Origin of the sequence: Cellulosimicrobium sp. PMB13 (assembly GCF_051294865.1) — a bacterium.
Classification (GTDB): domain Bacteria; phylum Actinomycetota; class Actinomycetes; order Actinomycetales; family Cellulomonadaceae; genus Cellulosimicrobium.
In genome coordinates this window covers 1,313,732-1,371,002 of record NZ_CP145910.1, presented here as the reverse complement: position 1 = coordinate 1,371,002, position 57,271 = coordinate 1,313,732, and the positions used below count along the sequence as shown (strand labels likewise).

The window sequence follows — 57,271 nt, the reverse complement described above, 5'->3', positions numbered from 1 at the left end:
GACTCGACGAACTCGGCGCGAGCCTGTTCCAGCACGGCCAGCTGCAACGACTCCTTGGACCGGAAGTGCGCGTACAAGCCGCTCTTCGACATGCCCGTGCTCCGGGCGAGCTCGCCGATGGTGAGCCCGGACAGCCCGACGCGGTAGGCGGCCTCCACCCCGTGGTGCAGGATCGCCTGCCGCGTCTCGTCGCCCTTGGTCACGCTCGAGACGTTAGCACGACCGTGCTGAAACGGCGAGGCCCTGGGCGACCCTGACTCCGCACACCGCCTGCCCCCTGACGTGCCGAACCCCGGCTTATGCGGTGATCAGTCGTCTGATCGCGGCGTAACCCGGGGTTCGGCACCTGAGGCTGGGCACGGCGGCAGACCGCGACGTGCGAAGGGCACACCCTCGGCCTCGCCGCCGCCGCCGGTCAGGCCGGTGCGGGCTCCTCGGTGACGAGCGGGTACACGCCGTACTCGTCGTGCACCTCGCGGCCCGTCACCGGGGGGTTGAACACGCACACGGTGCGCATCTCGGTGCGGGGCCGCACCACGTGCTTGTCGTGGTCGTCCAGCAGGTACAGCGAGCCCGGCGCGAGCTCGTGCGTCTCCCCCGTCGCGAGGTCGGTGATGCTGCCCTCGCCCTCCACGACGAAGACCGCCTCGACGTGGTTCGCGTACCAGAACTCGTTCTCCGTGCCCGCGTAGAGCGTCGTCTCGTGGACGGAGAAGCCGACGCCCTCCTTCGCGAGGACGATGCGCTTGCTGCGCCAGTTCTCGCTCTGCACGTCCGCGTCGGTGTCGGTGATCTCGTCGATGGTGCGCACGATCATGGGTACCTCCAGGTCTGGTTCGGCAGGTCGGGGACGGTTCAGGGCAGGACGACGGCGATCGCCTCGTCCAGGATGGCGAGCCCCCGCCGCAGCTCGTCCTCGGTGATCGTGAGCGGCGGAAGCAGCTTGACCACCTCGCCGGACGGGCCGGAGGTCTCCACGAGGAGGCCCCGCGCGAAGGCCTGCTCGGCCACCCGCCCGGCGAGGTCGCCGTCGGCCAGCTGGAGCCCGCGCGCGAGGCCGCGCCCCTTGGAGACCAGCCCGTGCCCGGCGTACCGCGCGACGATCGTGTTGAGGTGCGACTCCACGAGGGCGCCCTTCGCGAGCGTCGCGCGTTCGAGGGCGTCGTCGGACCAGTAGGTCCGGATCGCCTCGGCCGCCGTCGCGAACGCCGGGGCGAAGCCGCGGAACGTGCCGTTGTGCTCGCCCGGCTCCCAGATGTCGAGCTCCGGGCGCACCAGCGTGAGCGCCATGGGCAGGCCGTAGCCGGAGATCGACTTCGAGAGGCAGACGATGTCCGGGACGATGCCGGCCTCCTCGAAGCTGAAGAACCCGCCGGTGCGTCCGCAGCCCATCTGGATGTCGTCGACGATGAGGAGGATCTCGTGGCGCCGGCACAGGTCCGCGAGACCGCGCAGCCACTCGGCACGTGCGGCGTTGATCCCGCCCTCGCCCTGCACGGTCTCGACGATGACCGCGGCCGGCTCGTTGAGCCCGCTCCCGCCGTCCTGGAGCAGCCGCTCGAGGTAGACGAAGTCGGGGATGTCACCGTCGAAGTAGTCGTCGTACGGCATCGGCGTCGCGTGCACCAGGGGGACGCCCGCTCCCCCGCGCTTCATGGAGCTGCCAGTCACGGACAGCGCACCGAGCGTCATCCCGTGGAACGCGTTGGTGAAGTTGATGACCGACTCGCGCCCGGTCACCTTGCGTGCGAGCTTGAGCGCCGCCTCGACCGCGTTCGCCCCGCCGGGGCCCGGGAAGGCGACCTTGTGGTCGAGCCCGCGCGGGCGCAGGATCGTCGACTCGAAGGTCTCCAGGAAGTCGCGGCGGGCCGTCGTCAGCATGTCGAGGCTGTGCACCATGCGGTCGTCGGCGAGGTAGTCGAGCAGCACCTTCTTCAGGCGCGGCTCGTTGTGGCCGTAGTTGAGGGAGCCGGCCCCGGCGAAGAAGTCCAGGTACTCGGTGCCGTCCTCCGCGAAGACCGAGGCGCCACGTGCCCGGTCGAAGACGACGGGCCAGGCGCGCGAGTAGCTGCGGACACCGGACTCCAGCGAGGTGAAGCCTGTCGGGTCGTCGGCGGCGTACGCGTCGGTGGTCGGGACGGTCGGGGTTGTCACGAAGGAACACTCCTTGTGCTGGTGCGCACGGGTGCGTGGCGTGTCGGAGGCTGCGTCGTCACCCGCGCGCCGGACCGGCGCAGCCCGAGGTCGAACGGTCAGCGAGCGTGGACGCCGTCGACGACGAGCAGCGGCTCGTCGACGTGCGCGTCGGGGAAGTGGTCCGCGGTGAAGAGCGGGATCGTCCCGATCGTCGCGCCGCGCCGCGCGGCCCAGCGGACGAAGAGCGCGCGCGACGCGACGTTGTCCTCGGCCACGGTGGTCTTCACCGTCGTCAGGTCGGGTGCGTCGTCGACGAGCGCGTCGAGCAGCCGGCCCGCGACGCCGTGACCGCGCACCTCCTCGTCCACGGCGACCTGCCAGACGAAGAGGTGCGCGACGTCGTCGGGGAGCCGATAGCCGGAGACGAACCCGACGACGCGCTCCCCCGTCGGGCTCGCCGCGTCCGGGACGACCGCGACGCGGCACGTCTCCGCGAAGTGCTCGGCCAGCAGCAGGTACGCGTAGGACGAGTTGAGGTCGAGCTCCCCGGAGTCGCGGGCGACGCGCCACATGGCGGCGCCGTCGGCCGTGACGGGCCGGCGGACGGACACGCCCGCTGCCGGGCCGACGGGTCCGGCGGGCGGCGCAGGGGTCGCGCTCCGGGTGGTGTCCGGGGTCTCGCTCGGGGTCGAAGGGGCGGTGGGCGCGGCGTTCGTCGTCGTGTCCATACCGACGACGACACTAGGCGCATCCACGCCGGACCGACACCCTGACATGGCGATCTCGTGACGAAAGTCGCAACCGAGAGAGGGCTTTATCCGCAGCAGACCGCGGCTCTCGCCCTCAGGGTCTCAATCCGATCACGGATGCTTCGAGTGTCTCTCATGGTGAGAATCTCCGGGGTCGGCGATCCAGTCGAGGAGGGGCTCCGTCACGAGACCGGCGAGGATCTCGTAGCCGGACGCGCCCGGGTGGTAGCCGTCGCCCGCCACGACGGCGTCCCCCCACGCCTCGTCGCGCGACGTCGCGCCGAACACGCCGACGTAGGGGATGCCGAGACGTCCCGCCTCGGCCGCCAGCGCGTCGTCGAGCCGCGCGATCCGCACGTCCTGCTCGACGTCGGCGACGGAGACCGGTCCGACCACGAGGAGCGGGACGTCGAGCTCGTCGCGGACCACGACGCCGACCCGGCCGAGCGCGGCGAGCGTCTCGTCGACGGAGAGCCGGGGCGCGCCGCCGTCGAGCACCGTGTCGTTCACGCCGAACGAGACGACGACCCGCGGCTCCGGCGCCTCCCGGAGTCGCGGTGCGACCTCACGCGCGACCCGCGCCGCGACGTCGGCCGCCGTGTCCCGGCGGACGCCGAGGTTGTACGCCGTCAGCGGCAGCCCCCGCGCGGCGGACGCGGCGACGACGCGGCCGACCCAGCCGAGCGCGGTCTCGTCGCCGACGCCCGCGACGTACGAGTCGCCGACGAAGCACACCCGCACGTCGCGGTCCGATGGCAGCACGGCGGCAGTCTAGGTCGCCGCGTCTCCCGCGACCGCGGGCGCGTCACGGACCGGAGAACGACGAAGCCCCGGAACCGTGACGGTTCCGGGGCTTTCGCTGTGCGCCCGAAGGGATTCGAACCCCCAACCTTCTGATCCGTAGTCAGATGCTCTATCCGTTGAGCTACGGGCGCTGGTCCTGCTCTGCTCTCGCAGTGCCGGGGATCGCTCACCGGCCGTCCAGAAGACTACCGTGTCCCGGCGGTGATCCCAAACCGATACGGGCGCCGGGAGGGCGGAGGTGACGGACGCCACGGCCGTCCTCGCGCCGCGCACCGGACCCCGGGGCCCTCTCGTCCGCCTGGCGCACCACACCCCGTCCTCCCACGGTGGGACGCGCCTCGCACCAGGTCCCTCCCGCAGCCCGACGCCGCGACGCCTGTCCACGCCGCAGGATCGGACCATGACGTCCACGCACCCTGCCCCCGCCGCCGGTGGCTCGCCGCTCGTCGCGAGCGCCCTCACGAAGGTCTACGGCACCGCCCAGGCCACGACCCACGCCCTCGCCGGCGTGAGCCTCACGGTCCAGCCGGGCGAGTCTCTCGCGATCATGGGCCCCTCCGGCTCCGGCAAGACGACCCTGCTGCACTGCCTCGCCGGGATCACCACGCCCAGCTCCGGTGCGGTCCTGTGGCGCGGGGAGGACGTGACGACGCTCTCCGACGCGCGTCGCACCGTGCTGCGCCGCAACGACTTCGGCTTCGTCTTCCAGTCCGGGCAGCTCCTGCCGGAGCTCCCCGCGGTCGAGAACGCGGCCCTGCCGCTCATGCTCGCGGGCACGGCGCGGGCCGAGGCGACGGCCGTCGCCGCGCGCTGGCTCGCGCACCTCGGGCTGGCCGGGATGGAGCAGCGCCGTCCCGGGGAGCTCTCGGGCGGGCAGGCGCAGCGCGTCGCCATCGCGCGCGCCCTGGTCGGCTCGCCCGGCGTCGTGTTCGCCGACGAGCCGACCGGCGCGCTCGACCAGTCGACCGGCGCGGAGGTCCTCGACGTCCTCACGCACGCGACGAGCGCGTCGGGCGCCGCCCTCGTGATCGTCACGCACGACGCCGGGGTGGCTCGGCACTGCTCGCGCACGGTGACGATGCGCGACGGGCGCATCTCGGGCGAGTTCCGCGCTCCGGGGACGCAGGCGGCCGCTGCGGCCACGGGCGGCGTCGCGCAGACGGTCCCGACGCCTCCGGCGACGGGTGCGGGGGGCGTGCGATGAGGACCATCGACCTCTGGTGGCTCCTGCGCCGCCGCAGCGCCGACGACCGTGACCCGCAGCGGCTGACCACGGTCCTCGCCGTCATCGCGTTCGCGACCACGACCGCGGTGCTGCTCGTCGTGGTCGGCGGGTTCGGCGCCTTCCTCGCCCGTGGCGGCGGCCTCGAGGGGATGCGCACGGGCGTCGCCGACGGCAACGACTACGACACCCAGTACCCGGTCCTCGCGGGGATCGCCATGCTCCTGCTCCTCATCCCGCTCGTCACGCTCGGCGGCGCGGCCGCACGCCTCGCCGTCGCCCGGCGCGACGCGCGCCTCTCCGCACTGCGCCTCGCCGGCGCCACGACGGCCCAGGTCACCACGCTCACGGTGCTCGACGCCGCGGCGCAGGCCGTGGCCGGGGCGCTCGCCGGGATCGTCGGCTACGCGGCACTCCTGCCGCTCGTCGCACAGCTGCGCTTCCAGGGGCGCACCTTCGAGATCGGCGAGCTGTGGGTCGGGGTGCCCGCGCTGCTCGGTTCCGTGGCGCTCGTTCTCGTCGTCGCGCTCGTGTCGTCGCTGGCGAGCCTGCGCCGCGTCGCGATCACACCGCTCGGCGTCGCGGCGCGCGTCACGCCGCCCGGGCTCAAGGCCGTGCGCCTGCTGTCGACGGGGGTCGCGTTCGTCGCCCTGATCGTCGTCACCAACATGTCGTTCGGTTCGGTCGCCGTGATCGTCACGGTGCTGACCGTGATCCTGCTCGTCGGGTTCGTGACGCTCAACCTCGTCGGTCCGTTCGTCATCTGGCTCGTCGGGAAGATCACGGCCGGCCGCGCGCGCCGCGTACCGACGCTGCTCGCCGGACGCCGCATCGTCGACAGCCCCAAGACGGCGTGGCGCTCCGTGGGCGGGGTCGCGCTCGCGACGTTCATCGCCGGCCTGACGAGCATCTTCGCGCTCTTCGACCCGGGCTCAGGGGCCGACCCGGCGGAGGTCCAGTACCTGACCGACCTCAAGACGGGCGGCTTCCTCACGCTCGCCATCTCGGGCGTGCTCGCCGCGGTCTCGACCGGAGTCATGCAGGCCGGCCGCGTCATCGACCAGCGCAGCGAGTACCGCACGCTCGTGCTCGCCGGAACCGACCTGCGCACCCTCGACCAGGCGCGGTTCCGCGAGACCCTCGTGCCGCTCGCCGTGAGCGTCGGCGTCGCGACGGTGGGGGCGCTGATGTTCATGGTCCCCGTGATCGGGATCAACGCCTTCGCGAACGTCGGCGTCGTGGTCCAGTTCCTGCTGTGCGTCGCCGCGGCGTCGGGCCTCGTGCTGGCGGGCGCGGGCGCGTCACGGTTCGTCGTGCGGTCCGCGCTGGCGACGTCGGGCACCGCGTAGCCGACGCGCTCCGCCGGGATCGGGTCACGCTCGGAGGCCTCGACGGACCGACGGCCCCTGTCGAACCCCGGGTTGTGCCTCGCTCAAGGCCCTGAGCGGCGCACGACCCGGGGTTCGGCGGTCGCCCGCGGCGCGGGGGCGACCGTCCGCGGGCAACAGAAAAGGCTCCGGGCGCTGGGCTGCCGGAGCCTTCCTGGCGGAGACGGAGGGATTTGAACCCTCGAACGGGTTGCCCCGTTACCACCTTAGCAGGGTGGCGCACTAGACCTGACTATGCGACGTCTCCTCGCGGGCGCTACCCGTGTCGACGGATCGACGACGGCGCTGCACCCGCGTCGCCCAGGGTACCGGGGCGTCGGCGCACGACCAAACCGCGCCGCACCGGCCGTGCCGAACGCGCCGCACCGGTGCCCGCCCGCTACCCGCCAGCCGGAGCCGCGGCGGGCGACCTACTGCTCGAACGTCCACCGGCGGTCGGTGAGCATGCGGGCGACGGCCAGCCCGATGGCCAGCGCCACGATGACGAGCCCGGCCTCCACCGCGTAGGCGAGCGCCTGCGTCGTCGCGCCGGTGTTGAACTCGTAGACCGCGCGGTACGCCGTGACGCCCGGGACCATGATGACCACCGCGGGGACCGAGACCGTGATGCGCGGGACGCGCAGGGCGGGTGCCAGCGTCGCGGCGAGCAGCCCGACCAGGAGCGCCGCCGCGGCCGCCGCGGCCTGGGGCACGACCCCGCCGTCGACCAGGAGGAGCCGGCCCACGTTCGCGACGGTCCCGATCGCGGCGGCGCCGAGCGCCATCGACCACGGGCTGTTGAACATCAGCGCGAAGCCGAGGACGCCGAGGAAGCTCGCGAGCGTGCGCAGGGCGACGAGCACCGGCTCCGAGAGCCCCGGCGGCGGGACCGGGTCGGGCGCGAGCCCCGCGAGCGCGGACACGCCCCAGACCGCGAGGGCGGCGGACGCGAGGATCATCAGCGCATAGGTGAGCCGGGCGACGCCGGCGGAGAAGTCGAGCCGCGCGAGGTCCAGCGCCCCGGTGACCAGTGCGAACCCCGGCACGAGGAAAAGCACCGCCGAGACGTAGCCCGCCTCGTGGTTGCCCGTGACCCCGGCGAGGTCGGAGAGCGCGAGGACGACGACCAGGTACGCGATGCTGGCCACGGCTGCGGCGAGCATCGTCACGCCGAACTGGTTGATGCCGCGGTGCAGCATCGCGCGCCGCACGCCCTGGCCGAGCGCCGCTGCGACGAGCACGGCACCGCACTCGACCGCTCCCCCGTTGTTGAGGAACGCGAAGGCCGAGCACGCCACGCCTGCCCACGTCGCGTTGAGGAGCGCGCCGTAGAGCGGCGGCTTGCGCGCGATGCGGTCGAGCTCGGCGTCCACGGTGCCGAGGTCGGCCACCGCGGGCAGCGCGGACGAGAACCGCTCGAGCTCGCTGAGCCGGTCCGCGTCGATCCCGATCGAGCGCACCTCCGTCAGCTCGGTGCGGAAGATCGGACCGCGGTACGACGTCGCGGTGATCTCCGTGAGCGTCACGTGCGCGGCGACCCGGTCGAGGCCGAGCGCCCGCCCGGCGCGCCACATGTGCGACTTCACGCGGTAGCTGCCGGTCCCCGCCGACAGGGCCAGGCGTCCGATGCGCAGCACCGTGCCCGACCGCCGGATGAGCTCGACCGGCTCGAGCGAGGCCTCGTCTCGGGAGGTCCCGTCCGGGGAGGCCTCGTCGTCCCGGGCCTCGGGGGGCTGGCGCGTCACCCGGCCATGATGGCGCACCCGGCCGCACGGGGCACGCGGCCTGCGGCACGCGCGCCCCGCCGAAGGTCCTGCGACGTCCTGCTCCGTCACGGAGAGTGGACGTCCTGGCGGAGGGCGAGGGATTCGAACCCCCGGTTCCTTGCGGAACAACGGTTTTCAAGACCGTCACATTAGGCCGCTCTGTCAGCCCTCCTCGGGCCTCGCGGCCCGGCGTGCCATTCTGGCACGTCGCCCCCGTGCACGACGACGGCGGGTCACCCCGTGGAGGGGCGACCCGCCGTCGGCGGTGGTCGTGCCGGGCGGAGCGGTCAGGCCGCGCCGCGGAGCTGGCGCATCGCGAGCTGGACGAGCGCGATGAGCGTCTGCTTCGTCGCGGCGCGCGACCGGGCGTCCGTGTAGAGCATCGGGACGTGCGCCGGGATCTGCAGAGCTTCGCGCACGTCCTCGAGCTTGTGCTTCGCCACCCCGTCGAAGCAGTTGACCCCCACCACGAACGGGATGTTGCGCGACTCGAAGTAGTCGATCGCCGGGAAGCACTGCTCGAGGCGGTCGGTGTCGACCAGCACGACGGCACCGATCGCGCCGCGCACGAGGTCGTCCCACATGAACAGGAAGCGGTCCTGGCCGGGGGTGCCGAACAGGTAGAGCCACAGGTTGCCCGGGAGCGACACACGGCCGAAGTCCATGGCGACGGTGGTCGTCGTCTTGCGGTCCGTGACGCCGCCCGCGTCGTCGACGCCCACCGAGTGCTCCGTCATGGCTGCCTCGGTGTTGAGGGGCTCCACGTCGGAGATCGAGCCGATGAACGTCGTCTTGCCGACGGCGAAACCGCCCGCGACGACGATCTTCACGACCGTCGGCGCCGTGCGCGGCGACGCCGGCGCGGCACCGGCCTGGGCGGAGGCCATCGGCTGCGGCGCCGTGCGCGGCTGCTGCGGTGCGGCCTGCGCCTGGGGCGCCTGGCCTGCCGGCACCTGCGCGGCCGGAGCCTGGGCCACCGGCTGGTGGGACAGGTTCGGTGCGACCGGTGCCACCGTGGGGCTGGGCGCGGGCCGCGCGGCCGGCACGGGAGCAGGCTGCGCGGCCGGTACGGAAGCCTGGGCAGGAACCTGACCCGGTGCGTTCTGCGCGGGCGCGGGCGCTGCGGGCGCGGCCGGCGCCCCAGCGCCGGCGACGGGCGTCCACGACGGCCCGCTCGCCGTCCTCGCACCACCGGGGACGCCGGAGATCACACCGGACGGCTGGCCGCCCTGAGGCGCGACGCCCGAGCCCTCAGAGGGTGGAAATGCCATTGAGAACACTCTCCAAGACGCTCAGGGACAGGCCCGAGTGGTTGCTTCCGTGACCCGTGTGCACGTTGAGCGGCGTCGACGTGTGCACGGTGATGTAGTTGTCCTCCTGCAGGTCCGCGACGAGCACCTTCGTCACGCCGAGAGGTAGCCGCAGCAGGGCGGAGAGCTCGGCGATCGAGACGTACGTGTGCGCAGCGTGCTGGAGGATCGCCCGCTTCTCCGGCGGCAGCCCGTGGCTGTTCACAGCGCCCGGCATGACCTCGACGAGCGCCTCGAGAGGCAGGTCCGAGGTCGCCGAGCGGACCCGACCGCCCGTCACGGCGTACGGACGCACCGTCGCCGCCTCGTAGCCGTCGGAATGGGCTCCGGCACGGCCGAAAGGTACGTTCGTCATCGATCAGACCTCATCCCACGGGGGCTCGGGTGGCACCGTCAACGGGGAGGCTCCCCCGCATCTCGGAGATCAGCTGCGGGGTCAGCGTAGCCTCCGTGCGGGAGACCAGGAGCGCCATCTCGTAGCCGATGAGGCCGATGTCGCACGTGGCCTCCGCGACGACCCCGAGCACGGAGCCGTTCGACACGTTCATGAGGAACAGGAACCCGTTGTCCATCTCGACGATGGCCTGCCGGACGTTCCCGCCGTTGAGCTGACGCGCGGCCCCGCGCGTGAGGCTCGACATGCCGGAGACGATCGCCGCGAGCTGGTCACCGCTGGTCCGGTCGAGCTGGTCCGACATCGCCATGAGCAGGCCGTCGGCCGACACCACGAGCGTGTGCCGGCTCCCCGGGACCGTTCGCACGAAGTTGTCGAGCAGCCACCCGAAATTCGTGGCCTCGGTGCTGAGCGCGTTCACACTTCCTCCTCGTCAGTTGCCGCAGCGGGCACGTGATCACCGCGCCTGCGGCGCTGAATCAGGGACATAATCCATGGTCTCCGGGGTCCACGTCGAACCCGGTTCCTCCTGGCCCTCGACGCGGCCCCTGGCCGTGGCGGACTGGAAGGCCGAGAGCCGGGCACGAAGCTGCTCCGGGTCACGGTCGATGCGGGCCGTGAAGCGGTCCACGTACCCCTCGCGGTGCTCCCCGCGCGCACGGCGGGTGAGACCGGCCGGCGGGGCCGACTCCACCGTGAGGGGCTGGTACGTGCCGTCGTTCGGGTCCGCCAACGTCGATTCCTGGAAGTCGGTGCTGCCCCGCAGCAGGGTGGACATCTCCTCGTAGAGGACGGCCGAGGCCATCCAGTCGGAGCGCGCCTCGACCGAGTCGCTCACGTAGCCCGGTTCGAGCGGCTCGATGGCCTCGGGGGCCTGGCGACGGACGAGGGGCGTCGGCGCACCGAACCCTGTGCCAGGCGCGGCAGCGGCCGCAGGCCGGCCCGGGTCGACCGGGGCGTACGCGTCCGAGACGGTGGCCGGGACCGGGGCGATGGTCTCGACGACGGGAGGCGTCGCGCGCTCCGGCTGGGCGAAGACCGAGGCGCGAGCGACGGCGGGCGCCTGCTCGGACTCCGGCGCGCGCGCCGGGGCCGGGGCCGCGAACGACGACGGTGCGGCCTCGGAGGCCGGCGCCGTGGGGGCCTCCTGAGCCACGAACGCCGAGGCACGGGCCGGAGGCGGCGCGGTGACCGACCCGACAGGCTCGGCGGGCATCAGCGTCAGCGGCGCCGACGGCGCGGGCCCTGCCGGCGCGGACCCCGCGGGACGGGAGGCGAGGGCCTCCGCGGACGGACCGCCCGGGTCCACCGTCGCGCGCGGCGTGGCGGTGGTGCGGGGACGGCGTCCGAAAAGCCCGCGCTTGCGGGCCTGGCTCTCCCGGAGCGAGCGCCGCGTCGGCAGGTCCGCCATGAGCTCCTCGAAGCGCGGCAGCGCCTCGAAGGACAGCTCTGCCAGCACCTCGGGCTCCGCCTCCGGCTCGGCGTGCACGACGGGGACGTCGCTCCCCCGGTCGGCCACGTGCGCCGGCTCGGAGGCCGGCACCCGCTGCGCGAGCGGGGCACGGACCACCGTCGCGTCGTCGACGGGATCGCTCCAGCGCTCGGCGGGTACCGCCGGCACCACGCGCGTCGCGTCAGACGCGTCCGCGGCAGCGGTCGCCGGACTCGCGACCGCCTCGTCGGACCAGGCCTGCTGCGGGGCCCACGCCTCCTCGGCGGGCTGCGGCGCCCACGCGTCCTGCTGGGCAGCAGGCTCCTGCGGCGCCCACGCGTCCGGCTGGGCAGCAGGCTCCTGCGGCGCCCACGCCTCCTGCTGGGCAGCGGGCTCCTGCGGCGCCCACGCCTCCTGCGGGGCCGCGGGTTCGGGCGCCCACGCCGACTCGGCGACGGGCTCGCTCACGACGACGTCTGCGGCGAGCGGGATGTCCGTCGCGGTGACCTCGGGTGCGGCCGGGAGGTCCACGGGGTTGTCCGTCGCGGCGCGGTCACCCACCGGCCGGAAGCTGGAGAAGAGCGCGCTGCGCGTGCTCACGTCGAGGACGGGGATCTCCTGCGAGACCGGCTCGACGGTCGGCGCGGCCTGGCGGGCGCGGCTCGGGAGCGCGTTGCCCGCAGGGGCGACCTCGGCGGGCGGCGTCCAGGCGTCCTCGGCCGAGGGCAGCTCGTCGGGCAGCGCGGGGGTCGCGAGCGGCGGCAGGACGATCGCCCCGGTCTGCGGACCGGACGCGAACGACGCGCTCGGTGCCGACGCGGCGGGGTCGACGGTGCGCGACCGACGGCGCGGCATCCCCATCTGGGTCGTGCCGTCCGTGAGGGCGGCCAGGTCGACGGGGACCGCGACGGGCGCCTCGGTCTCGACGGCGGGGGTCGCGGACGTCACGGCCGGGGCGGTGGGGGTCGCGGCCGTCACGGCCGGGGCGGCGGGAAGCTGCTGCGCCTGCTGCGGGGCGGGCGCCTCCACGACGGCCGGCACGACGCCGGTGGCGGCGAGCTGCTGGGCGGCGGCCTGCGTGCTCGTCTCCAACGGGTCCGTCGGCTGCGGCAGCGGAACGTTGGAGTCGGGCACGAACAGCGCGCCCGGGAACGACACGGTGACCTCGGTCCCGTTGCCGTCGGACCCGGTGGCGAAGCGCACGCGCGCACCGAGGCGGTCCGCGAGGCGGCCGACCACGAAGAGGCCGAGGCGCTGCGCACCGACGACGTCGGACGCCGCGTGCGTCGCGACCTTGCGGTTGGCGTCGGCGACCTCCTCCGCGGTCATGCCCAGGCCGTGGTCGCGCACGGTGATGTAGACGGCGTGCTCGTCGCGCCCCGTCGTCACCTCGACCGGCGTGTGCGGCTCGGAGAACATCGTCGCGTTCTCGAGGAGCTCGGCGAGCAGGTGCGCGGCGTTGAGCGCGTTGTGCCCGAGCATGAGCGGGTCGACGACGAGGTTGAGCCGGACGCGGTCGTACAGCTCGATCTCGGACGACGCCGTCCGGATGACGTCGGACGCCGGCATGGGCTGACGCACGCGACGGCCGGAGTCGATGCCCGCGAGGACGAGGAGGGACTCCGCGTTGCGGCGCATCCGGGTCGCGAGGTGGTCGAGGCGGAAGAGGTTCGACAGCGTGCCGGGGTCCTCCTCGGAGCGCTCGAGGTCGTCGAGGAACGCGAGCTGCCGGTTGAGGAGCACCTGGTCGCGGCGGGCGACGTTGACGAACATCTCCGCGATCGACCCACGCAGCGCAGCCTGCTCGCGCGCGACCTTGACGGTCGTGGAGTTCACGTCGTTGAACGCGGTCGCGAGCTGGCCGACCTCGTCCGTGGACTCCACGGTGATCGGGGTCAGGTCGATGCCCGGGCCCTGGCCGGGGACCGCGACCTGCTCGACGAGCTTCGGGAGCTGGTCACGGACGTCCTCGGCGGCGTTCGTGAGGCGCCGCAGCGGGTTGACGATCGTCCGGGCGATGAGGCCCGCGACGAGGATCGAGGCGACGACGGCGGCCAGCGTCGCGGCGATGGTCAGGATCGCGCGCGTGGTCGCGGCGGCTGCGAGCGCGGACGCCTTGTCGACCGTGTCCGACCGGACGGCGTCACGCACGGGGATGGTCAGCGCGCGGTCTTCCGTGGACAACGTCTGCCACTGCTCCGCGGCGATCGCGGTGAGCGACGCCGGTCGGGAACCCGCCACGTTGGCACGCAGCTGGTTGTACATCGCGCCGTGCACGGGGAGCGCCTCGTCGAAGTCGGGCAGGAGGCGGACGGCCCGGCGGGCCTCCTGGCTGAGCGTGTCACCCGTGGTCACGAGGATCGCGGCGCGCTGGTTCGCGGTCTCGTTCTGCTGCCCGACCTGCGCGGCGGCGATCACGTTGCCCGCGACCGGGAGCTCGATGGCCTGCTGCGCGAGCAGGCGGTCGAGCACGACGTAGGCGTCGAGGTACTGCGCGAGCTCACGCTGGGAGGAGGTGTCCGCGAGGCTGGCCGGCACGTCGAGCGCGTTGTTGATGAGGGTCGTGTACAGGGTGATGCGCTGCTGCTCACCGTGGCTCGACCGGTCGATCCCGCGGCGGATCGCCTCCAGCTCCTGCCGGTCGGCGATGGTCTGCGCGACCGCGTCCTGGACCCGGGGGTCCAGCGCGGAGAGGTTCAGCGCCTCGTAGGCCCGGTCACGGCTGTCGAGCGCGCGGTCGGTCTTCTTGCGCTGCTCGAGCATCTGCTCCTCGGCACCCTCGGAGCCGTACGAGTCGAGGGCGGACAGCGACCGCTCGGCCGCGATCTCGGTCCCGGCGACGTCCTGCTTCTCGAGAGCGTCGACGAGCGCGCTCGTCTGGCTCGCCGTGCGTGCCGACGCGATCGCCTGACCGGAGATCACGGCTGCGGCGATGAACAGCACGAGGACCGGCACCGCGAGAGCCGCAAGGATCTTCCCGCGGACGCTCAACCTGCGGAGCATTCGAACCTGCCTCCATCACCTGGTCCACCCGGATCGGCGCCGCTGACGCGTCCATCGCGTCACGTCTCCCCGGTCGTGCGTACTAACTATCGGTGCACTTCCCCCGGACGCCTAATCCGGCCGCAAGCGCTCCCACGCGCGCGGCCGGGTCCTCGCTCTCGCGGCGAACCGGCGCCCCCGGCGGCCCGCGCGTAGTCTCGGCGTCGTGCGAGGCGTCACGATATCCGGCCCCGGCGGCCCTGCGAAACTAACGGTTTCCGAGCTCCCTGACCAGACCCCTGGACCCGAGGAGCTCGTCCTGCACGTCGCTTCCGCTGGCGTGAACCGCGCTGACCTGCTACAACGCGCCGGATCGTACCCACCTCCACCGGGCGCACCCGACTGGCCAGGCCTCGAGGTCTCGGGCACCGTCGCCCTCGTCGGCGACGCGGTGAGCGGGTGGTCCGTCGGTGACCGGGCCGTCGCGCTGCTCGACGGCGGGGGGTACGCCGAGCAGGTCCGCGTCCGCGCGACGCAGGTCCTGCCCGTCCCCGCCGGCGTGGACCTCGTCGACGCCGCCGCGCTCCCCGAGGCCGTGTGCACGGTGTGGAACAACCTCGTCGACGTCGGCCGGCTCGCCCCCGACGAGTGGCTGCTGGTGCACGGGGGCTCCGGCGGCGTCGGGACGGTCGCGGTGCAGGTCGGGGCTGCGCTCGGGGCGCACGTCGCCGTCACGGCCGGAGGCCGCGAGCGCGCGGACCGCTGCCTGGCGCTGGGGGCGAGCCTCGCCGTCGACCATCGCGAGGAGGACTTCGTCGCGGCGGTGCGCGAGGCGTCCGGAGGGCGCGGCGCGGACGTCGTGCTCGACGTCGTGGGCGCCGCCTACCTCGACCGCAACCTCAGGGCGCTGGCGACGAACGGTCGTCTCGTCGTCATCGGCATGCAGAAGGGGGCCCGGGCCGAGCTCGACCTGGGCCGGCTCCTCACCCGGCGCGCGACGGTCGCGGGCACGACGCTGCGCTCGCGTCCACCGCACGAGAAGGCGCGCATCGTGCACGACGTCCTCACGCACGTCTGGCCGATGGTCGAGGACGGTCGCGTACGACCGGTCGTCCACGCGCGCATCCCTCTCGCCGAGGCGGCCCGGGCGCACGAGCTCCTCGAGTCGGGCGACGTGTTCGGCAAGGTCCTGCTCGTCCCGTAGCCCCTGGTCCTGGCGTTGCGGGCCCTCCGGCGCGGGACCTGGTGACGCCCTCCTCCGGTGGTCCGCGGCCGTGGCCTGTGCGCGCGTGGGCGGGGCAGGCAAGACTGTGCTCATGGCTGACGAGACGCGCGACACCCGCCCCGACGAGCCCGCCCAGACCCCGGAGGCCGACGACGGACCCGACCGGGTCACGGTCGTCACGCCGGACGGCATCGGGGTGAGCGTCGTCGAGAGCGACGACTCGACGGAGCCCGACCGGAACCCGGCGACCGTCATCGAGGAACCGGCGAAGGTCATGCGCATCGGCGGCATGATCAAGAAGCTGCTCGACGAGGTGCGCGACGCGCCGCTCGACGAGGCCGCGCGCTCGCGTCTCGCGGAGATCCACGAGCGGTCGCTGACCGAGCTGGAGGAGGGTCTGTCGCCCGACCTCGTCGAGGAGCTGCACCGCATCACGCTGCCGTTCTCGGACGACTCCGTCCCCACGGACGCGGAGCTGCGCGTGGCGCAGGCCCAGCTCGTCGGGTGGCTCGAAGGTCTCTTCCACGGCATCCAGACGGCGCTCGTCGCGCAGCAGATGGCAGCGCAGTCCCAGCTCTCCCAGATGCGCCGCGCCCTGCCGCCCGGCTCGCTCCCGATGGGTCCCGGCGGGCCCGGGGCACCGGGGCAGCCCGGTGCCCACGACCCCCACGACGGTCGCCCCTCGCCGGGCCAGTACCTCTGACGAGACCTGGACGGGGCCGTCAGGCCGGCGGCGGGTCGGTCGGCCCGACGGCGCCCGGCGCCTCGGGCGTCCGGCGCGCCGTCATGGCGATCGCTCCCGAGACGAGCACCAGCCCGACGAGCTCCGGCGGCGTGGGGACCTGGCGCAGGACCACCGCGCCGATCACGGCCGCGGTCGCGGGCAGCAGCGCGAGGAGCACCGAGAACGTCGCGGCGCTGACGCGGCGGAGGATGACCTGCTCGAGCGCGTACGGCACGACGGACGAGAACAGGGCGATGCCGACCACGGCGAGCGCGTAGCGCCAGTCGCCCAGCACGGGGACGGCCGCCGGCGCGAGGAACGGTGCGAACACGAGCGCGCCGAGGGTCATGGCGACCGACAGCGACGTCACGCCCGACCCGGCGACCGCCACGCGACGCCCCAGGACGATGTACGCGGCCCAGCACGCCGCCGCGACGCCGATCGCGGCGAGCCCGACGACGACGTCCTCGCGCGGCAGCCCCGACTCGACCGTGACCCCCGCGAGGAGCACGACGCCGAGCGCCGCGACACCGATGGCCCCGCGCTCGCGCCACCCACGACCTGTCACCGCCGCGACGGCGACAGGACCGCAGAACTCGATCGCGACGGCCGTCCCGAGCGGCAGGTGGTCGATCGCGACGTAGAACGCGAGGTTCATCGTCGCGAGGGCGACGCCGAAGACCGCGACCCACGCGACGTCGTGCCGGCTCCAGCGGCTGCGCCACGGGCGCCGCCAGACGAGCAGGAGCACGGCCGACGCCGCGATCCGCAGCCACCCCACCTCGACCGCGCCCGCGACCGCGAACAGCCCGACGGCGATCGCCGCCCCGAGGTACTGCGTCAGCCCCGAGACGACGAACAGCGCGGGCACGGGCACCCGCCCGAGCGCAGCAGCAGGACGGACGGGCACCCGACCAGTGTCACCCCTTGACGGACCCCGCGAGCAACCCGCGCACGAAGTACCGCTGGAGGAGCAGGAAGACCACGAGCGGCACGATGATCGACACGAAAGCGCCGGCCGTGAGGAGATGCCAGGCGTTGCCGCGCGTCCCGGCGAGGTCGGCGACCGCGACCGTGAGGGGTCGCGAGTCCTGGTCGGCGAACGTGAGGCCGACCAGGAGGTCGTTCCACACCCAGAGGAACTGGAAGATCGCGAACGACGCGATGGCCGGGACGAGGAGCGGGAGGAGCACCTGGAAGAAGATCTTCACGTGCCCGGCGCCGTCGACCCGGGCGGCCTCGACGAGGGACGCGGGGATGTCCTTCATGAAGTTGTGCAGCAGGAAGATCGCCAGGGGCAGCGCGAACATCGAGTGCGAGAGCCACACCGTCCAGAACGTGCCGTTGAGCCCCCAGTCCACGTACTGCGAGAGCAGGGGGATGAGCGTGATCTGGATCGGGACGATCTGCAGCGCGAAGACCGCGATGAACAGCAGGTTGCGGCCCTTGAAGTCGATCCAGGCGAACGCGTACGCGGCAAGGAGGGCGACGGTGATCGGGATGACCACCGCCGGCAGCGTGATGACGATCGAGTTGACGAAGAACGAGGCGAGGTTCGCCCCGCCGAACAGCACCTCGTCGTAGTTGTCGAGCGTGAACTCGGGGTTGCTGAAGGTCGTCCACCAGCCCGAGCGACGGATGTCGAGCGGCGGCCGGAACGACGTGACGAGGAGCCCGATCGACGGGACGGTCCACAGGATCGCGATGACGATGGCGATCGCGGAGCCCCACGGCGACGAGAGCTTGCCCCGGGCGGCGATCGCGCGCTTCTCCACGCGCGAGAGGCGGCCGACGGGCCGACGTCCGGTGCCCGCGGTCTCGTCGGCGTCGATGAGGTTGGTCGAGGGGATCGGCGCGCTCATCGGACATCCTCGGAGAGTCGGAGCTGGCGGACGTTGTAGGCGACGATCGGGATGACCAGGACGAAGAGGATCACCGCGAGCGCGGCCCCGAGCCCGATGTTGTTCTGCCGGAAGCTCTGCGTGTAGAACTCGTTCGCGACCACGGACGTGCCGAACTGACCGCCCGTCATCGTGCGGACGATGTCGAAGACCTTGAGCGTGCCCATCGCGATCGTCGTCACCACCACGACGAGCGCCGGCCGGATGCTCGGCACGGTGATGTGGCGGAACATGCCGATGCCGTACAGGCCGTCGAGGCGCGCCGCCTCGACGATGTCGTCGGGGATCGCCTTGATGGCCGCCGAGAGCACCGTCATCGCGAACCCTGTCTGGATCCAGATCATCACGACGATGAGGAAGAACGTGTTCCACGGCTGGTTGATGAGGAACTGCTGCGGCTCGAACCCGAGCCACACGAGCACCTGGTTGAGCAGGCCCGTCTGCTGGATGTTGGCCTGGTCGGGCCGGAACTCGTAGACGAACTTCCAGATGATCGACGCGCCCACCATCGAGATCGCCATCGGGAGGAAGACCAGGGTCTTGGCGAGCTTCTCGAAGCGGGTCCGGTCGACGAGCACGGCGTACACGAGCCCGATGAACGTCGCGACGATCGGCACCGTGATCACCCAGATCGCGGTGTTGCGGAGCACGACCTGGAACGCGTCGGTGGTGAACGCCGTGACGTAGTTGTCGAGCCCCACGAACTCGGACCCGTTGCGGTTGAAGAAGGACGAGATGATCGTCCGGACGCCGGGGTAGACGAGGCCGAAGAGGACCAGGAGCACCGCCGGCCCGAGGAAGCCGAGCGCGACCGCCCAGCGGGGGATCCGCTTGGGTCGGTCGACGGCGAAGAGGATCACGGCCATCACCACGACGAAGGCGACGATGGCCACCACCATCAGCCCCAGCTTCTCGGCTGCGGTCGACGGATCGGTCAGGAAGTCCATGGGGTGGCTCCGTTCTGCCCGGCGGCGGTGGCGGGCGCGGGCGGTTCGGGTGACGCGGCGGGTGGCCGCGGCGACGTCGGACGGGGCGGGGCGTGCCGGGCGGGACTGCCGCACGCCCGGGGTGCGGGGACACGCTGAGCCGGGGCCGCCGTCGGACGGCCCCGGCTCGTCGTGTCCCGCTCGGGGTCCTGCGTCAGGTCACGAGGTGGACGCGGGCCAGGACGCCTCGACCGTGTCGGTGACGTCCTGCGAGCTCGCCCCGGTGAGCCACTCGACGATCGCGGTCCAGAACGTGCCGGACCCGACCTCGCCCGGCATGAGGTCGGACGCGTCGAAGCGCGTCACCGACGCCGGGTCGCCGAGGATCTCGGCCGAGAGCTTGTCGAAGTCGGTCGCGAGGTTCTCGGGGTCGAGCTGCTTGTTCGCGTTGACCCAGCCGCCGTTCGGCGTGGCCAGGGCCTTGGCGTTCGCCCAGTCCGCGCTCGAGATGTAGGTCTGGAACGCCTGGACCTCGGGGCGGTCGTCGAACGCCGCCGCGAACGTGCCGCCGATCTCCACCGGCCGGATGTCGGTCTGGTCCGTGGGGAGGTAGAACGCGAACACGTCGCCGTCCTCGGCCACGTTCGTGCCCTCGGGGAACTGCGTCTGGTAGAAGTTCGCCGCGCGGTGCAGGTAGCAGCTGCCGTCCAGGAGGCCGAACCCGGCGTCGGTCCACGGCGTCGTGGCGATCGAGTCCACCCCGCCCAGGCCCGCGTTCACGTAGTCCGGGTTCTTGAGGATCTCCCCGGCGGCGTCGAACGCCTCGACGACCTGCGGGTCGTTGAACGGGATCTCGTGCGCGACCCACTGGTCGTAGACCTCGGGCCCGGCGGTGCGGAGCATCATGTCCTCGACCCAGTCGGTGCCCGGCCAGCCGGTCGCGTCACCGGACTCCACGCCTGCGCACCACGGCGGACCGTCGATGTCGCTCGCCATCTGCTCGGTGAGGTCCAGGAGCTCGGTCCACGTCTCGGGGACCTCGTACCCGGCGTCCTCGAACGCCGTCGGCGAGTACCAGACGTAGGACTTCACGTTGGCGTCCATCGGCGCCGCGTAGAACGTGCCGTCGACGGTCCCGTACTCCTTGAGCGCCGGGTCGAAGAACTCGTCGACGTTCGCGGCGGTCGCGTCGGGCGCCGGGACGATAGCGCCCGTGTCCTCGACGATCGTGCGCAGCAGGCCGGGCTGCGGCAGGAACGCGATGTCGGGCGAGTTGCCCGCCTGGATGCGCACGAGGAGCTGGGCCTCGAACTCACGCGACGCCTCGTAGTCGATCGTGACGCCGGTGCACTCGGTGAAGGGCTCGAACGACGCCTGCATCGTGGCGCCCTCCGGGTCGACGATCGAGGTGTAGACGTGCACCTCGGTGCCGTCGATGTCGCCGAACTCCTCGTAGGGCGCGCAGTCGATCTCCGGGGTCGCGGTGTCGCCGCCGCCGTCCCCGCCGTCGCCTCCGTCGCCGCTGCACGCGGCGAGGACGAGCGCGAGGCTCGCCCCGCCCGCCGCCACGGCCATCGCGCGCCGGCGTCCGGCGCGGGACATCGTGCTCCTGGTCATGTCAAGCCTCCACCTCGTCGTGTGTGCTGACGCAGCGGACGCCGACCGGTCAGGCCTGGCGCGTCGCGGCGTCGCGAGCGCGGGTGCGCTCTCGCCCGAGATCCATGCAAGCGTTTACATCGGCGTTCTGCAAGCACAGGGCTGCGGCCTTTGGGTAACGATTCCGTCACGGGAACGGCGGAAGCGTCGGCGCGGAGCCCTGCTGCGGCCACGCTCCCACACCCGCGTCGCGGCTGCGCGTCGGAACGGCCTCCGATCTCCCGCGGTGCGCCGCGCAGCCGGTCAGGCGCGACGACCCGGGGAGGGCGGCGCGGTCGAGGCCCGACGCACGAGGTCCGTCGGATACGTGAGGCTCGCGGGCACGGGGGCGCCGTTGATCATCTCCAGCAGCAGCGTCGCCGCGTCGGCGCCCTGCTGGTAGGCGTCCTGCGCGATCGTCGTCAGACCCGCCACCTCCCCCAGGTCGTGGCCGTCGACCCCGATGACCGAGAGGTCCTCGGGCACTCGCAGCCCGAGGTCGCGGGCCGCCAGGAGGGCGCCCATCGCCATCTCGTCCGAGGCCGCGAAGACGGCCGTCACGTCCGGACGACGCCGCAGGAGCCCCGCCGTCGACGCGCGACCGCCCTGGACGTCGAAGTCCCCCTCGACGACGAGCTCCGGGTCGAGCGCCACGCCCGCCTCCTCCAGAGCGCGCGCGTAGCCCTGCGACCGCTCGGACGGCGGCGACCACGACGACACGAGGTCCGGCGTGCCCGTCACGTGCCCGACGACGCGGTGCCCGAGGTCGAGCAGGTGCCGGGTCGCGGCGTGGCCCGTCGCGACGTCGTCGAGCCGGACCGTGACCTGGTCCGCCGGCCCGGACCCGACGAACGCGAGCGGGCGGTCGAGACCGACGAGAGAACGCACCTCGTCGTCGTCGAGCGGCAGGCCCACGACGAGCGTGCCGTCCACGCGGTGCCGCAGGACGCTCGGGTCCACCCGGCGCCGCTCCTCGTCCGGGCGCACGACGAACGTGTGCAGGAGCACGTCGTACCCGACGTCGCGCAGCGCGCGCTCCGCCCCCTCGATGACGTTCGCGAAGAACCAGCGGCTCACCCACGGGGTGAGCAGGCCGATCGTCCGTGTACGTCCGGTCGCGAGCGACGACGCCGACGGCGTCGGCACGTAGCCGAGGCGAGCCGCCTCCGCGCGGACGCGCCGACGGGTGGGCTCCGACACGTTCGGCAGGCCGCGCAGGGCGCGCGAGACCGTCGCCGTGGACACCCCGGCGGCTCTCGCGACGTCGTCGATGCCAGCCACGAGGGGTGATTCTCCCCCCTGCCCGCGCGGCACGCGACATCCCGGCCGTCCCGCCGCCCGGTGCCGCTCGCGGACCGCTCGGGGCCGCGTTCGGACCCCGTCCCGATATCGTGGACCGCGGTCGTGCACCCACGACCGCACCCTGCCCCGGAAGGACACCGATGATCGAGCTGAGGACGCCGCGCGAGATCGAGCAGATGCGGCCCGCCGGACGGTTCGTCGCCGACGTCCTCACCACCGTCCGCGCCGCGGCGAAGGTCGGGACGAACCTGCTCGAGCTCGACGAGGTCGCGCACCGCATGATCCGCGAGCGCGGCGCCGAGTCCTGCTACATCGACTACCACCCCTCGTTCGGCGCGAGCCCGTTCGGCAAGGTGCTGTGCACCTCGGTCAACGACGCGGTGCTGCACGGCCTCCCCCACGACTACGCGCTGCGCGACGGCGACCTGCTGAGCATCGACTTCGCCGCGTCGGTCGACGGCTGGGTGTCGGACTCCGCGGTCTCGTTCGTGGTCGGCACACCCCGGGCCGGGGCGCTCGGCGAGGCGGACGCGAAGCTCATCCAGACGACGGAGCGCGCGCTCGAGGCCGGGATCGCGGCCGCGCAGGTGGGCAAGAAGGTCGGCGACATCTCCGCGGCGATCGCGGACGTCGCGCACGCGGCCGGGTACTCGGTCAACACCGACTTCGGCGGGCACGGCGTGGGGCGCACCATGCACGGCGAGCCGCACATCCCGAACGACGGCCGCCGCAAGCGCGGGTTCCCGCTCAAGCCCGGTCTCGTCGTCGCGATCGAGCCGTGGTTCCTCGAGACGACCGACGAGATCTACACCGACCCCGACGGCTGGACCCTGCGCTCGGCCGACGGCTCGCGCGGCGCGCACAGCGAGCACACCGTGGCGATCACGCCGGACGGTCCGATCATCCTCACCGCGCGCGAGCCGCGCGACTGATCCGACCGGCGACGGGGAGCCCCGGCTCCCCCGGCCGGGCCCGGACGCGGCTCGCACCCTGGAGTCAAGCGCACTTGACATGCCTCGCGGCAGATGATGGACTCCTCCTGTCAAGCTCGCTTTACTCAGGAGGAGAGCCCGTGCCCGGAGAAGCCTCGTCGGCCCTCGAACCGAACCTGTCCGGCGACCGCCGACCTGCACCCTGGTGGGCGTGGGCCGGTGCCGGCCTCGTCGCGCTCGCGGTCGCCGCGTCGGTCGGCGTCGCCGCAGGACTGCTCCGTCGCGAGTACTTCTGGCTCGTGGCGGCCGTCTTCACGGTGTGCGTCCTGCCACCCGCGTTCATGCTCGGCTGGTTCCTCGTCGTCCGGCCGCGGACGAGCACGCCCGAGCCGCACGCCGGGGAGAACGTCGAGCGCCGCTGGGCGGAGCGCGCCGCGGCGGGTGCGTTCTGGGACGTGCTCACGGCGACCGGCCTCGCGCTCGCGGGGTTCAGCGTCACCGGGCTGGAGCTCAGCGCACGGTTCGCGCTCGCGGCGGTCGTCCTGCTCGCGATGGTCGACTTCTTCGTCCGGCACGCCGTGGTGTCCCGGCGAGAGTCGTAGAGCCGGTGGACAACGACCTCGCCGCCCGCCGCGCTGCGCTCGGGTGGTCACAGGCCGAGCTCGCCGCACGGCTCGGGGTGTCACGACAGACCGTGATCTCGATCGAGCGCGGCCGCTTCGACCCGTCCCTCCCGCTCGCGTTCCGCATCGCGGAGGTGTTCGGCTGCCGTATCGAGGACGTCTTCCGGCCCTGACCGCAGAACCCGGCCGTTGCTGAGCGCAGCGGCTCAGCGCAGCGGCTTGCGGAAGAACGTCGCGGACGCCTCGTACCCGAGCGCGGTGTAGAACTCGGCGGCCCGGCGCGTCGCGAGGGACACGTACGCGGCCCCGGACGCGGACGCCCACTCCTCGGCCGCGCGGAGCAGGAGCCGGCCGACCCCGCGCCGTCGGGCCGCGGCGTCGACCACGACCTCACCCACCCACACCACCGGCGCGTTGGCGTAGAGCGTGCCGTGACGGTTCGCCGCGAGGTAGCCCACGACGTCCTCGGCCGCCGTCGCGACGACCACGAACGAGTCCGGCGCGGCGAGCAGCGCGGGCAACGACGCGTCGAACGCCGCACGCTCCGGGACGTACGACGTCGCGAGCTCCTGGACGAGCGGCCACACCGCCTCCGCGTCGTCGGCCCGGGCGGGGCGTACGCGGACCGCAGGGGCTTCCGGTGTCGTCACGACGCGAGACATTACTCGCGCACCGGTGACCCGGACACCCCGAGATAGAGCCGTGGTCACCGAGGTAGAACCCTGGTCGTCGAGGTAGAGCCCTGGTCGCCGACCAGGGCTCTACCTCGACGACCAGGGTTCTATCTCGCGGACTGGGCTCTACCTCGCGGACAGGAGCGTGCGCAGGAGCTGGACCGCGCCGTCGTCCTCGATCGACCCCGTCACCTCGTCGGCCGCCTCGCGGACGACCGCGTCGGCGTGGCCCATGGCGACGCCGCGCGCCGCCCAGCGCAGCATGTCGACGTCGTTGCGGCCGTCCCCGATCGCGACCGTGCGGTGCGGCTGCACGTGCAGCGTGCGGCGCACCTGCTCGAGCGCGGTGGCCTTGGTGACGCCCAGCGGGGCGAGGTCCATCCACGCCGTCCAGCCGACGGCGTAGGTGACGTCCTCGAGGCCGAGGCGCTCCACGAGCTCGTGGAAGTCCTCGCTCGTCGACTCCGGCGCGCGCACGACCACGCGCGTCACCTCGCCGGACCACAGCTCGTCGAACGCGACGACGCGGTGCACGCCGTCGAGCTCGCCGTCGGGGAAGAGCTCGTTCATGCGGAAGCCGACGCCGATGTCCTCGACCGCGTACCGGGCGTTCGGCAGATGCTCGCGCAGGAGACGCAGCGCGGGCCCGGGGTCGAACGTCACGACGTCCTCGAGGACGTAGCCCTCCGCCGCCCCCTGGTCCAGCCGCGCCGTCACCGACCCGTTCGAGGCGACGAGCCAGCCGCTGTCGATCCCGAGGATCTCGGCGACGGGCGTCATGGCGACCAGCGACCGCCCCGACGCGAGCACGACGTGGTGCCCGGCGGCGCGCAGGTCCGCGACGACGTCGCGCACGTCGTCCGACATCTCCTGGTCGTACGACATGAGCGTGCCGTCGACGTCGAGCGCGACGAGCAGGGCGTCCCCGTCCGCCATGCTCAGCGGACCGGCTCGAGGACCTCGAGGCCGCCGAGGTAGGGCCGCAGCCCCTCGGGCACGCGGACCGACCCGTCGGCCTGCTGGTGGTTCTCGAGGATCGCCACGATCCAGCGCGTCGTGCCGAGCGTGCCGTTGAGGGTCGCGACGGTGCGCGTCTCGGTGCGGCCGTCGACCTCGACGCGCTCGCGCACGCCGAGGCGGCGGGCCTGGAACGTCGTGCAGTTCGACGTCGAGGTGAGCTCGAGGTAGCGGTTCTGCGTGGGCAGCCACGCCTCGCAGTCGAACTTCCGCGCCGCGCTCGACCCGAGGTCGCCGGCGGCGGTGTCGATGACGCGGTAGGGAAGCTCGGCCTTGCGCAGCATCTCCTCCTCCCAGCCGAGGAGGCGCTGGTGCTCGGCCTCGGCGTCGGCCGGGTCGCACCACGAGAACATCTCGACCTTGTGGAACTGGTGCACGCGGATGATGCCACGCGTGTCCTTGCCGTACGAGCCGGCCTCGCGGCGGTAGCACGCGCTCCAGCCGGCGTAGCGCAGCGGTCCGTCCGACAGGTCGACGATCTCGTTCGCGTGGTAGCCCGCGAGGGCGACCTCGCTCGTGCCGACGAGGTAGAGGTCGTCGGCCTCGAGCCGGTAGACCTCGTCCGCGTGCGCGCCGAGGAACCCGGTGCCCTGCATGACCTCGGGCCGCACGAGCGTCGGGGTGATGACGGGCGTGAACCCGGCCGCGATCGCCTGGTCCATCGCCGCGTTGAGCAGCGCGAGCTCGAGCCGCGCGCCGACGCCCGTGAGGTAGTAGAACCGCGCGCCCGACACCTTGGCGCCGCGCTCGGTGTCGATCGCGCGCAGGCCCTCGCCGATGTCGAGGTGGTCGCGCGGCGTGAAGCCCTCCGCGGCGAAGTCGCGGATCGTGCCCTCCTCGCGCAGCACGACGTAGTCGTCCTCGCCGCCGGGAGGCGCTCCCGCGATGACGTTCGCGATGCGGTACTGCAGGCCGCGCAGCTCCTCGGCCGCAGCGTCCGCGTCGGCCTGACGCGCCTTGACGTCCTGCGCGAGCTGCTTGGTGCGGGCGAGCAGCGCCGTCTTCTCCTCGCCCTGCGCCTGCGCGACCTGCTTGCCGAGGGACTTCTGCTCCGCCCGCAGCTGCTCGAACTCGGTGAGCGACGCGCGGTGCCGCGCGTCGGCGTCGAGGGCGGAGTCGACGAGCGCCGGGTCGTCGCCACGGGCGACCTGGCTGGCTCGGACGAGGTCGGGGTTGTCGCGCAGGAGGCGGAGGTCGATCACCCGTGCAGCCTAACGAACACCCGGACCGGCAGGCCGGTGGATTCCCCAGGGGCCGGGCACGCCCGCCCCCCGACGCGGCGAGGACTACGGTGGCGCCCATGAGATGGGAGCTGTGGCTGGCGTTCGCCGCCCTCGCGGTCGCGCTGGTCGCGCTCGTGCTGGTGCTGTCGCTGCGCGCGCAGCAGGATCGCCAGCGTCGCGCGGCCGAGCGCGAGGCCGGTGGTGCGCCGGGCGCCGAGGAGCCGGAGGACGACCCGCGCGAGCTCGTCGCGTTCGTCGCCAACCCGTCCAAGCCCGGCGTCCCCGCGCTGGAGGCCAGCGTGCGCACGGCGTTCGCGGAGGCCGCGCTCCCCGACCCGCTCTGGCTCGAGACGACGATCGAGGACCCGGGCGTCGGCCAGACGCGCACCGCCCTGGCCCGGGGCGCGGACGTCGTCGTCGCGGTGGGCGGCGACGGGACGGTGCGCGCCGTCGCCGAGGCGATGGTGGGCAGCGGACGCCCCATGGGGCTGATCCCCGTCGGCACCGGCAACCTCCTCGCGCGCAACCTCGACCTCCCGGTCGGCGACGCGCGCGCCGCGCTGCGCGTCGTCATCGCGGGCGCGGACCGCCCGGTGGACGTCGGCTGGGCGCGCGTCCTGCGCTGGGCCGAGGAGCACGGCGAGCCCGCGGCCGACCTGGACCGCATCCCCCCGGTCACGGCCGCGGCGGGCCCCGGCGCGCCGAAGGAGCACATCTTCCTCGTCATCGCCGGCCTCGGGTTCGACGCCGCGATGGTCGCCGACGCGGACGACGTCCTCAAGGCGAAGGTCGGCTGGATGGCGTACTTCGTCGCGGGCATCCGCCACCTGCACGGCCGGCGCATGCGGGCCACCATCCAGCTCGACGACCAGCCGCCCGTGGACGCGCGCCTGCGCTCGCTCATGATCGGCAACTGCGGGCGGCTCCCCGGAGGCATCACGCTCCTGCCCGACGCCGTGATCGACGACGGCGTGCTCGACGTCGCCGCGGTCGACACGCGCGGCGGCATCGTGGGGTGGGCCCAGCTGTTCGGCGAGGTCGTCATGCAGGGCTTCGGCGTGCGCAACGAGCTGCCCGCGAAGATCGGCCGGATCGACCACACGCGCGCCCGCCGGGTGCGCGTGCGCGTCGAGGGCGGCGAGCAGGCCCAGGTCGACGGCGACGTGCTCGGCCAGGCGGTCGAGCTCGAGTGCCGGGTCGACCCCGGGGCGCTCGTGGTGCGCACCGCCTGAGCCGGGCACCGCGCCCGGGCGTCTGCGCCGACGAGCCCGTGGAGGGGCCGTGAGCGTTCCGGTCGGACCCTCGCCCGCGCCGTCGAAGGCCCCGGCCGCGCGCACCCGCCCCCGTACGCTGGTCCGGTGACCTTCCCGGCCCGCGGTGCTCGTGCCGTCCTCACCCTGCTGGCCGTGGTGCTCCTCGGTCTCCCCGCGCTCTCGGCGGCGGGAGCCGAGTCGGACGACACCACGACCGTGCCGACGCACGACCCCGAGCCGCTGGTCGTCGTCGCCGTCGCGGGTCTCTACTGGAGCGACGTCTCCCCCTCCGCGACACCGTCCCTGTGGACGATGATCCGGTCCGGGTCGGTGGCGTCGATGAACGTCGGGCGCACGTGCCCCACCGACGCCTGGCTCACGCTGTCCGCCGGGCAGACGATCTCGACCGCGGAGCCCGTCGCGGCGCCCGCCCCCGACGGCGCCGGCGGTGCCGGGTCGACGACCGCCGAGGACCCGTCGACGACCGGGTGCCCGCCGCTCCCGGTACCCGTCGGGACCGCCACGCCGGCGCCCGTCGACGTCCCCGGCTGGTCGACGCTCGTCACCCCCGCCGCCGAGGCGGAGCCGCCGACGGCGACGCAGCACGCGCCCGGGACCCTCGCCGCGCGCCTCGCGCCCACGGGGGTCTGCACGACGGCCGTCGGGCCGGGCGCCGCCCTCATGCTCGCCGACGGCACGGGCCACGTCGCGCGCTACGCGCCGACGCTGGACGCACTCCCCGAGGACGGGCTCGACGCGTGCGACGTCACGGTCGTCGACCAGGGCGAGCTCGTCGACACCACCGCGGGTCGCGGCGAGAGCCTCGACGCGCTCGACGACACGCTGGACCGCGTCATGGGCGAGGTCGCGCGAGGCACGCGCGTCCTCGTCGCGGGCATCTCGGCCGACCCCGTGGGAGAGCCGGGGCTCCAGGTCGTCGTCGACTGGCGCAAGGGCGATCCCACCGCGCACTGGCTGCACTCGCCGAGCACGCAGAAGGACGGCATCGTCCAGCTCGTCGACCTCACCGCGACGGTCGTCGAGGCGGCCGGCGGGAGCACCGAGGGCCTCGTCGGTGCGCCGCTCGATCTCGGTGAGACGCGCCGTCTCGACGTGGCGCGCACGGTCGAGAACCGTCAGTACCTCAACGTCCTCACGAGTACCATCCCGACGCACTACCCGGTCCTCGTCGGCCTGCTCGTCGCGACCCTCGTCGCGACGCTCGGCGGCGTGCTGTGGGTCCGGCGCTCCGCCGCCCGCCGCGGCGAGCCCGCGCGCCCCGGTCCGGCCGGGCTGCGCGTCGTCACCGCCGTGCTGATGATCGCGGCGTCGGCCCCGGTCGCCGCGTCCCTCGCGAGCCTGTCCCGTTGGTGGGTCTGGAGCTCGCCCGCCGCGGCGCTCACGCTCGCGCTCGCGGTGAGCGCCGTCGTCGTGGCCCTCGCCGCCTGGGGGGTCTCGCGGCTCCTGCCGCGGGAGCCGTGGGCCCTCCCGACGGCGCTCGCGGGCGTGACGTGGCTCGTCCTCACCGTGGACGGCGCGACGGGCACGACCCTCCAGCAAGCGTCGCTCCTCGGGACGTCGGCCGTCGTCGGCTTCACGCGCTTCTACGGCTTCAACAACGTGACGTTCGCGGTGTACGCCGTCGCGGGCCTCGTCCTCGCCGGCGGTCTCGCGACGGCGGCGCTCCGCCACGGCCGGCGACGCCTCGCGGCGTGGTGCGTGGTCGCGGTCGGCCTCGTGACCGTCGTCATCGACGGCTGGCCCGCGTTCGGCGCCGACTTCGGCGGGATCCTCGCGCTCGTCCCCGCGTTCGCGGTGCTGTCGCTCCTCGTCGCGCAGGTCCGCATCACGGGCGCGCGCGTGCTCGTGGTCGCCGCCGTGACGGTCCTCGCGGTCGCGCTCGTCGCCGTGGTCGACTGGCTCCTGCCCGGCGGGTCGTCGCACCTCGGCGGGTTCGTCCAGACGGTCGTGGACGGCGGCGCCGTCGACGTGGTCTGGCGCAAGGCGCTGGGTGCGTGGGCGACCGTCGCGAACCCCGTGGGCGCTCTCGCCGCGGTGCTGGTCGTCCTGGTGGCCCTCGCGGTGCTGCGCCCGGACCGTGCCCGGCTGCCGGAGGTCGCCCGCGCGTACGAGGAGTGGCCGCTGCTGCGCCCGCTCGTCGTGTCCCTCGTCGTCGTGGCGGGCGTGGGCTCGTTCCTCAACGACTCGGGCGTGATCATCGGCGCGATGGTGCTCGTCGTCGGCGCCGCGATGGTCGTCCCCGGGTTCACCGCGCTGCCCGACGACGCGCCGTCGGGCCACGCGCTCCCCGAGCGCGCGCTGCCGGAGGCCACGCTGCCGGAGGCCACGCTGCCGGAACCGGGCGTCCGGCGGATGCCGTCGATGCTGCTCGCCGTCGGGGGCGGGCTCCTGCTCGTGGTCCTGCTCGCCTCGACGGTCCTCGGATCGAGCGGCCTGCGACCCGCGTCGGCGGCCACGCGGGCAGGCGCCGAGGTCTCCCCCACCCGCGCCGACGCCGTCGCGACCGACCGGCCGCTCGTCGTCGTCGGCACGACCGGTGTCACGTGGGAGGACGTGGCCGAGCTGCGCACGCCGACGCTCAACGCGCTGCTCACCGACGGGGCGGGCGCCGCGGGCGTCGCGCAGCCGACGGGCGCCGCGAGCCGGTGCACCGCGGGGGGCTGGCTCGCCCTGTCCGCAGGACAGCTCACCGAGGTCGCGGCCGGGCGTGCGGCGGACGGCACGTGGGACTGCCCGACGGCGCAGCCCGCCCCCACCGGAGACGGCGCCCGGGTCGACGGGTGGGACGAGCTCGTCGCGCTCCAGCAGGGGTCCGGGTACCAGGCGCGCCTCGGCGTGCTGGGCGACACGTTCGTGGCAGGCGGGCGCGCCGCGTGCGCCACCGCCGTCGGACCGGGGGCCGCCCTCGCGCTCGCGGACGCGGACGGCGACGTCGCGCGCTACCGCGAGCTCGCGGACGCCACGACGGCGGACGGCGACGCGTTCGACTGCCCGGTGACCGTCGTCGACGCCGGCGACGCGACGGCCCCGCCGGCGGACCTGACGCTGCCACCGGAGGAGCGCACCGCCGTGCGCGACGCGCTGCGTGCCGAGAAGCTCGCGGGCGTCGACGCGACCGTCGACGCCGTGCTCGACCGGGTGCCCGCCGGGACGACGGTGCTCGTCGTCGACGTGGCCGGGACGCCGGGCAGCCGCCCGGTGCTCGGCACGGCGCTCGTCCGGCCGTCGTCGGACGGCCCCGAGCAGGCCCGGTACCTCACGAGCGCGGCGACCAGGACGGACGGCGTCGCGCGCGTGCTCGACGTGCCCGCCACGATCCTCGACGCCGCAGCGCTCACCACCCCGGCGCGCGTCCAGGACACGCCGCTCGCGTGGGGCACCCCGCGCCCCCCGGACGCGGCGACCACCGCGGACGCGCTCGCCGACCTCACGACGCGCGACCACGTGCGTCGCGCCGTGTACTCGTACTTCGTCGACGTCCCGTTCTACGCCGGTCTCGTGCTCGCCGGGCTGTGCCTGCTGCTCGCTCCGCGCGCACGGCGGGCGGCGGGCGACCGTGCCCGGCTGCGCTGGGCCCGCGCCGCACGCTGGGCCCGCGGGGCGGCGCTCGTCGTCGCGTCGGTGCCCGCCGCGGCGTTCGTCGTGTCGCTCACCGGGTGGTGGCGGTTCGGCGAGCAGACGGTCGCGATCGTCATCGCGACCGCGCTGTCGACCGCCGCCGTCGCGGGCCTCGGCGCCCTCGCCCCGCGGCGTCCCGTATGGCTCGGGCCCGGTCTCGTCGCGGGGATCACGTTCGGCGTGCTCACGCTGGACGCGCTCGTGGGGACCCCGCTCAACCGCGCGAGCCCGCTGGGTTCCGCACCCACCTTCGGCGCGCGGTTCTACGGCTTCGGCAACCCGACGTTCTCCGTGTACGCGGTCGGGGCGCTCGTGCTCGCCGCGGCGCTCGCGCAGTGGCTCGTGCGGCGGCAGCGGCCACGCACGGCCGCCGCGGTGGTCGCCGGCATCGGCGTCGTGACCATGGTCGTCGACGTGTGGCCGACGCTCGGAGCGGACCTCGGCGGCGGGCTCGTCGTCGTGCCGGCGTTCGCCGTGCTGGGACTCGCGGCGTCGGGCGCGCGCATCACGTGGCGGCGCTTCCTCCTGGTCGCGGCCGCGGGTGTCGCGGTCGTCGCCGCGGTGGGCGTGCTGGACTACCTGCGCCCCGCGGACCAGCGCTCGCACCTCGGCCGGTTCGTCGAGCAGGTCGTCGACGGCTCGGCCTGGGAGACGCTCCTGCGCAAGGCCGGTTACGCGCTCCGGTCGGTGCTGGGCGGCGTGCCCGTCTGGATCACGATCCTCGTGCTGGTCGCGGCGGCGCTGCTCCTCTTCGCGCCGCGCCGGTTCACGCCGCGCTGGTTCGCACGGACCGAGGCGGCCTGGCCGCTCCTGCGCCCGGCGGTCCTCGCGCTGTGGATCGTGTGCGTGGCCGGATCGGTCGTCAACGACTTCGGGGTGCGCATCGCCCTCATCGCGCTGATCCCCGCGGTACCGCTCCTCACGCTGGCCGCGCTCCACGCGGCCGGTGACCCCGCGCCCGACGAGCCGGACGTGCCCGGCGACGCGCGCGCCGGGCAGGGTACCGGTGCGGGTGCGGGTGCGGGTCAGGACACGGTCGCGGCGGAGCCGGGGCGCACCGCCTGACCCGTCGTCGGCGCCGCCCGACCCGGCCTGCCGGGTCGGGCGGCGTGAGCGGGACGGCCGGGCGCGGCTACCTCGTGGCGGCCCGCACCTTGTCGACGGCGTAGCGCACCTTGCGCGCGTTCACGGCGACGAGCACGTCCCGGTACTGGCCGGCCCGGTGGAGCTGCCCCTTGAGGTCGTTCGTCGACGCGCGGTGGCGCAGGTCGCACGGCACCTCGACCGCCACGTACCCCTGGCGGAGCAGGTCGATCGTCATGCCGGTCTCGACGCCCCAGCCGCGCGCGAGCGGCGTCGCCGCCTCGAACGCCTCGCGCGTCAGGCAGCGCATCCCCGACAGCGGCTGGGTGGGCGTCCACCCGGTCATCGACTGGATCGCGCGGCGCGCCGCGCCGACGACGATCCCTCGCCCGCCCGCGCCGGGCTGCGGCGGCAGGAGGGCGATCGCGACGTCGGAGTGGCCCTCCAGGACCGGCGACACGAGAGGAGCGGTGTTGACGGCGCTCTCGCCGAGGTCGCCGTCGATGAAGAGCAGGAGCCGGGGCGGGCGGTCCGGGGCGTCGCGCATCGCCACGACCGCGGCACCGGTCTCCATCGCCGCAGCCTTGCCGCGGTTGTGGGAGTGGCGCACGACGACGGCCCCCGCCTCGCGCGCGACGTGCTGGGTGTCGTCCTCGCTCCCGTCGTCGACCACCAGCACGAGGTCGACGTGCGGGATCGCCTTGGCCGCCCGGACCGTCGCGGCGATCCGCCGGGACTCGTCCTTCGCCGGGATGATCACCGCGACGCGCTGACGGGCGGCACGGCCGCTGCGGCCGCCGTCGTGCGCGGGGCGCGGGGTCCGGGCGCGCGTGCCGGACGCTGAGAGGTAGGTCGGGGGCTGAGGAGGCGCCGCCTTCGCGGGCACGCCGCGCCCAGCCTCGCTCCTCGTCTCGGTCGACCGATGGTCCGCGTTCACGCCGCCCAGCCTAGTAGTGCAAAGAGTTGACCGCAGAATGACCAGGAGTGTCGCCCGAGATCTGCGGCGAACCCTTCGCGGTGCGTCACGAGATCTCCTGACGCCGCCCGGATCCTACTCGACACCGGTGCCCACGGACAGCGCCTCCCGCGCGGTGGTCCGCTGCCGGACCGGCGCCGGGCGGACCGTGCGGTCGATCGGCTCGGAGGCCGTCGGGCGGGTCAGCGCAGCGTGACCTGGCGCGACACGATGCCCGCGCGGGCGCGGCGCTCGTTCGCGTCGAGCGGCTCGGTGACTGCCAGCGCCTCGGTCAGGCGCGCGTCGAGCTCGGCGACGGGGCCCTCGAGCTCGTCGGCCTCCGTGCCGCGCGGGAGCTCCCACACCGGCACGAGCAGCCCGCTCGAGCGGAACGCCCCGACGAACTTGCCACCGGCGAGGCCCGACTCGCGACGCGCGTGCAGGCGCGAGATCGCGTCGATGAGCGCGTCCTCCGGCTCGGGGCGCGCCCAGCGCAGGAACTCGCGCGACATGCGGCACCAGTAGGCGGACGGGACGGCGTCGAGCTTGACGGTCGGGACCATCGAGCCCGCCGCCTCGTCGAGCGACGCCTGCACGTCGGGCGTGACCTCCTGCGTCGGGTCGAGCCAGTACGCGAAGTCCTCGTGGACCGTCACCTCGAAGGGGACGTCGAGGTCGAGGACGTCCTGGAGCCGCGGGCCGGCGCCGGGCAGCGCGCCGAGCTCCACGGAGGTGCCGGGCTCCACGTCGATCGCCTCGAGCAGCGCTGCCGCGAGGTCGCGGCTCGTGTCGCCGGAACCGGCGAGCGTCTGGACCGCGAGCAGGATCACCCCGTCCTGGCGGTGCAGCGCCGCCCAGCCGGCGGGCAGGACGGTGACGACGAGGACGTCGCGCGCGCCGTGCTCGGCGGTCGTGCGGGCCGTCGCGGTGGCCGAGGGCACGACCTCGCGCATCGCGACCCAGTCGGTCTCACCGGGCAGACCCTCGAACGGGCGCAGCACGAAGTCGGGCGTGGAGTTCTTGGCCATGCGCGGCAGTCTACTGGCGCCCCCGCTCTGCCCACCGTGCCCCGACCACCGAAGGTGAGCTTGTTCCGCGAGATAGAGCCCTGGTCCGCGAAGTAGAGCCGTGGTCCGCGAAGTAGAGCCCTGGTCGATGAACCACGGCTCTATCTCGCCGACCTGGGCTCTACCTCGGCACAACCCGCCCGCGGTGCTATCTCGCGGGGCGCGTGCGCGGGCGGAGGCGGACGTCGGGGAGCACGGGGGCGGGCAGGGGGCCGCCGTCGTAGCCGACGACCTGCCCGTACCGGCCCGACGCCGCACTCTCGGCATACCGCGTCCCGCCGCGCCGCGGGCTCCGGACCGGTTCGCGTGCCGTGCCGGGGCCACGGTCCTCGTCCGGGCCGTCCGGGCCGTCCGGGCCGACCGGGCCGTCCGGTCCGTCCGGGCCGTCGACGACGAGCTGGGCCTGCCACTCCTCGCGGGCTCGCGCGACGTCGTCGTGCGAGCGACCCACGAAGTTCCACCACATGACGATGTCCTCGGCGAACGGCTCGCCGCCGACGAGGACCGCGCGCGCCGGGCCGTCCGGGCCGGCCTCGACGGTCAGCGTCCGACGACCGGGCGCCACGTATCCCAGCGACGACACCGGGACCTGCGACTGCTCGAGCCGCACCGCGCCGTCGTCCACGAGGAGACCGTGCTCGAAGGCCGGGTCCACGTCGAGGACGACACGTGCGCCCGGCTCGAGGTCGAGCTGGGCACCGACCAGCGGCGAGTACGTGGTCGCGGGCGAGCGCAGCTCGGCGCCTGACACCGTCAGGGCGCCGAGGAACACCTGGACCCGCGCGCCGTCGTGCGTGGTGACAGGCAGGTCGGCGTGGTGCTCGAACGCGGGGGCGTCGGCGAGGCGGTCGCCGGGGAGCGCGACCCAGAGCTGCACGCCGTGCAGGACGGGCGGGCGCTCGCCGCTCGGCGTCTCCTCGGAGTGCGAGATCCCGCGGCCCGCCGTCATGAGGTTGAGCTCGCCCGGCCGGACGGTCTGCAGCGAGCCGACGGAGTCGCGGTGCAGGATCTCGCCGGCGAAGAGCCACGAGACCGTCTGCAGCCCGGTGTGCGGGTGCGGCGGGACCTGCATCCCGTCGGTCCCGTCGCCGATCGCGGGCAGCGGGTCGGGCCCGTAGTGGTCGAGGAAGCACCACGCGCCGACGAGCGACCGGGCCCGCTGCGGGATCGTCCGACGGACCTGCATCGCCCGCGTCCCGCCGAGGGGGACGTCGCGGTGCTCCAGGATCTCGACGGCGCCGCGGTCCGGGTCGTGCGAGGCGCCCGCGGTGCACACGCGCTCCTCCGGACGGGTCTCCAGGTTGCTCATGGGTCGAGCGTAGGCACCCGCGAGGCGCGGCGACACCGTGAGGTGCGTCGGTCGGACCACGCGAGCGACAGGGCACACGGGCACACGGGCACACGGGCACAAAGAGGCTGTAGTTGCGCGGGGCGACGCGGGACAATGGCAGCGAGGCCCCTCGGAGCAGGATTCCGAGGGGCCTCGCCGTCGCCGCGCAACCCCGGGGCGGTCGGGCCGGGTGGCCCGCCAGGGCGCCGCTCGCGACGTGGCGGCCCGGTGTCGTCGCGGGACCGGAGGGGTCCGGTCCGTTCTCCTCGACGACACCGATCGCGGTCGGTCTTCCGGGTCCGGTCGGAGCCTGCGCCGTCGCGCGCAGCCCGCGGCCGAGGTCGCGGGGCGTCCACCGTTCTCCGGTCGACCGTGCCTCACGTGCGCGCCGTGGTGTCACCTGCCGGTGCCGGCGAGGTCGGGATGACCCCTGCTCTGCGTGCCGGAACACCGTCGTCCACGTGCGCCCGTCCAGGCCGATAGGCACGTTTGTAGTCCTCGGACCGGACGAGGGCAAGGGTTCCCACCGTTGTCATTTCCGGGCGCCCGTCGACCACAGGTTCGTCCACAGCCGCACCCGCGCGAGGGCAACGTCACCCACACCCCTGTGGACGAATTCTGTGGACAGTCCGTCGAGCCGACACGGCCCGTTCACCCGGCGTCGTGCTGCCGTCACCTCAGACCCAGAACTGTGACGTCGGCGTCGGGACCGGCGTGAGGCGCTCGTCGAGGTCGAGGTCACGCACCAGGAAACCGCCGTCGTCGACGAGCGTGCCCGCGAGCCGGCCCTGGAGCATCGCGGCGAGCCGTGCGACGAGGACCCGGGCTCGCGAGCGGGCGATGAGGTGGAGCCCCGACGGCCGCTCGACCGCGAGCTCGTAGGGGTCCGCCGGGCTCCACGAGACGCGGTACGCGTACGGGCCGTACTCCCGCCAGTCGAGCACGCCGAGGGCGAGCGGCACCTCCGGGACCCGCTGCATCCACAGCCGGACCGCGCCGTCGTACGGGGTGTCACCGGACGCCGCGACGTCCGACGGCCCGTCGGCGCGGGGCTCGACCGAGACGAGCTGCGCCGAGGGCACCACGGTCCGCAGCACACCGAGCACGTCCTCGGGCGCCAGCACCTGGGCGGAGTAGAGCGTGAGGTCGACGCCGGAGGCCGGATCGGGCGTGAGGACCGAGCGCCCGTCGACGACGACGGCGCCGCCGACGCGCCGCGCCACCGCGACCGCCCACCCGAGGACCTGGAGCTCGGCGCCCTGCGGCAGCCCGGCCGGGAAGGCCCGCGCGACGCCGTCCCGGTCGTCGGGCACGGCGGCGGGCGCCCCGCGCGGCGGGGGGTCGTCCAGCTCGAGCGCGAAGATCTCGGCGGCGCCGCTCGCGAGGTCGAGCGCCTGCGTCTGCGGGACCGTCACCGGGAACGGCCCGATTGCGCGGGCGCCCTCGACGAGCGCGAGGACGCCCGGCGCGACGACCGCGTCGGGGACGACGCCGCGGAACCGGGCGCCGGCCATCGGCCGTGCTGCTCCACCGCTCCCGGGCGTCGTGATCCACCCCGCCTCGGGGAACCAGGCGCGGGCGAGCGCGTCGACGGGCGTCCGCGCCGCGCCGCGCGAGCGGGGCACCGCGAGCAGGTGGGCACCGGCGTGCGCATCGGGCACGAGACCGGCGACGACGACGGGGTCCATGTCCGGACCGTAGTACGCCCGGAATGCGCTGGTGTTACGGGCATGTCACGATTCCGGCCGCGCCGCTCCGGTGTCGCTCCGGACAGGGCTCCGAGGGGAGGTCGCGGTCAGGCCGCGCGCACGTCGTGGAGGTGATGGATGACGTCGTGCAGGAAGTACTGGCCGAGCGTGCGCACCGTGAAGACGGACCCGTTGGAACGGCGCCCCGGCCGCTCCCACTGGTCCGGCACGAGGGCGTCGAAACGTCCGGCGACCCGGTCGCCGGCGATCTCGAGCTCGCGCGCGACGACCGCCGGGTCCTGGTGCGCGTAGTCCTGCTCGACCGCGGCGGCGTCCTGGTCCCAGTTCGCGAAGAGCGGGTCGTCGCCCTCGACCATGGACTGGAGCCGGACGTCGAAGATCGAGAAGACGTCGCGCACGTGCGCCGCGTACTCGAGCGGGGACCACGTGGTCGCGTCGGGTCGCGTGCGCACGTCCGCTCGCCCGAGGACCGCGACGTAGCGCGGCACCGCGGCGCGGACGGCCGCCCCGACCTGGTCGGGCGCGACGTCGCCAGGGACGAAGCCGCACTCGGTGCACGGTCGTTCGAGGACCCACGTCCAGTCCTTGGTGTCGGCGGGGACGGGCGGGAAGTCGGCGGGGACGGCGTCCTGTGCCGGGTCGCCGTCGGGGAACTCGCTCGTGTCCATGGCGGAAGTGTGGCAGAGCCGACGGACGCACCACCGGGTTTTGCGTTCTGACACCGCATGCCTATGGTGTCAGCATGCCCAAGATCATCGGAGGTTCCCTCCACGAGCACCGCGCGCAGACCCGGCAGAAGCTCTTCGCGGCGCTCTCGAACCTCATGATGGACCGCGGCTTCGACGCCATCTCGCTGGCCGACATCGCCGCGGCGGCCGGCGTGGGCCGCACCGCCGTCTACAACCACTTCCCCGACAAGGAAGCGCTGCTCCTCGGGTTCATCACCCACGAGACGGAGCAGTACGTCAGCACGCTCGAGCGCGCGCTGGAGGACGTCGACGACCCCGTCGAGCAGCTGCGGACCTACATCCGCCAGCAGGCCCAGCTCATGCGGGTCTTCCACCTCGCCCCGGGCCCGGACTTGCGCTCGGTCCTCTCCCGCACGACGCGCCAGCGGCTCCGCGAGCACGCCGAGCTCGTCGAGGCGATCCTGCGGCGCATCGTGCGGTCCGGCATCGACGCCGGCGAGTTCCCCGCACAGGACATCGACACCACGGTGCAGCTCGTCAACGCGTGCCTGTCCGGCCGGCTCGCGCCCGAGGACCCCGTCGCCCGCGCACAGGCCGTCGCCGCGACCGAGGCCTTCGTCCTGCGTGCCGTCGGCGCCGACCTCGACGCCCCGGCGCTCGCCCGGGGCTGACGCGACGGTCGAGGCGCGCGCCGGCCGTCCTTCTGCCGTCGGCGGAGGTCGCGGTGTGCTGGGACCCCCGAGGTAGGTGATCGGAGCACCGGTCTCGTACTCTCGCTGCCATGCCCCTCGGACGCCGCGACCGTTCGCCGCGCCCGCACCTGGGGCCGGCGTTCACCAACGTCTTCACGGCGAACCTCAGCTCGAGCCTCGGCGACGGGGTCGCGCGCGTCGCGGCACCGCTGCTCGCCGTCCGCCTCACCGACGACCCCGTCCTCGTCTCCGGCATCGCCGCCGTCGCGCTGCTGCCGTGGCTCTTCTTCGCCATCCCGGCCGGGATCCTCCTCGACCGGATCGACCGGCGGCACGCGCTCGCCCTCGCCAACGGCGTGCGGACGCTGCTCGCGCTCGGGCTCGTGGCCCTCGCGTGGACGGACACGCTGACGATCTGGTCGCTGTACGCCGTCGTCTTCCTCTACGGCGCGTTCGAGACCGTGTACGACGGCGCGATCCGGGCCGTCGTACCGTCGATCGTCCGGCCGGCCGACCTCCCGCGCGGGAACTCGCGCATCGAGGCGGGCGAGATCACGGTCCAGAACTTCCTCTCGGCGCCGCTCACGTCGGCGCTGTTCGCGATCGCCGTCGTGGTGCCGCTGGGCGTCGGCGCGCTCGGCTACGCGGTGGCGTTCGTCCTGGCGTTCTTCCTGCCCGCCGCGGCGGCGGGCGAGCACCGCACCCACGTGTCCGACGACGCGCCCGTGCGCTGGTACCGCCAGGTCGCCGACGGCTTCCGGTACATCTGGGCGCACCCGATGCTGCGGCCCCTGTGGTTGCTGTCGACCGTCGTCGGGCTGTGCTTCTCCGCGGCGACGGCGACCCTCGTGCTCTTCGTGCTCGACCGCCTCGGCGTCCCCGAGGCCTGGTTCGGCGCGTTCATGCTCGTCGGCGCCGTGGGGTCGCTGGTCGGCGCCGCCGCGGCCTCGCCGCTCAAGGAGCGCTTCCGGTCCGGGCCCGTCATGGCCGTCGCGAACCTCGCCACGCCCGCGGCGCTGGTCGTCATGGGGCTGGTCCCCGTCGTGCCCGTCGCCGCGGTGCTGCTCGCGCTGTCCTTCGGCGGCACGACGGTGTGGAACATCCACGTCATGTCGCTGCGCCAGGCCGTCATCCCGAGCCGGCTGCTCGGCCGCGTGCACGGCACGTGGCGCACGCTCCTGTGGGGTGTCATGCCGCTCGGCGCGTTCCTCGGCGGGCTGCTCGCCCGCATCGACCTCACCACCCCGCTCGTCGTCGGCGGTGGCCTCGCGGTCGTGGTGGGGCTCGTGGGCTTCCGCTTCCTCGCCCGGCTGCCCAACCCGGAGGACGTCGGCACGGCATGAGAACCGGAGGTAGGCATGCCTAACCTTCTGCGGTACAGTTCCTGACGCATCGTCATGACGCCTTGTCAGGACGTGCGCCCTGACCCCACGCACCGCAGGAGCTCCCGTGACGGCTCTCACGCACGACCTCGCCCCCGCCGGCCTCCCGGCTCCGCTCTCCCTCCGCCTGCGCGAGGGCACGCGCCCCGAGCACGAGCAGGCCGAGGGCTCCGGCTTCGTGGAGAAGCTCATGTCAGGCCGGCTCGACGTCGCGGCGTACGCCGACCTCGCAGCGCAGCAGTGGGCGATCTACGGGGCGCTCGAGGCCGCGAGCGCGGCGATCCGCGCCGACGCCCAGGGCGCGACCCTCGTGTTCGACGAGCTGACGCGCACGCCCGAGATCGAGAAGGACCTCGCGTTCCTCGTCGGACCGGACTGGGCCGAACGGATCACCGTCCGGCCCGCGACCGAGCAGTACGTCGCGCGCCTGCGCGAGATCGGCGGATCGCTCCCCGCGTACGCCGCGCACGCGTACACGCGCTACCTCGGCGACCTCTCGGGCGGCCAGATCATCAAGCGCATGCTCGAGCGCCACTACGGCCTGTCGGTCGACGGGCTCGCGTTCTACACGTTCGTCGAGATCCCGAAGTCGAAGCCGTTCAAGGACGTCTACCGGGAGCGCCTCGACGGCCTCGACCTCTCGCCCGAGCAGGTCGACGAGACCGTCGCCGAGGCCAGGCTGGCGTTCCGCCTCAACAGCGCCGTCTTCGCCGACCTCGGCGCCGTCCACCACTGACCGACTCGTCGGCGCCGACCCGCCCACGAGACAGAACCGCAGTCCACGAGAGAGAACCGCAGTCCGCGAGATAGAGGCCTGGCTCGAGGTAGAGCCCTGGTCGCCGTGCCCGACGGCGCGTGGTCGCCCTGGATGTCGGGGTGGGTGGGGGCGCCGCGTCTACCATCCGCCGCTCGTTCCTCGCGGCTCCCGCCAGGCCCGCCACGACGCGGCGCCCCCACCCACCCCTCCCGGCTCGTCTCACCCTGGTCCGCGCTCGCCGCGAGGTAGAGCCCTGGTTGCTCGGAACCAGGGCTCTACCTCGCGGACCAGGGCTCTACCTCGCGGACCAGGGCTCTACCTCGCGGACCAGGGCTCTACCTCGGCAGGGTCACCGGTCTTGTCAGGGTAGGCTAGCCTCACCTGAGCCGCCGCCGCCGCGCGTGCCCCCGTCCTTGGAGCCCGACCCATGCGTCACCCTGTCCCCACCGGTCTGCGCCGCGTCCCGTCCTTCCGCCGAGTCCCCGCTCCCGGTCGGCCACGACGCACGGCGACCGGTCTCGCGGGGGCGGGGACCGCCGTCGTGCTGGGCCTGGCGGCGGCGTGCGCACCCCTGCCGTACGAGCCGCCCGTGACGCCGGAGGCGACCGCGACCCCGGACGCGGAGCCCGCCGCCGAACCGGCCGAGACGACGCCGACGACGGCCCCGGCCTGCACGACGCTCGAGGAGTCACGCGCCGCGGGCGGTGGCAGCGACGTCGACCCGGCCTCCTTCCCCACGGGCCCCACGACCGCGGCGTTCGCCGACGACGCGATCCACCCGGTCGCCGAGTCCCCCGCACCCCAGCTCCCCGTCACGGTGGAGTCCGTCGACGGCCGCGCGGTCGAGATCACCGACGTCAGTCGCATCATCCCCGTCGACCTCTACGGCACGCTCGGCGAGATCGTCTACAGCCTGGGGCTCGGCGACAACGTCGTGGGCCGCGACCTGCCGACGGGCTTCCCGGAGGCGGCGGACGTCCCGGTCGTCACCGGCGCGGGCCACGCGCTCGACGTCGAGGCGGTCCTCGGCCTCGACCCGTCCGTCATCCTCACCGACGCGACGATCCTCACCGACGACGTGCGCTCCCAGCTCGAGCAGTCCGGCGTGCCGGTGGTCTACCTCGACGAGTCCCGCACGCTCGACGGCGTCGACGACCGGATCCGCGCGGTCGCGACGGCGCTCGGCGTCCCCGCGGAGGGCGAGGCCCTCGTCGAGCGCACGGACCGCCAGATCTGCGCGGCGCTCGGCGCCGTCCCCACCGACACGACCACGCCGCGCGTCGCGTTCCTCTACCTGCGCGGCGCGAACATCAAGATGCTCTTCGGTCCCGGCTCCGGCGCCGACGACCTGGTCCACGCGATCGGCGGCGAGGACGCGGGCACGGCGATCGGGCTCACGCAGCAGTACGCGCCCGTGACCAGCGAGGCGATCATCAGCGCCGCGCCCGACGTCTACCTCGTCATGACCGACGGCCTCGAGTCCATGGGTGGCCTCGACGCGATGATGGCGATCCCCGGGCTCGCACAGACCCCCGCGGGCGAGGCGCGCCGCGTCGTCGACATGGACGGCTCGCGGCTCCTGACGTTCGGTCCCCGCACCGGCGCGACGATCGCCTCGCTCGTCGAGGCGTTCTACGGCGTGCCCGCGCCCGAGCTCCCGGCCTCGTGAGCGCACCGGTCGCGCGCCCCACGGGGGCCTCGCAGGACGACGCCACGCCCGCCGTGCCCGACGTCGCCACGCACCCGGGCGGGAGGCCCGCCCGGGTGGGTCCCGCCGTCGGGCAGCAGCGGCGGCGTGCCGCGCGCTGGCTGATGGTCGGGCTCGGCGTCGCGCTGGCCGTGCTCACCGTCGTGTCGGGGATGACAGGGCAGGTGCCGGTCTCGCCCGCCGAGGTGCTCGGCTCGCTCGCGCACCACGTGGGTCTCGACTGGGGCCCGATGCCGTCGCACCCGCAGGGCGAGAACGCGCTGTGGGTCGTGCGGTTCCCCCGCGTGGTGATGGCGATCGTCGTGGGAGCCGCGCTCGCGTGCTCGGGCGCGCTCATGCAGGGCGTGTTCGGCAACCCGCTCGCCGAGCCGGGCGTCATCGGCGTCTCGGCCGGGGCGGCCGTCGGCGCGTGCGCGGTCATCGTCACGGCGGGCGCGCTCGTGCCCGGCACGTGGGTCGCCGGAGCAGCGTTCGTCGGCGGGCTCGTCACGACGTTCGTCGTCTACGCGCTCGCGCGCGCCGGCGGACGGACCGAGGTCGTCACGCTCGTCCTCACGGGCATCGCGGTGAACGCGTTCGCGGGCGGGCTGCTCGCGTTCTTCACCTTCGTCGCCGACCCCGCCGCGCGCGAGCAGATCGTGTTCTGGCAGCTCGGCTCGCTCGGCGGCTCGACGTGGAGCTCGGTCGCCGTGGTCCTCCCGATCGCCGCCGTCGGGGTCACGGGCGCGATGCTCGTGCGCCGCCGGATGGACCTGCTCGCGCTGGGCGAGCGGGCCGCGCACCACCTCGGCGTGGACGTCGAGCGGCTGCGCCAGCTCGTCATCGTGCTCGTCGCGCTGCTGGTGTCCGCCGGCACGGCGTTCACGGGGATCGTCGCGTTCGTCGGGCTGGTCGTGCCGCACCTCGTGCGCATGGTGTGCGGACCGAGCCACCGCACGCTGATCCCCGCGTCGGTGCTGGGCGGCGCCGTCGTGCTGCTCGCCGCCGACCTCCTCGCGCGCAGCGCCGTCGCGAACGTCGAGCTGCCGCTCGGCATGATCACGTCGCTCGTCGGCGGCCCGTTCTTCTTCTACCTCCTGCGCCGCACGCGCTCGCGCCAGGGAGGGTGGGCATGACCGACCTGCGCCACGAGGGCTCCTCGTTCCTCGGTTCGCTGCGCACCGCCGTCACCGGTGCCCGACGCCGGTCCCTCCTCCCCGGGCCCGTCTCCCCCGGCGACGTGGTCACCTCGGCGCACGCGGTGTCGCTCACCCTGGGCGGGGCGCCGGTCCTGCGCGACGTGTCCGTCGACGTGCGCGCGGGCGAGGTGCGCGCGCTGCTCGGCCCCAACGGCGCCGGGAAGTCGTCGCTGCTCGCCGTCCTCACGGGCGACCTGACCCCGGAGTCGGGGGACGTCGTCGTGCACGGGAGCGCGCTGGGCTCCTGGACGCCGACCGAGCTGGCGATGCGCCGGGCGGTGCTGCTCCAGCAGGTGTCGCTGAGCTTCCCGTTCACGGCCGTGGACGTCGTGCGCATGGGGCGCTCGCCCTGGCGCGGGACGCCCTGGGAGGACGAGGACGACGCCGCGGTCGCCGAGGCGCTGGCCGCGACCGACGTCGAGCACCTCGCCGAGCGCCACTTCACGTCGCTGTCCGGGGGCGAGAAGGCGCGCGTCGCGCTCTCGCGCGTGCTCGCGCAGCGCACGACGCTGCTCATGCTCGACGAGCCGACCGCGGCGCTGGACCTCAAGCACCAGGAGCTCGTGCTCCGGCTCGCGCGGTCGCACGCCGCCGCGGGCGGGGCCGTGGTCGTCGTCGTGCACGACCTGTCGCTCGCCGCCGCGTACGCGGACCACGTCACGCTGCTCGCGGGCGGCCGCGTGGCGGCGGACGGCGAGCCGCGCGACGTGCTCACCGAGTCGCTGCTCAGCGACGTCTACGACTACCCGGTGGAGATCGTCGAGCACCCCGGGGGCGGCGCACCGATCGTCCTCCCGCGCCGCTGAAAACGGCGGAAGGCTTCGGTCAGCGCACCGGCTGCTCGACGATCCGATGCCGACGCGCGATCTCGCGGTCCTCGTCGAGGAGGCTCCCCCGGATGGGTTGCCGTTCGTCGTCGACGATGACCACGATGCTCCGGTCTCCGGCTTGATCATCGAGGTGCCCGACCTTCATCGCGTCGACGAACACCTCCGTCCCGTCGGCGAGGGCGACGAAGATTCCCCATGGCACTCGACGCACGACGGTCACCGCGTGCTCCTCGTGCACACGAACCTTCATCGGCACATCATTCCCGTCATGTCGATCACCCTGGTTGCGACAGCCATTGTTGTCTCTCCACCTCGCTCACGGTAGGTTGGGAGCACTACATCCCCCACGCCTCTCCACGATGCGCAACCCGGGGGATTTTTCTTTGCAGGGGGCAGAGACGAGATGCCAGCACGCGCACCGCGACCACGAGGGTCGAGCCGCTACTCCAAGCCTGCGCTCACGCACGATGAGCTGTTGTCGAGGATGATCGAGCGCGGCCTCGTCGTCACGGAGCCAGACCGCGCCGTCCGCTACCTCCGCCACGTGGGCTACTACCGGTTGTCGCCCTACCTCATCCCGTTCCGCATGGACCCGGCGGCCGAGATGCTGCGTGGTGGAACGACGTTCGACCAAGTGCTCGACCTCTACGTCTTCGACCGCAAGCTTCGCCTCCTGGTGATGGACGCCCTCGAACGCATCGAGGTGGCCGTCCGGTCTAGCCTCACCGACCACATGTCTCTGCACCATGGCGGCCCCTTCTGGTATCTCGAGAGTGGGCACCTCAAGGATGCTCGGAGGCATCAGAGGTTCCTGGAGATGGTCCAGAAGTCGTGCGAGGACCGGCTGATGAGCTCGCCGGAGAACGCGGCCGGAGATCTGGCTCACGCGTCCGCGCTCGAGCACTACCTGACGACCTATGGCGAACCAGAACTACCGCCGTCGTGGCTGATGGTCGAGACGCTCACCCTGGGCCAGCTCTCGGGCCTGGTCAGCAATCTGCGGCGCGCTTCCGACATCGCTCGCGTGGCTCAGCCGCTGGGTCTTCCCGGCCCCTTGCTGCTGTCCTGGTTGCGCACCTATGTGCGGGTGCGAAACGTGTGTGCTCATCATGGTCGGCTGTGGAACGTCGGGCTCGGTGTCTATCCCGCGCTCCCGACGTCTCCCTCGGTACGGTGGCTCTCGGACAGAGATGTCCTGTCGTTCTCCGATCGTCGCAAACGCCTCTACCCCGTGCTCGCTTCGCTCCAGAGCGTGCTGTCCGTGGTGTCTCCCCGCTCGTCGTGGACGCGCCGGTTGAGCGCTCTCCTCGACGAGCACCCTGATGTGCCGCTCAAGGGCATGGGTATCCCGTCGGACTGGCGCTCGGACCCGTTCTGGTCCAAACGGCTCGCAGCGGAGCGCACGATTCGTCGGGAGGAAGGCGTCTAGCGGTTCGCACCAACGCCGCCCGGGAGCACCTCGTACCGGTCGGGGACGGCGGTGAACGAGCCGCGACCCCCGGTGAGCGAGCGCAGGTCGAGCACGTACCGCGTGAGCTCGGCCTCGGGGACGAGCGCCTCGACGACGACGCGGCCGTCGTCGAGCGAGCCGGTCGCGGTGATGTGGCCCCGCCGGGCCGACAGGTCGCCCATGACGTCGCCCTGCGCGTCGGAGGGGACGGTCACGGTCACGGCCGAGACGGGTTCGAGCACGACCGTCCCTGCCGCCGCGAGCGCCTCGCGCAGACCCACCGCTCCGGCCGTGCGGAACGCCATGTCGGACGAGTCGACGGAGTGCGCCTTGCCGTCGTAGACCTCGACGCGCACGTCCACGACCGGGTAGCCGTGCGGACCGCCCGCGGCCATCGCCTCGGCGACGCCGCGCTCCACCGCCGGGAGGTACTGGCGCGGCACGGACCCGCCGACGACCGCGTTGGCGAACTCGAACCCCGCGCCGCGCGGCAGCGGTGAGACCCGGAGCTGCACGACGGCGAACTGCCCGTGGCCACCCGACTGCTTCTTGAGCCGCCCTTCGGCCTCGACCGGCCGCGCGATCGTCTCGCGGTACGCGACCTGCACCGGCTCGGTCGTCACGTGCACGCCGAACGTGCGCTCGAGCCGTTCGAGCGCGACCGCGAGGTGGGTGTCCCCGAGCCCGCCGAGCACGGCCTGCGTGCCCGTGAGGTCGACGTGCAGGGTCGGGTCCTCGGCGACGAGGCGCGCCAGCGCGGCGGACAGCTTGTCGTCGTCGGACTGCGACACGGGCCGCAGCGCGTGCGCGTAGACGGGCGGGCGGTGCGGCAGCGGTCGCGCCGAGACCGGGGAGCGGCGGCTCGCGAGCAGCCCGCCCGTCGACGCCGCCCCGAGCTTCGCCGCCGCGGCCACCTCGCCCGCGCCGACGCGCTCGACCGCCACGTGCTCGCGCCCGCGCAGCCGGAACAGCCCGTGCACGCGGTCCTCCGCGCCCGTCGCGACGTCGACCAGACGGTCCCCGCTCGCCACGGTCCCCGAGAGGACCTTGAACACGGACACCTGGCCCACGAACGGGTCCACGACCGTCCGGAACACGTGGACGAGCGTGTCCCCGGTCGGCTGGGCCACCACCTCGGTCGTCGCCCTCGTCTCCTGCCCGACGGCGCCGCTCGCCCCCGCGCCGTCGTCGCCCGGATGCGCGGCAGCGCCCGGCAGCAGCACGACCGCCGGCCGGTCGACGGGCGACGGGCCGAGCTCGCACACGAGGTCGAGCGCACGGTCGACCCCCACGCCCGTGAGCGCCGACGCGAGGAGCACGGGCACGGCCTCCCCGTCGCGGACCTCCTGCGCGAGCGTGCGCTCCAGGTCCGCGACGCCGGGCTCGTCCCCCGCGAGGTACGCCTCGAGCTGGTCGTCGTCGTGCGTGACGATCTCCTCGACCACCTGGTCGTGGAGCGCGTGCTCCTCCTCGCGGACGTCGTCGGGGACGGCCTCGTCGTGGCCCCTCCCGTCGCCGTCGTACTCGCGGGCGCGCTCGCCCAGGACGTCCGCGACGCCGTGCAGCGACTGCTCCTCGCCGAGCGGCAGCTCGAGCGGGACGAACGACGCGGTGAAGCTCGACCGCACGTCGTCGAGCACCGTGCGGAAGTCGGCACGCGCGCGATCCTCCTGGGAGACGAGGACGAGGCGGGGGATCCCCGCCTCGTCGCACAGCCGCCACGCCTCCAGGGTCCCGGAGCGGACTCCGTCGACGGCGCTGACCACCACCACCGCGAGGTCGGCCACCGCGAGCGCCGCGTCGACCGCCCCGAGGAAGTCCGGCGAGCCCGGGGTGTCGAGGAGCGTGACGCGATAGGACTCGCCGTCGGGCGCGGTCCAGTCCAGGTGCGCGACACCCAGCCCGACCGAGATCCCCCGCGCGATCTCCTCCGGCTCGTGGTCGCACACGGTCGTGCCCTCCGTGACCGACCCGGGCCGCGGGATCGCCCCCGCCCGGTGGAGGAACGCCTCCGCGAGCGTGGTCTTGCCCGATCCGCTGTGCCCCACGAGGGCGACGTTGCGGACCGTGCGCGGCCCGGGGGCTGACGACGACGTGCCCATGGCTGCCTCCCTCGGCTGCCTCGCGACGCTGTCTCCCGGCGGGCGACCGCCCGCCGTCCCCCCAGGCTAGTGACGAGACGCGGATCCCGCGCGGGTCACAGGTCGCGCAGGGGAGCGCCGACCGGTCAGCACTGTTCGCGCACGTACCCCGCGTCGTCGGGCCCGACGAGGTCGCGGTCGCGCAGGACGGTGAGCGGCGCGCGGTCGGTCCGCGCGCACACCCGGTCGAACGGCTCGGGCAGGGCGTCGTCGTACTCGACCTGGAGCACGTGGTCGCCGTACGCGGCCGTGTACGCGGCGCACTCGTCGTAGACGGCGCACTCCTCGGTCACCGCGAAGTCGAACCCCAGGTCGTCGCGGGCCACGCGGGCGATCTCGGCCGCGTTCTTCTGCGCCACGGCCAGGCCCGCGTCGTGCGCGAGGTCGACGTACGCCGCGGCCAGCGCGAGCGCGCCCTCCTCGTCGATGCGACCGGTCTCCGCGTCGTCGAAGCGGGTCCACGTGTCGAGGTTGTCGATCTCCACCGCATCGAACCCCGCGTCGGCGCAACCGGTGACGACCGGACCGAGGAGGTCCATGATCCCCGCGCGCTGCGCTGCGGTCGACGGGTCGAGGACGTGCTCGTCGGGCCAGTCCGGGTCCACCACGAGCCGCCCCGCCGCGTCGTGGAGCAGCAGGTCCTCGTGCTCGCCGAGCCAGCGGTCCGCGTCGCCCGGCTGCGTCTGGAAGCCGTTGACGTAGCAGACCGAGTACGCGCCGTCGGCAGGCTCGGCCGTCGCGTCGCGCACGACGACGTCCAGCCCGCCCGGGACGTCGTACGCCGCGCCGAGCTGGTAGTCGAACGTGCCCTCGGTCGGTGGCAGGCGGTACGCGGTCGGCGACGACGCCGCGGAGCAGCCCGCGAGCACGACGGTCGTCGCCGCGGCGAGCAGCACCGCGGCGACCGGCCCTGCGGCGCTCGTCCCGGCGCCGGCGCGCCTCGAGGGAGGGCTCGCGCGGAGCCCTCCCTCGAGGTGTCGCCCGGTCCGCGGACCGGGCAGTCGCGTCACAGGACGCGGTCGACGTAGACGCGCAGCGCGTCACGCACGAACGTCGCGCCCTCGACACCGCCGTAATTGAGCGCGAACCGCGGGTCGTTCACGTACATCTCCCCCAGGCCGAGGAGGTAGCCGGCCAGCGGTCCTGCCTCGTGCGCGGGGTTCGCTGGGACGGCCTGCAGCCACGACACGTGGCGACGTGCGAGCTCCTGCGCCTCGTCGGACGCCGGGTCGACACCGGCCTGCGCCGCCGCCGCCCAGTCGTCGTTCAGCCGGGCGGTGCGCTCCTTCCAGGCCGATCGCTCGTCGTCCGACATCCCGCGCCACCAGGCGTCGCCGCGCGCGTACGCGTCCTTGCCCCAGCGGTCCTCGACCTCTTCGCGGTACTGCGTGTGGTCGAACCCGTCGAACATGTCCTTCGCCATGAGCTCGCCACCTCCTTCCATCGTGGTGATCGTCCGTTCCACCGACGCGATCTGTCGCGCCAGCCGCTGCCGCTCGGCACGCAGCCACTCGAGGTGGCCGCGCAGCGCCCGCACCTGGGAGGACCCGTCTTCCGTGCCCGACGGCGCCCGGTCGCCCGGGCCGTCGAGCGCCGCCTTGATCGCAGGCAGGCCCAGACCGAGGTCGCGCAGGAGGAGGATCCGCTGGAGGCGCACGAGCGCGTCGGCGTCGTAGTGGCGGTAGCCGTTCGACGCGACGCGGGTCGGCGCGAGCAGCCCGACGGCGTCGTAGTGACGCAGCGTGCGGCTCGTCGTGCCGGCCAGCCGCGCGACCTCCTGGATCGACCAGTCCGTCGTCCGGCCGGGTGCCGTGACCTCCATGACGCCCTCCTCCCGTGTGCCCCGCCGCTCCGTGCGGCAGCGATCACCACGCTAGGAGTTGACGCTACGTCAAGGTCAAGGTCGGGGGCGACGCCCCGTTCCTCCCTCCGGGACGCGGCCGTCCGCCGACGGCGTACCGTCGAGAGCGGGCGTGCGCCGTCAGGACGCACCACGACGACGTGCGGAGGGCCGACATGGCCACGAGCGACCGGGTCCGTGAGCACTACGCAGGGAGCGACATCGCGGCGCGCATCCTGACCGCCGCCGGTGCCGCCGACGACGGCGGCACCGTGCCGGTCGACGCGCTCGCGCCGTTCGACGAGCTGCACGCCGGAGGCCTGGCCACGACCCTCTATCTGCTGAACGTCCTCGAGCTCGACGCGGGCACGTCCCTGCTCGACGTCGGCTGCGGCCTCGGCGGCTCGTCCCGGGTCGCCGCCGACCGCCACGGCTGCCCGGTGACCGGCGTGGACCTCAGCCCGGACTTCGTCGCCGCTGCCCGCGTCCTGACGGAGCGCGTCGCGCTGTCGCACCTCGTCCGGTTCGAGGTGGGCGAGGCACAGCAGCTCCCGTGCGACGACGCGTCCCACGACCGCGCGGCCATGATCCACGTCGGGATGAACCTGCCCGACAAGGCTGCGGCCTTCGCCGACGTGCACCGCGTCGTGCGGCCCGGCGGGCTGTTCGGGCTGCACGACCAGATGCGCGTCGGCCCCGGAGACCTGCCCTACCCGCAGCCGTGGGCCGTCGACGACGAGACGTCGTTCCTCGAGTCCCCGTCCTCGTACGCGGACGCGCTCACCGCGGCCGGCTTCGAGGTGCTGAGCGTCGAGGACCGCCGCCCGGCGCTCGCTGCGGCCCCTGGCGAACCCACCGAGGACCGGGCCGTCGTCTTCGGCCCCGTCTTCGTCGAGCGCGTCACGAACATGATGGCCGCGACGCGAGCCGGGATCCTCGCGCCGGTCGTCGTGCTGGCACGGGCCTGAGGACCGGCCGCTTCACGCCGAGCCGCGCCGGGCGAGCCCGAGGACGGCCGTGACGAGCTCCGCGGGCGACCCGACGACGGCGCGCGCCCCGGCCGCTTCCAGCTCGCCGGGCTCGGCGTAGCCCCACGCGACACCGACGCAGCCGATCCCGTGCTCGGCCGCACCGTGCACGTCGTGCTCGCGGTCGCCGACCATCACCACCTGGTCCGGCGTCAGACCCGCGAGCGCCCCGTCCGCGCGCAGCCCCGCGAGCGCGTGCGCGATGACGTCGCCCTTCGTGCCGCGCGTGCCGTCGAGCGTCGCGCCGTACACGTCGTCGACGCCGCGATCGAGGTGCGCGTCGAGCCCGAGGTGGTCGACGATCCGGCGTGCGTAGACCTCCGGTTTCGACGTCGCGACGGCGAGGCGCGCGCCGCACTCCCGCAGCGACACGAGGGCCTCCGGGACGCCGTCGAACACGGCGTTGTCGAACATCCCGCCCGCCGCGTACACCGCGCGGTACGCCGCGATCGCGTCCTCGACGATGCCCGCCGGGACGCCGAGCGCGGCGAACCCGTCCGCGAGCGGCGGGCCGACGACCCCACGCACCGCCGCGTCGTCGGGCACGGGGACGCCGACCTCGCGCAACGCGTGCTGCGCGCACGCGACGATGCCCGGGGCGGAGTCCGCGAGCGTGCCGTCGAGGTCGAGCAGGACCAGGCCGTACCCGGTGCCGGTCATGCGTCCCCCGACGACGCGTCGTCGGGCGTGGGGGCCCCGGCGTCTCCCGCTGGTCCACGAAGCGCGGGCCCGGTCCGGCGGCCGAGGACGAACCCGCCGACGAGCCCGAGCAGCAGCGCGCCGCCCGCGGCGAGGACCGCCGACCGGCCGTGCCACGGCGCGCCGGACGGCGTGAACGTCGTGTCCGACTCCGGCGCGTAGGCGAACCAGCCGTACGTCACCGGGCGGCTCAGGACCCACGCCGCCGCGACGAGGAGCGCGACACCGAGGACGCTCGCGGCGACCAGGCCGACGGTCGTCGCCGTGCTGCGCGAGCCGCGCGGACGTCGCGGGAGGGGCGGGGGCGGCGGGGCGGTCACGCCCGCCATCGTGGCGGGTTCCCGACGCCGCGGCAACCGTCGTCCACGGCCACGGCCACGGCCACGCGCACCGGCACCGGCAGAGGCAGAGGCAGAGGCAGAGGCACCGGCAGAGGGCTACTCGCCGACCGCGCCGTCGATCGACTCGCGGACGAGGTCCGCGTGACCGTTGTGCCGCGCGTACTCCTCGATCATGTGCACGACGATCCAGCGCAGGTTCCACGGCTCCCCGGTGCGCTTGCTCACCACGGCCGACACGCGATCGAGGCCGCCGTCCGCCATCGCGGCCTCGAGGATCTCGTCGGACGCGGCGATCGACCGGTCCAGCAGGACCCGCAGCTCCTCCGGGCTGTCCTGCACCGCGCTGTGCCAGTCCCAGTCCGCGTCCGCGTCCCAGTCGGCGGTGTCGAACGGCGCGATGAGGGGCTTGCCGAGGAAGATCTCGGAGAACCAGTACGACTCCACGAGCGCGACGTGCTTGAGCAGGCCGCCCAGGGAGATGGTCGAGGGCGGCAGGGTCTGCGCGAGCTCTGCGGCGTCGAGGCCGGACGTCTTCCATCGGAGCGTGTCGCGGTGGAAGTCGAGGTATCCGCGCAAGGTCGTGATCTCGTCGGCGGTGGCGGGCGGGTCGGTGCGCTGGTCGGTCACGCGCGTCACCCTAGGGGTGTCGCGGACGGCTCAACCATCGATTTCCGACTCCCAGGCGAGCCACTTGCGTCGCACCGCCGCCTCGACGTCGACGCCCTGGGACCGGGCGAGCAGCAGGAGGTGGGCGAGCACGTCGGCGACCTCGTCCGCGAGGGCCTGCCGGGCGTCGTCGGGCCCGGTCCCACCGTCGGCCCGTGGGCGCGTGCGGCCCGTCGCCGCGAGGAACGCCTGCGTGAGCTCGCCGACCTCCTCGGTGAGCTTGAGCGCGAACCAGTCGGCGTCGCGCTCGATGCCGAACTTCCGGGCGTACAGCGCGGAGACCGCCTCCACGCGGTCGGCGAGGTCAGGGAGGGCGAGAGGGCTGGCGAGCGGCGCGTCGTCGGGCACCGCCCCAGTGAACCACCGCGCTCACGCCGCACCGGCGGACGGGGCGAGCGACACCCCCGCCAGCTCCTGGGAGACCCGCCAGACACGGTCCGCCTCGCCGGGGTCGCGCAGGGGACGGAACAGGCGGTGCTCGGCCGGGCCGCCCCCGAGGTTGCCGGGCCCGTCCGGGCCGTAGAGCCGTCCGCCGCGGGCCTCGGGCGACGTGGCGGCGAACAGCGCGGGCAGTGCGGCGCTCTCGGGCGTCCCGAGCAGGATCCCCGCCCGGGACAGCCGGCGGATGATCGCGATCTGCGGGGTGTCGCGGTCACGCCCCAGCTCCGGCCGCGCGGTGAGCAGGCTGGTCGGGGCGACGCCGGGGTGCGACAGGTTGCTCGTGACGCCCCAGCCGCCGGCCTGGCTCCGCCGTTCGAGCTCGAGCGCGAACAGGCCGAACGCGATCTTGGACTGGCTGTAGGCCCGCCGACCGTCGTAGAGGGTCTCCCAGTTGACGTCGTCCCAGTTCATCGCCCCGTTCCGGGCCGCCACGCTGATCTGCGACGTGACCCGCGCCCGGCCCGCGGACAGCAGCGGCAGCAGGTGCGCGACGAGCGCGACGTGGCCCAGGTGGTTGGTCCCGAGCTGGAGCTCGAACCCGTCCGCCGTCGTCTGGCGCTCCGGCGGGGTCATGACGCCCGCGTTGTTGACGAGCACGTGGATCGGGCGGCCCTCGGCGCGCAGGTCGTCGCCGAGGGCGGCCACCGAGCGCAGGGACGCGAGGTCGAGATCCTTCAGCACCACGCGCGCGGACGGGTGAGCGCTGCGGATGCGGGCGACGGCCGCCTCGCCCTTGGCGCGGTTGCGCACGGGGAGGACCACCTCGGCCCCGGCGGCAGCGAGCCGCTGCGCGATGCCGAGGCCGATCCCGTCGCTCCCCCCGGTGACGAGGGCGCGTCGGGCAGACAGGTCGGGCAGGTCGAGATGCGGTGTGCGAGGCATGGTGGTGCTCCTGTGGTCGGGGTGGTCCGGGCGGTCGTGCTCGGGTCGCTCGGTGGTGCTCGGTGGTGCTCGGTGGTGCTCAGGGGTGCTCGGGTCGACGGGGTTCAGCGAGGCGCGGGCCGCGCAGCTCGCGGCGCGGGCGCGGTGAGAGGCGCGGTCGCCACCCGGCGAGCGACGACGAGCGTCACGGCGAAGTGGACGGCGAACAGCGAGGTGGCTGCGACCTGGATCCCGGCGAGGACCCCCGGCTCGTCCGCGAGGTAGAACACGACCCGGACGACGAGGTTCGCGGCCGCCATGGCCAGGCCGACAAGCGACGTGACCGTGTAGACGCGCCGCAGGGCCGCGTGCCGGGGCCAGTCGCGGGGCCCGCCCGCGAGGCGGTTGACCATGAACCCGGTCAGGGGCCGGCCCGACGTCAGCGAGACGACGTAGGCGAGGACGAAGACCACGGGAAGCACCATGGTGGGCAGGAAGAAGGCGCGCGCCTCGCCGGCGAGGGCCGCGACCGTCGCGCAGACCGCCGCGACGACCAGGCCCGCGATCGCCGCCCCGGGCGGCTCGCGCCGGGCGAGACGCACGCCGCTCGCGACCACCGCGGTGACCGCCAGGGCGACGAAGGCCGTGCCGAGCCCGGCGGCGGCGTCCGCGGCGACGAACGCGATCGTCGGCGCGACGGCCACCGCGAGACCGACGGGCCCGCCGACCCGCTCGAGCGTCCGGCGTGCGGCAGTGCGCGCCGCGGACGTCTCCTCGACGTCCGGCAGCCCGAGCACCCGGCGGGCGGTCGCGCTGGGGCCCGACGACGCGTCGCGCGGGTCGGCGGGCCGGGTGTCGGTGGGCTGAGGTTCGGCGGGCCGGGGTTCGGCGGCGGGGGGATCGACGTGCTCGGCCGGCACGGCAGCGAGGGCAGGCTGAGGGTTCACGGTTTCCTCCGGGGTCGATCGGGCAGTGCAGCCACCGTCACACCGCGCCGAGAGCGCATCCAGGGCCTGTCGATCCGTGCCTGGCGGTGACCCGGCAGGCGTCCGACCCGGTCGGGACGGAGGCACCGGCACGGCTCGAAGGGGATCGAGAGGGGGATCGACAGGCCGTGGCTGCCGGGACGTCGGCACGGTAGAACGGACACACCCAGTCACCCGCTGAGAGGACGTGGACCGGTGATCGACAGGGCAGGGCTCGCGGAGTTCCTCCGCCGCCGTCGGCAGGCGCTGCAGCCCGAGGACGTCGGCCTGCCCCGCGGGCAGCGGCGCCGGACCTCGGGTCTGCGCCGTGAGGAGGTCGCGGCGCTGTGCCACATGTCGACCGACTACTACGCGCGGCTGGAGCGTGAGCGCGGACCCCATCCGTCACCGCAGATGGTGGCGTCGATCGCTCAGGGGCTGCATCTCAGCCTCGACGAGCGCGACCACCTCTTCCGTCTCGTCGGCCACCAGCCGCCTCCCCGTGGAGCGCTGAGCGACCATGTCAGCCCCGGCCTGCTGCGCATCCTCGACCGGCTGACCGACACCCCGGCCGAGATCGTCACCGAGCTGGGTGAGACGCTGCGCCAGACGCCGTTGGGCGTCGCTCTGACCGGCGACGCCACCCGGTACACCGGCCCGGCGCGCAGCCTGGGCTACCGGTGGTTCACCGATCCCGCCAGCCGCGCTCTCTACGCGCCGGAGGACCACGAGCGGCTGTCCCGGGTGTACGCCTCGCAGCTGCGCCAGGTCGTCACCCTGCGCGGACCGGGGTCGCGCGCGGCACGCCTCGCCGACGTCGCCCTCGCGCACAGCGAGGAGCTGCGCCGGCTGTGGGACGCGCACGAGGTCGGCCACCGCCATCCGCCGGAGGAGACCAAGCGGTTCGTCCACCCCGACGTCGGAGCTCTCGAGCTGCACTGCCAGACGCTGCTCGACCCGCAGCAGTCCCATCTCCTGCTCGTCTACACCGCCGTGCCCGGCAGCGAGAGCTACGAGAAGCTGCAGCTGCTCTCGGTCATCGGCGCGCACGCGCCGGCCTGAGAGATCGGAGGGACCGTCGCCGGTCGCGCGGACCTCGACGTCCGCGCGATCCCCTCCGTTCTCAACGTATAGCGCACCGGGGGTCTTGTGGCAAGGCCCCCCTCGGCCCCCAGAATGGCGCCTCACGCCACGACGCAAGGAGCCCCGTGAACCCCCTCGCCACGAGCGCCTTCGACCTTCCCGACCGCCTCTCCCCCAAGGCCGACCCGGCGCTGATCGCCGAGGACGAGCGTCACCTCGCCGACATCGCGAGGACCCTCGAGGAGCAGGTCATCGACCTCACCGAGCGCCTCGACGTCGCGCGCCGTGCCCCCGGGGGCCAGGGGCAGGCGGCGCTGGACCGCGACCAGGAGATCCACCGCCTGACCAGCCGCCTGCGCACGCTGCGCCGGTTCGGGCTCGACCTGTGCCTCGGCCGCATGGTCCCGGCCGACGGCTCGGAGCCCGTCTACGTCGGCCGCCTCGGCCTCACCGACGGCGCGGACCGGCGCCTGCTCGTCGACTGGCGCTCGCCGGTGGCCGAGCCGTTCTTCGGAGCGACCCACGCCGACCCGATGGGCCTCGCGAGCCGCCGCCGCTACCGCTGGACCCGTGGCCGCGTGAGCGACTACTGGGACGAGGTGTTCACGCCGGACGGTCTCGAGGGGAACGTCGCGCTCGACGACCAGTCCGCGTTCGTGGCGAGCCTCGGCACCAGCCGCTCGCCGCAGATGCGCGACGTGCTCGGCACGATCCAGGCCGACCAGGACGCCATCATCCGCGCGGGGTCGCGGGGCGCGCTCGTGGTCGACGGCGGTCCCGGCACGGGCAAGACCGTCGTCGCGCTGCACCGCACCGCGTACCTGCTCTACTCCGACCCGCGCCTCGGCCACCGCCGTGGCGGCGTGCTGTTCGTCGGACCGCACCAGCCGTACCTCGCCTACGTCGCCGACGTCCTGCCCAGCCTCGGCGAGGAGGGCGTCCAGACCTGCACGCTGCGCGACCTCGTCCCCGAGGGGGCGGACGCCGTTCCCGAGACCGACCCGGAGGTCGCCCGCCTCAAGGCCTCCGTCGAGCTCGTGCGGGCGATCGAGCCGGCCGTCGCGTTCTCCGAGCGGCCACCGACCGAGGGCATGGAGGTCGAGACCCCGTGGGGTGACGTCTGGGTCAGCACCGCCGACT

Annotated in this window: 52 protein-coding genes and 3 tRNA genes (2 of these 55 cut by a window edge); 19 read left to right on the top strand and 36 right to left on the bottom strand. The window is 74.0% G+C overall.

The features are described from left to right. From V5D56_RS06385 to V5D56_RS06360, 6 genes are all read right to left on the bottom strand, one after another. On the bottom strand, nt 1–203 hold the 5' portion of the coding sequence (locus V5D56_RS06385; protein ID WP_435738212.1) for a TetR/AcrR family transcriptional regulator. It extends 397 nt beyond the left edge of the window; the window shows 203 of its 600 coding nt (coding positions 1–203); the start codon lies at nt 201–203; its stop codon lies beyond the left edge, outside the window. Between the two features lie 212 nt (nt 204–415). Then, nucleotides 416–817 (bottom strand): ectoine synthase, encoded by a 402-nt coding sequence (locus V5D56_RS06380; protein ID WP_435738211.1) that lies wholly within the window; start codon nt 815–817, stop codon nt 416–418. Nucleotides 818–855: 38 nt separating this feature from the next. Then, on the bottom strand, nt 856–2,154 hold the full coding sequence (gene ectB / locus V5D56_RS06375) for a diaminobutyrate--2-oxoglutarate transaminase (protein WP_435738210.1): 1,299 nt from the start codon (nt 2,152–2,154) through the stop codon (nt 856–858). Between the two features lie 98 nt (nt 2,155–2,252). Beyond that, on the bottom strand, nt 2,253–2,864 hold the full coding sequence (gene ectA, locus V5D56_RS06370; protein ID WP_435738209.1) for a diaminobutyrate acetyltransferase: 612 nt from the start codon (nt 2,862–2,864) through the stop codon (nt 2,253–2,255). 132 nt (nt 2,865–2,996) lie between these two features. After that, entirely contained in the window at nt 2,997–3,647 is a 651-nt protein-coding gene (locus V5D56_RS06365; RefSeq protein ID WP_435738208.1) for a GDSL-type esterase/lipase family protein, read from the bottom strand. Nucleotides 3,648–3,747: 100 nt separating this feature from the next. Then, nucleotides 3,748–3,820 (bottom strand) — tRNA-Arg (locus tag V5D56_RS06360). 269 nt (nt 3,821–4,089) lie between these two features. Between V5D56_RS06360 and V5D56_RS06355 the strand changes: the two genes are divergently transcribed. Both V5D56_RS06355 and V5D56_RS06350 read left to right on the top strand, forming a co-directional pair. Then, a complete protein-coding gene (locus V5D56_RS06355) occupies nt 4,090–4,893 on the top strand; it encodes an ABC transporter ATP-binding protein (protein WP_435738207.1) in 804 nt (267 codons plus the stop codon). Next, nucleotides 4,890–6,260, top strand: a complete 1,371-nt coding sequence (locus V5D56_RS06350; RefSeq protein WP_435738206.1) for an FtsX-like permease family protein — start codon at nt 4,890–4,892, stop codon at nt 6,258–6,260. Before V5D56_RS06355 ends, V5D56_RS06350 begins: the two co-directional genes overlap by 4 nt. A gap of 194 nt (nt 6,261–6,454) precedes the next feature. Here V5D56_RS06350 and V5D56_RS06345 read toward each other — a convergent pair. From V5D56_RS06345 to V5D56_RS06315, 7 genes are all read right to left on the bottom strand, one after another. Next, nucleotides 6,455–6,546 (bottom strand) — tRNA-Ser (locus V5D56_RS06345). A 163-nt stretch (nt 6,547–6,709) separates the two neighbouring features. Continuing rightward, nucleotides 6,710–8,023 carry a threonine/serine ThrE exporter family protein gene (locus V5D56_RS06340; RefSeq protein WP_435738205.1) on the bottom strand — a complete coding sequence of 438 codons (1,314 nt, stop codon included), beginning with the start codon at nt 8,021–8,023 and terminating at the stop codon, nt 6,710–6,712. A 105-nt stretch (nt 8,024–8,128) separates the two neighbouring features. Then, a tRNA-Ser gene (locus V5D56_RS06335) sits at nt 8,129–8,216 on the bottom strand. A gap of 115 nt (nt 8,217–8,331) precedes the next feature. Continuing rightward, nucleotides 8,332–8,931 (bottom strand): GTP-binding protein, encoded by a 600-nt coding sequence (locus V5D56_RS06330; RefSeq protein WP_435738965.1) that lies wholly within the window; start codon nt 8,929–8,931, stop codon nt 8,332–8,334. Nucleotides 8,932–9,295: 364 nt separating this feature from the next. Beyond that, complete coding sequence (locus V5D56_RS06325; protein WP_435738204.1) at nt 9,296–9,709, bottom strand: DUF742 domain-containing protein; 414 nt, start codon at nt 9,707–9,709, stop codon at nt 9,296–9,298. Between the two features lie 10 nt (nt 9,710–9,719). Then, on the bottom strand, nt 9,720–10,169 hold the full coding sequence (locus tag V5D56_RS06320) for a roadblock/LC7 domain-containing protein (RefSeq protein WP_251152229.1): 450 nt from the start codon (nt 10,167–10,169) through the stop codon (nt 9,720–9,722). A 36-nt stretch (nt 10,170–10,205) separates the two neighbouring features. Further along, entirely contained in the window at nt 10,206–14,171 is a 3,966-nt protein-coding gene (locus V5D56_RS06315; protein ID WP_435738203.1) for a nitrate- and nitrite sensing domain-containing protein, read from the bottom strand. 217 nt (nt 14,172–14,388) lie between these two features. On the opposite strand from V5D56_RS06315, the gene V5D56_RS06310 reads away from it, so the two are divergent. Further along, nucleotides 14,389–15,366, top strand: coding sequence for an NAD(P)H-quinone oxidoreductase (locus tag V5D56_RS06310; RefSeq protein ID WP_435738202.1), 978 nt, complete (start codon nt 14,389–14,391; stop codon nt 15,364–15,366). A 112-nt stretch (nt 15,367–15,478) separates the two neighbouring features. Further along, entirely contained in the window at nt 15,479–16,090 is a 612-nt protein-coding gene (locus tag V5D56_RS06305) for a bacterial proteasome activator family protein (RefSeq protein WP_435738201.1), read from the top strand. Nucleotides 16,091–16,109: 19 nt separating this feature from the next. Here the strand turns inward: V5D56_RS06305 and V5D56_RS06300 are convergent, their stop codons facing one another. The 5 genes from V5D56_RS06300 to V5D56_RS06280 form a co-directional block, all read right to left on the bottom strand. Further along, complete coding sequence (locus V5D56_RS06300) at nt 16,110–16,988, bottom strand: EamA family transporter (RefSeq protein WP_435738964.1); 879 nt, start codon at nt 16,986–16,988, stop codon at nt 16,110–16,112. A gap of 43 nt (nt 16,989–17,031) precedes the next feature. Continuing rightward, on the bottom strand, nt 17,032–17,973 hold the full coding sequence (locus V5D56_RS06295; protein WP_435738200.1) for a carbohydrate ABC transporter permease: 942 nt from the start codon (nt 17,971–17,973) through the stop codon (nt 17,032–17,034). Beyond that, a complete protein-coding gene (locus tag V5D56_RS06290; RefSeq protein ID WP_435738199.1) occupies nt 17,970–18,959 on the bottom strand; it encodes a carbohydrate ABC transporter permease in 990 nt (329 codons plus the stop codon). The genes V5D56_RS06295 and V5D56_RS06290 overlap by 4 nt, the downstream gene beginning before the upstream one ends. Nucleotides 18,960–19,157: 198 nt before the next feature. Continuing rightward, nucleotides 19,158–20,555 carry an ABC transporter substrate-binding protein gene (locus V5D56_RS06285; protein ID WP_435738198.1) on the bottom strand — a complete coding sequence of 466 codons (1,398 nt, stop codon included), beginning with the start codon at nt 20,553–20,555 and terminating at the stop codon, nt 19,158–19,160. Nucleotides 20,556–20,837: 282 nt separating this feature from the next. After that, nucleotides 20,838–21,854: a LacI family DNA-binding transcriptional regulator gene (locus V5D56_RS06280; protein ID WP_435738197.1), complete on the bottom strand. Its 1,017-nt coding sequence runs from the start codon at nt 21,852–21,854 to the stop codon at nt 20,838–20,840. Between the two features lie 161 nt (nt 21,855–22,015). On the opposite strand from V5D56_RS06280, the gene map reads away from it, so the two are divergent. The 3 genes from map to V5D56_RS06265 all read left to right on the top strand — a co-directional run bounded on the left by map (nt 22,016) and on the right by V5D56_RS06265 (nt 23,603). Further along, nucleotides 22,016–22,807, top strand: a complete 792-nt coding sequence (gene map, locus V5D56_RS06275; protein ID WP_435738196.1) for a type I methionyl aminopeptidase — start codon at nt 22,016–22,018, stop codon at nt 22,805–22,807. 140 nt (nt 22,808–22,947) lie between these two features. Continuing rightward, nucleotides 22,948–23,409: a hypothetical protein gene (locus V5D56_RS06270; protein ID WP_435738195.1), complete on the top strand. Its 462-nt coding sequence runs from the start codon at nt 22,948–22,950 to the stop codon at nt 23,407–23,409. Nucleotides 23,410–23,414: 5 nt separating this feature from the next. Beyond that, entirely contained in the window at nt 23,415–23,603 is a 189-nt protein-coding gene (locus tag V5D56_RS06265) for a helix-turn-helix transcriptional regulator (RefSeq protein ID WP_435738194.1), read from the top strand. Nucleotides 23,604–23,636: 33 nt separating this feature from the next. Here the strand turns inward: V5D56_RS06265 and V5D56_RS06260 are convergent, their stop codons facing one another. The 3 genes from V5D56_RS06260 to serS all read right to left on the bottom strand — a co-directional run bounded on the left by V5D56_RS06260 (nt 23,637) and on the right by serS (nt 26,323). Then, nucleotides 23,637–24,080, bottom strand: coding sequence for an N-acetyltransferase family protein (locus V5D56_RS06260; protein WP_435738193.1), 444 nt, complete (start codon nt 24,078–24,080; stop codon nt 23,637–23,639). A 150-nt stretch (nt 24,081–24,230) separates the two neighbouring features. Then, nucleotides 24,231–25,040, bottom strand: a complete 810-nt coding sequence (locus tag V5D56_RS06255) for an HAD family hydrolase (RefSeq protein ID WP_435738192.1) — start codon at nt 25,038–25,040, stop codon at nt 24,231–24,233. A gap of 2 nt (nt 25,041–25,042) precedes the next feature. Then, entirely contained in the window at nt 25,043–26,323 is a 1,281-nt protein-coding gene (gene serS / locus V5D56_RS06250) for a serine--tRNA ligase (protein WP_435738191.1), read from the bottom strand. Between the two features lie 98 nt (nt 26,324–26,421). Between serS and V5D56_RS06245 the strand changes: the two genes are divergently transcribed. Both V5D56_RS06245 and V5D56_RS06240 read left to right on the top strand, forming a co-directional pair. Then, a complete protein-coding gene (locus V5D56_RS06245) occupies nt 26,422–27,576 on the top strand; it encodes a diacylglycerol/lipid kinase family protein (RefSeq protein ID WP_435738190.1) in 1,155 nt (384 codons plus the stop codon). Between the two features lie 126 nt (nt 27,577–27,702). Next, nucleotides 27,703–32,301, top strand: a complete 4,599-nt coding sequence (locus V5D56_RS06240; protein WP_435738189.1) for a hypothetical protein — start codon at nt 27,703–27,705, stop codon at nt 32,299–32,301. A 67-nt stretch (nt 32,302–32,368) separates the two neighbouring features. On the opposite strand, the gene V5D56_RS06235 is transcribed toward V5D56_RS06240, so the two are convergent. The 5 genes from V5D56_RS06235 to V5D56_RS06215 form a co-directional block, all read right to left on the bottom strand. Beyond that, nucleotides 32,369–33,205, bottom strand: a complete 837-nt coding sequence (locus V5D56_RS06235) for a glycosyltransferase family 2 protein (RefSeq protein ID WP_435738188.1) — start codon at nt 33,203–33,205, stop codon at nt 32,369–32,371. 272 nt (nt 33,206–33,477) lie between these two features. Next, entirely contained in the window at nt 33,478–34,302 is an 825-nt protein-coding gene (locus V5D56_RS06230; protein WP_435738187.1) for a DUF5926 family protein, read from the bottom strand. Nucleotides 34,303–34,489: 187 nt separating this feature from the next. Next, nucleotides 34,490–35,650, bottom strand: a complete 1,161-nt coding sequence (locus V5D56_RS06225; protein ID WP_435738186.1) for a pirin family protein — start codon at nt 35,648–35,650, stop codon at nt 34,490–34,492. Nucleotides 35,651–36,348: 698 nt separating this feature from the next. Then, nucleotides 36,349–37,359, bottom strand: a complete 1,011-nt coding sequence (locus V5D56_RS06220) for a hypothetical protein (protein ID WP_435738185.1) — start codon at nt 37,357–37,359, stop codon at nt 36,349–36,351. A gap of 107 nt (nt 37,360–37,466) precedes the next feature. Then, entirely contained in the window at nt 37,467–38,048 is a 582-nt protein-coding gene (locus V5D56_RS06215) for a DinB family protein (protein WP_435738184.1), read from the bottom strand. A 74-nt stretch (nt 38,049–38,122) separates the two neighbouring features. Between V5D56_RS06215 and V5D56_RS06210 the strand changes: the two genes are divergently transcribed. The 6 genes from V5D56_RS06210 (at nt 38,123) to V5D56_RS06185 (ending at nt 44,592) form a co-directional block, all read left to right on the top strand. Continuing rightward, nucleotides 38,123–38,740 carry a TetR/AcrR family transcriptional regulator gene (locus tag V5D56_RS06210; protein WP_435738183.1) on the top strand — a complete coding sequence of 206 codons (618 nt, stop codon included), beginning with the start codon at nt 38,123–38,125 and terminating at the stop codon, nt 38,738–38,740. Between the two features lie 110 nt (nt 38,741–38,850). After that, on the top strand, nt 38,851–40,104 hold the full coding sequence (locus V5D56_RS06205; RefSeq protein WP_435738182.1) for an MFS transporter: 1,254 nt from the start codon (nt 38,851–38,853) through the stop codon (nt 40,102–40,104). 106 nt (nt 40,105–40,210) lie between these two features. Beyond that, the gene (locus tag V5D56_RS06200) at nt 40,211–40,879 is read left to right on the top strand and encodes a heme oxygenase (biliverdin-producing) (protein ID WP_435738181.1); all 669 of its coding nucleotides are present in this window, start codon (nt 40,211–40,213) and stop codon (nt 40,877–40,879) included. Nucleotides 40,880–41,327: 448 nt separating this feature from the next. Continuing rightward, nucleotides 41,328–42,569 carry an ABC transporter substrate-binding protein gene (locus V5D56_RS06195; RefSeq protein ID WP_435738180.1) on the top strand — a complete coding sequence of 414 codons (1,242 nt, stop codon included), beginning with the start codon at nt 41,328–41,330 and terminating at the stop codon, nt 42,567–42,569. Between the two features lie 143 nt (nt 42,570–42,712). After that, the gene (locus V5D56_RS06190; RefSeq protein WP_435738963.1) at nt 42,713–43,723 is read left to right on the top strand and encodes a FecCD family ABC transporter permease; all 1,011 of its coding nucleotides are present in this window, start codon (nt 42,713–42,715) and stop codon (nt 43,721–43,723) included. Further along, the gene (locus V5D56_RS06185) at nt 43,720–44,592 is read left to right on the top strand and encodes a heme ABC transporter ATP-binding protein (RefSeq protein ID WP_435738179.1); all 873 of its coding nucleotides are present in this window, start codon (nt 43,720–43,722) and stop codon (nt 44,590–44,592) included. The genes V5D56_RS06190 and V5D56_RS06185 overlap by 4 nt, the downstream gene beginning before the upstream one ends. Before the next feature lie 19 nt (nt 44,593–44,611). Here the strand turns inward: V5D56_RS06185 and V5D56_RS06180 are convergent, their stop codons facing one another. Beyond that, complete coding sequence (locus tag V5D56_RS06180) at nt 44,612–44,866, bottom strand: hypothetical protein (RefSeq protein WP_435738178.1); 255 nt, start codon at nt 44,864–44,866, stop codon at nt 44,612–44,614. 234 nt (nt 44,867–45,100) lie between these two features. Between V5D56_RS06180 and V5D56_RS06175 the strand changes: the two genes are divergently transcribed. Beyond that, nucleotides 45,101–46,045, top strand: a complete 945-nt coding sequence (locus tag V5D56_RS06175) for an Abi family protein (protein WP_435738177.1) — start codon at nt 45,101–45,103, stop codon at nt 46,043–46,045. Here V5D56_RS06175 and V5D56_RS06170 read toward each other — a convergent pair. The 3 genes from V5D56_RS06170 to V5D56_RS06160 all read right to left on the bottom strand — a co-directional run bounded on the left by V5D56_RS06170 (nt 46,042) and on the right by V5D56_RS06160 (nt 50,029). After that, complete coding sequence (locus tag V5D56_RS06170) at nt 46,042–48,168, bottom strand: elongation factor G (RefSeq protein WP_435738176.1); 2,127 nt, start codon at nt 48,166–48,168, stop codon at nt 46,042–46,044. The two genes, V5D56_RS06175 and V5D56_RS06170, sit on opposite strands and share 4 nt — an antisense overlap. Nucleotides 48,169–48,293: 125 nt before the next feature. Next, nucleotides 48,294–49,103, bottom strand: a complete 810-nt coding sequence (locus V5D56_RS06165) for an endo alpha-1,4 polygalactosaminidase (protein WP_435738175.1) — start codon at nt 49,101–49,103, stop codon at nt 48,294–48,296. A 110-nt stretch (nt 49,104–49,213) separates the two neighbouring features. After that, a complete protein-coding gene (locus V5D56_RS06160; RefSeq protein WP_435738174.1) occupies nt 49,214–50,029 on the bottom strand; it encodes a MerR family transcriptional regulator in 816 nt (271 codons plus the stop codon). Between the two features lie 194 nt (nt 50,030–50,223). Between V5D56_RS06160 and V5D56_RS06155 the strand changes: the two genes are divergently transcribed. Beyond that, the gene (locus V5D56_RS06155) at nt 50,224–51,015 is read left to right on the top strand and encodes an SAM-dependent methyltransferase (protein WP_435738173.1); all 792 of its coding nucleotides are present in this window, start codon (nt 50,224–50,226) and stop codon (nt 51,013–51,015) included. Nucleotides 51,016–51,027: 12 nt separating this feature from the next. On the opposite strand, the gene V5D56_RS06150 is transcribed toward V5D56_RS06155, so the two are convergent. The 6 genes from V5D56_RS06150 to V5D56_RS06125 form a co-directional block, all read right to left on the bottom strand. Beyond that, on the bottom strand, nt 51,028–51,735 hold the full coding sequence (locus V5D56_RS06150; protein WP_435738172.1) for an HAD hydrolase-like protein: 708 nt from the start codon (nt 51,733–51,735) through the stop codon (nt 51,028–51,030). Then, complete coding sequence (locus V5D56_RS06145; protein WP_435738171.1) at nt 51,732–52,094, bottom strand: hypothetical protein; 363 nt, start codon at nt 52,092–52,094, stop codon at nt 51,732–51,734. Before V5D56_RS06145 ends, V5D56_RS06150 begins: the two co-directional genes overlap by 4 nt. Before the next feature lie 117 nt (nt 52,095–52,211). Beyond that, entirely contained in the window at nt 52,212–52,742 is a 531-nt protein-coding gene (locus V5D56_RS06140; RefSeq protein WP_435738170.1) for a DinB family protein, read from the bottom strand. Nucleotides 52,743–52,772: 30 nt separating this feature from the next. After that, entirely contained in the window at nt 52,773–53,129 is a 357-nt protein-coding gene (locus tag V5D56_RS06135) for a MazG nucleotide pyrophosphohydrolase domain-containing protein (RefSeq protein WP_435738169.1), read from the bottom strand. Nucleotides 53,130–53,150: 21 nt separating this feature from the next. Further along, entirely contained in the window at nt 53,151–54,104 is a 954-nt protein-coding gene (locus V5D56_RS06130) for an SDR family oxidoreductase (protein ID WP_435738168.1), read from the bottom strand. A 104-nt stretch (nt 54,105–54,208) separates the two neighbouring features. Then, on the bottom strand, nt 54,209–55,030 hold the full coding sequence (locus V5D56_RS06125; protein ID WP_435738167.1) for a DUF3159 domain-containing protein: 822 nt from the start codon (nt 55,028–55,030) through the stop codon (nt 54,209–54,211). 234 nt (nt 55,031–55,264) lie between these two features. Between V5D56_RS06125 and V5D56_RS06120 the strand changes: the two genes are divergently transcribed. Both V5D56_RS06120 and helR read left to right on the top strand, forming a co-directional pair. Further along, complete coding sequence (locus V5D56_RS06120; RefSeq protein WP_435738166.1) at nt 55,265–56,110, top strand: helix-turn-helix transcriptional regulator; 846 nt, start codon at nt 55,265–55,267, stop codon at nt 56,108–56,110. A gap of 146 nt (nt 56,111–56,256) precedes the next feature. Continuing rightward, nucleotides 56,257–57,271, top strand: the 5' portion of a protein-coding gene (helR, locus tag V5D56_RS06115) for an RNA polymerase recycling motor ATPase HelR (protein WP_435738165.1). The gene runs 1,205 nt beyond the window's last position; the window shows 1,015 of its 2,220 coding nt (coding positions 1–1,015); its start codon is at nt 56,257–56,259; its stop codon lies beyond the right edge, outside the window.

Excerpts from the sequence above, each read along its gene's own strand:
- V5D56_RS06295 (WP_435738200.1), bottom strand. The coding sequence starts at position 17,973 with ATGAGCGCGCCGATCCCCTCGACCAACCTCATCGACGCCGACGAGACC.
- V5D56_RS06155 (WP_435738173.1), top strand. The coding sequence starts at position 50,224 with ATGGCCACGAGCGACCGGGTCCGTGAGCACTACGCAGGGAGCGACATC.
- V5D56_RS06290 (WP_435738199.1), bottom strand. The coding sequence starts at position 18,959 with ATGGACTTCCTGACCGATCCGTCGACCGCAGCCGAGAAGCTGGGGCTG.
- ectA (WP_435738209.1), bottom strand. The coding sequence starts at position 2,864 with ATGGACACGACGACGAACGCCGCGCCCACCGCCCCTTCGACCCCGAGC.
- V5D56_RS06160 (WP_435738174.1), bottom strand. The coding sequence starts at position 50,029 with ATGGAGGTCACGGCACCCGGCCGGACGACGGACTGGTCGATCCAGGAG.
- V5D56_RS06170 (WP_435738176.1), bottom strand. The coding sequence starts at position 48,168 with ATGGGCACGTCGTCGTCAGCCCCCGGGCCGCGCACGGTCCGCAACGTC.
- V5D56_RS06380 (WP_435738211.1), bottom strand. The coding sequence starts at position 817 with ATGATCGTGCGCACCATCGACGAGATCACCGACACCGACGCGGACGTG.
- V5D56_RS06225 (WP_435738186.1), bottom strand. The coding sequence starts at position 35,650 with ATGAGCAACCTGGAGACCCGTCCGGAGGAGCGCGTGTGCACCGCGGGC.
- V5D56_RS06185 (WP_435738179.1), top strand. The coding sequence starts at position 43,720 with ATGACCGACCTGCGCCACGAGGGCTCCTCGTTCCTCGGTTCGCTGCGC.
- V5D56_RS06230 (WP_435738187.1), bottom strand. The coding sequence starts at position 34,302 with ATGGCCAAGAACTCCACGCCCGACTTCGTGCTGCGCCCGTTCGAGGGT.
- V5D56_RS06180 (WP_435738178.1), bottom strand. The coding sequence starts at position 44,866 with ATGAAGGTTCGTGTGCACGAGGAGCACGCGGTGACCGTCGTGCGTCGA.
- V5D56_RS06285 (WP_435738198.1), bottom strand. The coding sequence starts at position 20,555 with ATGACCAGGAGCACGATGTCCCGCGCCGGACGCCGGCGCGCGATGGCC.
- V5D56_RS06220 (WP_435738185.1), bottom strand. The coding sequence starts at position 37,359 with ATGGACCCCGTCGTCGTCGCCGGTCTCGTGCCCGATGCGCACGCCGGT.
- V5D56_RS06355 (WP_435738207.1), top strand. The coding sequence starts at position 4,090 with ATGACGTCCACGCACCCTGCCCCCGCCGCCGGTGGCTCGCCGCTCGTC.
- map (WP_435738196.1), top strand. The coding sequence starts at position 22,016 with ATGATCGAGCTGAGGACGCCGCGCGAGATCGAGCAGATGCGGCCCGCC.
- V5D56_RS06190 (WP_435738963.1), top strand. The coding sequence starts at position 42,713 with ATGGTCGGGCTCGGCGTCGCGCTGGCCGTGCTCACCGTCGTGTCGGGG.
- V5D56_RS06330 (WP_435738965.1), bottom strand. The coding sequence starts at position 8,931 with ATGGCCTCCGCCCAGGCCGGTGCCGCGCCGGCGTCGCCGCGCACGGCG.
- V5D56_RS06195 (WP_435738180.1), top strand. The coding sequence starts at position 41,328 with ATGCGTCACCCTGTCCCCACCGGTCTGCGCCGCGTCCCGTCCTTCCGC.
- V5D56_RS06325 (WP_435738204.1), bottom strand. The coding sequence starts at position 9,709 with ATGACGAACGTACCTTTCGGCCGTGCCGGAGCCCATTCCGACGGCTAC.
- V5D56_RS06150 (WP_435738172.1), bottom strand. The coding sequence starts at position 51,735 with ATGACCGGCACCGGGTACGGCCTGGTCCTGCTCGACCTCGACGGCACG.
- V5D56_RS06215 (WP_435738184.1), bottom strand. The coding sequence starts at position 38,048 with ATGGACACGAGCGAGTTCCCCGACGGCGACCCGGCACAGGACGCCGTC.
- V5D56_RS06255 (WP_435738192.1), bottom strand. The coding sequence starts at position 25,040 with ATGGCGGACGGGGACGCCCTGCTCGTCGCGCTCGACGTCGACGGCACG.
- V5D56_RS06175 (WP_435738177.1), top strand. The coding sequence starts at position 45,101 with ATGATCGAGCGCGGCCTCGTCGTCACGGAGCCAGACCGCGCCGTCCGC.
- V5D56_RS06305 (WP_435738201.1), top strand. The coding sequence starts at position 15,479 with ATGGCTGACGAGACGCGCGACACCCGCCCCGACGAGCCCGCCCAGACC.
- V5D56_RS06350 (WP_435738206.1), top strand. The coding sequence starts at position 4,890 with ATGAGGACCATCGACCTCTGGTGGCTCCTGCGCCGCCGCAGCGCCGAC.
- V5D56_RS06130 (WP_435738168.1), bottom strand. The coding sequence starts at position 54,104 with ATGCCTCGCACACCGCATCTCGACCTGCCCGACCTGTCTGCCCGACGC.
- V5D56_RS06205 (WP_435738182.1), top strand. The coding sequence starts at position 38,851 with ATGCCCCTCGGACGCCGCGACCGTTCGCCGCGCCCGCACCTGGGGCCG.
- V5D56_RS06210 (WP_435738183.1), top strand. The coding sequence starts at position 38,123 with ATGCCCAAGATCATCGGAGGTTCCCTCCACGAGCACCGCGCGCAGACC.
- V5D56_RS06245 (WP_435738190.1), top strand. The coding sequence starts at position 26,422 with ATGAGATGGGAGCTGTGGCTGGCGTTCGCCGCCCTCGCGGTCGCGCTG.